The sequence below is a fragment of the Vescimonas sp. genome (assembly GCF_057856985.1).
In genome coordinates this window covers 1-42,838 of record NZ_DBLZXX010000014.1, presented here as the reverse complement: position 1 = coordinate 42,838, position 42,838 = coordinate 1, and the positions used below count along the sequence as shown (strand labels likewise).

The 42,838-nt window shown below is 61.5% G+C and carries 28 protein-coding genes, 1 tRNA gene, 1 pseudogene, 1 riboswitch and 1 other annotated feature; of the genes and pseudogenes, 12 read left to right on the top strand and 18 right to left on the bottom strand.

Translation table 11 applies throughout. The features are described 5' to 3' along the window. Positions 1–422 precede the first annotated feature (422 nt). Positions 423–661 (top strand) — a binding site (T-box leader). 154 nt (positions 662–815) lie between these two features. The 3 genes from ACZM22_RS08640 (at position 816) to ACZM22_RS08630 (ending at position 3,319) form a co-directional block, all read left to right on the top strand. After that, positions 816–2,264 (top strand): tryptophanase, encoded by a 1,449-nt coding sequence (locus ACZM22_RS08640; RefSeq protein WP_489543767.1) that lies wholly within the window; start codon positions 816–818, stop codon positions 2,262–2,264. 99 nt (positions 2,265–2,363) lie between these two features. Beyond that, positions 2,364–2,474, top strand: a riboswitch (TPP riboswitch). Positions 2,475–2,541: 67 nt separating this feature from the next. Further along, the gene (locus tag ACZM22_RS08635; protein ID WP_484437996.1) at positions 2,542–3,108 is read left to right on the top strand and encodes an energy-coupled thiamine transporter ThiT; all 567 of its coding nucleotides are present in this window, start codon (positions 2,542–2,544) and stop codon (positions 3,106–3,108) included. 137 nt (positions 3,109–3,245) lie between these two features. After that, a tRNA-Gln gene (locus ACZM22_RS08630) sits at positions 3,246–3,319 on the top strand. Between the two features lie 174 nt (positions 3,320–3,493). Here the strand turns inward: ACZM22_RS08630 and ACZM22_RS08625 are convergent. The 4 genes from ACZM22_RS08625 to xdhA all read right to left on the bottom strand — a co-directional run bounded on the left by ACZM22_RS08625 (position 3,494) and on the right by xdhA (position 12,902). Continuing rightward, positions 3,494–8,665, bottom strand: a complete 5,172-nt coding sequence (locus ACZM22_RS08625; RefSeq protein ID WP_489543766.1) for an InlB B-repeat-containing protein — start codon at positions 8,663–8,665, stop codon at positions 3,494–3,496. A gap of 529 nt (positions 8,666–9,194) precedes the next feature. Continuing rightward, positions 9,195–9,707, bottom strand: a complete 513-nt coding sequence (gene xdhC / locus ACZM22_RS08620; RefSeq protein ID WP_483268408.1) for a xanthine dehydrogenase subunit XdhC — start codon at positions 9,705–9,707, stop codon at positions 9,195–9,197. Next, positions 9,707–10,594, bottom strand: a complete 888-nt coding sequence (gene xdhB, locus ACZM22_RS08615) for a xanthine dehydrogenase subunit XdhB (RefSeq protein ID WP_484438747.1) — start codon at positions 10,592–10,594, stop codon at positions 9,707–9,709. The genes xdhC and xdhB overlap by 1 nt, the downstream gene beginning before the upstream one ends. Before the next feature lie 13 nt (positions 10,595–10,607). Then, positions 10,608–12,902 carry a xanthine dehydrogenase subunit XdhA gene (gene xdhA / locus ACZM22_RS08610; protein ID WP_489543765.1) on the bottom strand — a complete coding sequence of 765 codons (2,295 nt, stop codon included), beginning with the start codon at positions 12,900–12,902 and terminating at the stop codon, positions 10,608–10,610. Positions 12,903–13,117: 215 nt separating this feature from the next. Between xdhA and ACZM22_RS08605 the strand changes: the two genes are divergently transcribed. After that, positions 13,118–13,705 (top strand): nucleotidyltransferase family protein, encoded by a 588-nt coding sequence (locus ACZM22_RS08605; protein WP_489543764.1) that lies wholly within the window; start codon positions 13,118–13,120, stop codon positions 13,703–13,705. A gap of 198 nt (positions 13,706–13,903) precedes the next feature. On the opposite strand, the gene xdh is transcribed toward ACZM22_RS08605, so the two are convergent. Then, complete coding sequence (xdh, locus tag ACZM22_RS08600) at positions 13,904–16,498, bottom strand: selenium-dependent xanthine dehydrogenase (protein WP_489543763.1); 2,595 nt, start codon at positions 16,496–16,498, stop codon at positions 13,904–13,906. Positions 16,499–16,755: 257 nt separating this feature from the next. Continuing rightward, positions 16,756–17,652, bottom strand: coding sequence for a DegV family protein (locus ACZM22_RS08595; protein WP_489543762.1), 897 nt, complete (start codon positions 17,650–17,652; stop codon positions 16,756–16,758). Positions 17,653–17,827: 175 nt separating this feature from the next. Between ACZM22_RS08595 and aroF the strand changes: the two genes are divergently transcribed. Together aroF and ACZM22_RS08585 are read left to right on the top strand one after the other, a co-directional pair. After that, positions 17,828–18,841 carry a 3-deoxy-7-phosphoheptulonate synthase gene (gene aroF, locus ACZM22_RS08590; protein ID WP_489543761.1) on the top strand — a complete coding sequence of 338 codons (1,014 nt, stop codon included), beginning with the start codon at positions 17,828–17,830 and terminating at the stop codon, positions 18,839–18,841. Positions 18,842–19,449: 608 nt separating this feature from the next. After that, on the top strand, positions 19,450–19,668 hold the full coding sequence (locus ACZM22_RS08585; RefSeq protein WP_489543760.1) for a hypothetical protein: 219 nt from the start codon (positions 19,450–19,452) through the stop codon (positions 19,666–19,668). A 679-nt stretch (positions 19,669–20,347) separates the two neighbouring features. Here ACZM22_RS08585 and ACZM22_RS08580 read toward each other — a convergent pair. Together ACZM22_RS08580 and gdhA are read right to left on the bottom strand one after the other, a co-directional pair. After that, positions 20,348–20,929 carry a VanZ family protein gene (locus ACZM22_RS08580; RefSeq protein WP_489543759.1) on the bottom strand — a complete coding sequence of 194 codons (582 nt, stop codon included), beginning with the start codon at positions 20,927–20,929 and terminating at the stop codon, positions 20,348–20,350. Between the two features lie 284 nt (positions 20,930–21,213). After that, positions 21,214–22,566, bottom strand: a complete 1,353-nt coding sequence (gene gdhA / locus ACZM22_RS08575) for an NADP-specific glutamate dehydrogenase (protein WP_483268942.1) — start codon at positions 22,564–22,566, stop codon at positions 21,214–21,216. A 685-nt stretch (positions 22,567–23,251) separates the two neighbouring features. Between gdhA and ACZM22_RS08570 the strand changes: the two genes are divergently transcribed. After that, a complete protein-coding gene (locus ACZM22_RS08570) occupies positions 23,252–23,812 on the top strand; it encodes a phosphoribosyltransferase family protein (protein WP_483268944.1) in 561 nt (186 codons plus the stop codon). 163 nt (positions 23,813–23,975) lie between these two features. Then, positions 23,976–25,706: an adenine deaminase gene (gene ade, locus ACZM22_RS08565; protein ID WP_489543758.1), complete on the top strand. Its 1,731-nt coding sequence runs from the start codon at positions 23,976–23,978 to the stop codon at positions 25,704–25,706. 68 nt (positions 25,707–25,774) lie between these two features. Here the strand turns inward: ade and ACZM22_RS08560 are convergent, their stop codons facing one another. The 3 genes from ACZM22_RS08560 to ACZM22_RS08550 all read right to left on the bottom strand — a co-directional run bounded on the left by ACZM22_RS08560 (position 25,775) and on the right by ACZM22_RS08550 (position 32,383). After that, entirely contained in the window at positions 25,775–30,322 is a 4,548-nt protein-coding gene (locus ACZM22_RS08560) for a leucine-rich repeat protein (protein ID WP_489543757.1), read from the bottom strand. Positions 30,323–30,515: 193 nt separating this feature from the next. After that, positions 30,516–31,352 carry a CPBP family intramembrane glutamic endopeptidase gene (locus tag ACZM22_RS08555; RefSeq protein ID WP_489543756.1) on the bottom strand — a complete coding sequence of 279 codons (837 nt, stop codon included), beginning with the start codon at positions 31,350–31,352 and terminating at the stop codon, positions 30,516–30,518. Positions 31,353–31,528: 176 nt separating this feature from the next. Continuing rightward, positions 31,529–32,383: a PhzF family phenazine biosynthesis protein gene (locus ACZM22_RS08550; RefSeq protein WP_489543755.1), complete on the bottom strand. Its 855-nt coding sequence runs from the start codon at positions 32,381–32,383 to the stop codon at positions 31,529–31,531. Between the two features lie 215 nt (positions 32,384–32,598). Between ACZM22_RS08550 and ACZM22_RS08545 the strand changes: the two genes are divergently transcribed. Further along, the gene (locus tag ACZM22_RS08545) at positions 32,599–33,852 is read left to right on the top strand and encodes an MATE family efflux transporter (RefSeq protein ID WP_489543754.1); all 1,254 of its coding nucleotides are present in this window, start codon (positions 32,599–32,601) and stop codon (positions 33,850–33,852) included. A 67-nt stretch (positions 33,853–33,919) separates the two neighbouring features. On the opposite strand, the gene glyA is transcribed toward ACZM22_RS08545, so the two are convergent. Both glyA and ACZM22_RS08535 read right to left on the bottom strand, forming a co-directional pair. After that, positions 33,920–35,110, bottom strand: a complete 1,191-nt coding sequence (gene glyA / locus ACZM22_RS08540) for a serine hydroxymethyltransferase (protein ID WP_417053870.1) — start codon at positions 35,108–35,110, stop codon at positions 33,920–33,922. Between the two features lie 125 nt (positions 35,111–35,235). Continuing rightward, complete coding sequence (locus tag ACZM22_RS08535) at positions 35,236–35,616, bottom strand: hypothetical protein (RefSeq protein WP_489543753.1); 381 nt, start codon at positions 35,614–35,616, stop codon at positions 35,236–35,238. On the opposite strand from ACZM22_RS08535, the gene ACZM22_RS08530 reads away from it, so the two are divergent. The 3 genes from ACZM22_RS08530 to ACZM22_RS08520 are packed head-to-tail and all read left to right on the top strand — an operon-like array spanning position 35,615 to position 38,245. Beyond that, the gene (locus tag ACZM22_RS08530; RefSeq protein ID WP_489543752.1) at positions 35,615–36,520 is read left to right on the top strand and encodes a MetQ/NlpA family ABC transporter substrate-binding protein; all 906 of its coding nucleotides are present in this window, start codon (positions 35,615–35,617) and stop codon (positions 36,518–36,520) included. The genes ACZM22_RS08535 and ACZM22_RS08530 overlap by 2 nt on opposite strands. Before the next feature lie 22 nt (positions 36,521–36,542). Continuing rightward, positions 36,543–37,541 carry a methionine ABC transporter ATP-binding protein gene (locus ACZM22_RS08525; protein ID WP_489543751.1) on the top strand — a complete coding sequence of 333 codons (999 nt, stop codon included), beginning with the start codon at positions 36,543–36,545 and terminating at the stop codon, positions 37,539–37,541. Positions 37,542–37,543: 2 nt separating this feature from the next. After that, positions 37,544–38,245 (top strand): methionine ABC transporter permease, encoded by a 702-nt coding sequence (locus ACZM22_RS08520; RefSeq protein WP_417053874.1) that lies wholly within the window; start codon positions 37,544–37,546, stop codon positions 38,243–38,245. A 115-nt stretch (positions 38,246–38,360) separates the two neighbouring features. Here the strand turns inward: ACZM22_RS08520 and ACZM22_RS08515 are convergent, their stop codons facing one another. From ACZM22_RS08515 to ACZM22_RS08495, 5 genes and pseudogenes are all read right to left on the bottom strand, one after another. Then, on the bottom strand, positions 38,361–39,029 hold the full coding sequence (locus tag ACZM22_RS08515; RefSeq protein ID WP_489543750.1) for a 3-oxoacid CoA-transferase subunit B: 669 nt from the start codon (positions 39,027–39,029) through the stop codon (positions 38,361–38,363). Then, on the bottom strand, positions 39,029–39,721 hold the full coding sequence (locus ACZM22_RS08510) for a CoA transferase subunit A (protein ID WP_484424923.1): 693 nt from the start codon (positions 39,719–39,721) through the stop codon (positions 39,029–39,031). The genes ACZM22_RS08515 and ACZM22_RS08510 overlap by 1 nt, the downstream gene beginning before the upstream one ends. A 271-nt stretch (positions 39,722–39,992) precedes the next feature. Beyond that, a complete protein-coding gene (gene kamE / locus ACZM22_RS08505; RefSeq protein WP_417053877.1) occupies positions 39,993–40,781 on the bottom strand; it encodes a lysine 5,6-aminomutase subunit beta in 789 nt (262 codons plus the stop codon). Further along, positions 40,778–42,337, bottom strand: coding sequence for a lysine 5,6-aminomutase subunit alpha (kamD, locus tag ACZM22_RS08500; RefSeq protein ID WP_484424922.1), 1,560 nt, complete (start codon positions 42,335–42,337; stop codon positions 40,778–40,780). The genes kamE and kamD overlap by 4 nt, the downstream gene beginning before the upstream one ends. A 15-nt stretch (positions 42,338–42,352) precedes the next feature. Beyond that, a pseudogene (locus ACZM22_RS08495) lies at positions 42,353–42,838 on the bottom strand (lysine 2,3-aminomutase); the annotation flags it as partial.

Genomic DNA, 42,838 nt, shown 5'->3' with positions numbered 1-42,838 from the left:
CGCTCCTTAGCCCGTTTTCACAAGCTCTCTCGCGCTCCCGTCTGGTGCTTTTCGTTTCGTTCGTTGTTTAATTTACAAGGTACACGTCCCACGCGGAACAGATATTATCTTATCATATGTCAGCCATCTTGTCAACTACTAATTTTACTTTTTTTTGACATTTTTCATCGACTCGCTTCGGCTGAGCACCGCTGCCCTCGCGGACAGCTTGGTTAGATTACCACACCTCTCCCTACTTTGCAACCCCTTTTTTCACTTTTCCCTTCGTTCATATGAAACAGGCAGTAACATAAGTTTAGCTTATGCCTATTTTCATACGCAAAGCACAATTGTACAACCGCGCCGCGAAAACTCCGTCTCTCCCTGTGCAATTCTTCTATTTACATTTACGCTTTTAAGTGATAAAGTATCTCCAACATCAGAACACGGCAATGATGGACCCCAGTAGGATACTGTGCCATCTTCTGCAGAGAGCTGTCGGTTGGTGCAAGACAGTGGAGATACAGCATCTGAATTACCGTCCTGAGCCACGCCCTGAAGCTCCTCGGAGTGGTAGGCGGCGTCGGGTGCGCCCGTTACAGCGCTGCGGATATGTCAGTATCCTATGAGGCCGCGCAAGCGGTAAACTGAGGTGGTACCACGGGTCAAACTCGTCCTCTGTGTCCGATACGGACGCGGAGGGCGTTTTTTATTTTAAAAGGAGGGCCTCATGCTTCTTTATTTGTATTGTATCTCGCGGCGATACCCGCGGCGGCGGGATCATAGAAACACAGCGACATCAGATCTTACTAATATTATATAAGGAGGGGCCCATTATGCCCGCTATTACATTTTACAAGCACGAACCTATCCCCATGGAAATGCACAAGGTCAAGATCGTCCAGCAGCTGCACCTGCTGCCTACCGCCCAGCGTCTGGAGAAGATCCAGGCCGCAGGCTTCAACACCTTTCAGCTCCACAATGGCGACATCTTTCTGGATATGCTGACGGATTCCGGCGTCAACGCCATGTCCGACCGCCAGCAGGCCGCCATGCTCCAGGCCGACGATGCCTACGCCGGCTCTGAGACCTTCTACCGCATGCAGGCCAAGCTGACGGAGCTGTTCGGCATCGAGCACTGCCTGCCCGCCCACCAGGGCCGCGCCTGTGAAAACATCCTGGCCACCCGCTTTGTCAAGCCCGGCAGCTGCGTCATCATGAACTACCACTTCACCACCGCCAAGGCCCATATCACCCGTCTGGGCGGCCGCGTGGAGGAGCTGGTCAAGGCCGAGGGTCTGGAGAGCGCCAGCACCCTGCCCTTCAAGGGCAACATCGATCTGGATGCGCTGGAGCGCTGCATCCAGTGGGAAACACCGGCCAACGTCCCCTTCGTTCGTCTGGAGGCCGGCACCAACCTGATCGGCGGTCAGCCCATCTCCTACGAAAACATGAAGGCCGCCACCGCCATCTGCCGCCGCCACGGCATCCTCACCGTGCTTGACGCCTCCCTGCTGCAGGACAATCTGTACTTCATCAAGACCCGCGAGACGGCGCTGGCGGATAAGTCCGTCCGTGAGATCACCCGCATGATTGCCGACCTGTTCGACATCATCTACTTCTCCGCCCGCAAATTCGGCTTCGCCCGCGGCGGCGCTATCCTGGTCCGTGACCCGGAGCTTTTCCACTCCATGGAGGATCTGGTCCCCATGTTCGAGGGCTTCCTGACCTACGGCGGCATGTCCGTCAAGGAGATGGAGGCCATGACCGTGGGCTTTGAGGAGAGCATGGACATGGATGTCATCTCCCAGGGTCCCCAGTTCATCGACTACTGTGTGCGGCGTCTGGCCGACTACGGCGTGCCCGTCATCACCCCCGGCGGCGGTCTGGGCGCCCACATCGATGTGAAGTCGTTCCTGCCTCATGTCCCCCAGGCCCAGTACTCCGCCGGTGCCCTGTCCTGCGCTCTGTACGTCTGCGGCGGCATCCGCGGCATGGAGCGCGGTACCCTGTCGGAGGAACGCGAGCCGGACGGCACGGAGCGCATCGCCTCCATGGAGCTGCTGCGCCTGGCCTTCCCCCGCCGCGTGTTCACCCTGTCCCAGACGGAGTACGTCATCGACCGCGTCAAGTGGCTGTACGACCACCGCGATCTGGTGGGCGGCCTGCGCTTCGTCCACGAACCGGCCACCCTTCGCTTCTTCACCGGCGTGCTGGAGCCCATCGGCGACTGGCCCGAGCGGCTGGCGGCGGCGTACCGCGCCGATTTCGGCGACGAGCAGTAATATCGCTTCCGGAAAGACGCGCCTGCCGGCGCGTCTTTCTCTGCCGGACAATGGCCGCTTCCCCTCTTGACAAGCTCCTGTTTCCGTGCTAAGATATCCACACAATCCAAGGGGTGCTGGCGCAAGCCGGCTGAGATAAGACGTATCGCCGTCTGATCCCTCGAACCTGATCCGGGTAATGCCGGCGTAGGAATGCGAACATATCGGCTTTCGAAATTTCCGCATTGTGACGCCTGCACGGCTCGCCATGCGGGAATTTTTTTTGGAGGTACAAATTATGAATCACATGAAGGTCCGCGCCCTCTGCGAGGGTGCCGTGCTTCTGGCCGTAGCCCAGATCCTCAGCTACATCAAGCTGTGGGAGATGCCCTGGGGCGGCAGTATCGTTCTGTCCATGGTGCCGCTGGTACTGTACGCGGTGCGCTGGGGTCTGGGCGCCGGCCTGCTGAACGGCTTCCTGTTCGGCGTGCTGCAGTTCATGTTTGACGGCGGCTTCGCCATCGGCTGGGAGTCCATCATCGGCGACTATCTGCTGGCCTTTACCGTTCTGGGTCTGGCTGGTCTGTTCGCCCGCCGCCGCAGCGGCGTGTTCCTGGGCACTCTGGTGGCCGGCGGCGCCCGCTTCCTGGTCCACTACATCGTGGGCGCCACCATCTGGGCCGCCTACATGCCCGACACCTTCTTCGGCATGACCATGCACAGCCCCTGGTTCTACTCCCTGCTGTACAATCTGGCCTATATGCTGCCCAACATCGCCATCACGCTGGTGGTGTTCGCCATCGCCTACAAGCCGCTGGGCAAGTACCTGACCGGCGCCGATCTGGTGCAGGCACAGGGCAAGTAAAACACCTCCCTTTCCGCGCAGGGCTCCGCCCTCTCCCCCCCTATCGGAGCCCTGCGCGGCTTTTTTCCTCGGAATGTGAAAAAAGCTCTTGACAAATGCAGCGAAATCTGTATAATAGTTTTTGTTCGTCAGAACATAGCGGGATTGTGTAAAGGTAGCACAGCGGACTCTGACTCCGTATGTGAGGGTTCGAATCCTTCTCCCGCTGCCAGAAGAGACACGGCTTTGCTGTGTCTCTTTTTTGTATCCCTTGACCCGGGCACTTCGGTTTTGATAGACAAAACTGCCCGTCCCCCTTGTCAACTGTTGGTATCCCTCCCCCAGCCCCAAAAAGGAGCGGAGACGCGCAGCGTCTCCGTTCCTTTTTTCGCTATGCGCTTTCGCCTCAGCGTTCCTTGCGCTTCCGGCCCACGACCCATGCGCCGCCCATGGCGGACAGCAGGCTCATGGCTGCGTACATGGCAACGCCCACGTCTCCGGTACGGCTGGACTCCACCTTTCCGGTGTCGTCCTTGGTACCGCCGGAGGCATTACCGCTGTGGTTGTGCCGCGTCATCTTCGCATAGGCCGCCTCCGCGTCCGTCAGGGTCTTCACCACACCGGCAGGGATCAGTGCCTTCTGATCCTCGCTCAGCGCGTCGTAGGCCCTGCGAGCCGCCTCGATGGCGCTCTTGCTGTTCTTCGTGACGGTGCCGATGCCGTTGATCTTCTCGATCACCGCATCTGCCGCGGCCTGATCGGTCTTACCATCCCCGCTGCCGGGCAGCTTGTCGATGGCCTCGGTCCGCACCGCCCGGCACACCGTGCAGGTGTAGGTCCGGACACCCTCCTTCTCGCTGGTAGGCACGGTAGTCACAACGCCCTTGTCCCACTGATGCCCCGTGGCCTTATCCGTAACGGTGCTGCGGCTCATCTCGGCCTTGCAGACGGTGCAGTACACCACATCGTCGTGGGAACCGTCCGCCGTGCAGGTCGCAGGCTTGACGTTCTCCTTCACGGTCTCGCCGCCCACATGCCGGCAGGCATAGCCGCACACGCCGCACGCGCCGTTCTCCCAGCTATGAGCCGTCTCCGCCGTCACCGCCAGACCGCAGCAGTCGTACTGCCGCACGTGCTTGTCGGCGGTGGTGACCCACACCAGCTCACCGCTGTGGTTGGCAGGGTCCTTCGCCCCGTAGACCTCGCCGCACCTGGCGCAGGTCAGGGGCGTGGTGCAGGTGGCCTCGCCGCCGCTGTGGCGGCAGGCGTAGCCGCACACGCTGCACGCGCCGTTCTCCCAGCTATGGGGCTGGGAGGGGATGACCTCCGCGCTGCAGCAGTCGTAGCGCATTCTGTGCTTGTCGGCGGTCCGCGTCCACGTCTGCTCGCCGGTATGGTTGTCGGGATTCTTCTCGCCGTAGGCCGCGCCGCACACGGTGCAGACAGCGCCGCTGGTGCAGGTGGCCGTGCCGCCGGTGTGATAGCCCGTCTCCGTGGGGCACGCCACATAGTAGAAGCGGATGACATCATCCTTCTTCACCTGATACTGGTTCAGCGCGGCGTAGGTGATATTTCCGCTGGCATCGGTGCGCAGGATGGGCATCTCGCCGTTGACGGTGAACATCCAGCCGGACCAGGGGCCGAAGGTCTTGTCGCCGGCGGTCAGGGCGACGCCATTGGCATCAGTGACGCCAGTGATGTACCCCGGCGTACCGGTGTAGGTGTACCGATTCTGGGCCAGCACGCTCAACAGAGCGTCCGCCGCGGTGCGGCCGTCGCTGCTGCTGCACGTGTAGGTGCCGCCGGTCAGATCGGCAAACGTCCTGCTGAAGCCGCCGCCCTCCACGTTGACGGTGACGGTGATGGGCTGGATGTTGGGATCGTCGATCCCCTCCGTGCCGATGACCTTCACGCTGACGGAGATGGGCTGCTTATAGAACCTGGCGAACTGTGCGTAGGCGGGATCGCTCCGGAACTTCTCCCAGTACTTGGCGTACTCCGTATAGCTCAGCACGCTGTCGATGGTAATTTTTGTGTTGTACTGGGGCTGGGTCAGCAGCAGGGTCTCGTGTGCCACAATGGCGCTGTTGCTGGACCGGAAGCACCGGTACTGCTGAGCATCGTACCAGCCATCGATGTCGTCGGCCTTGACGCCCACGGCGTTGTAGTCCGCCATATCGCGGACGAACTTATAGCCGTCGCCGTTCGGCACGATCTCGATGAAGGAGCGCATGTCGCCGGTGACGCCGTTCCGATCCGTGTTGGCCTTGCGGATACCCTCCCAGTAGACCTCCTCGGTACACACCTTCTGCATGAAGGCCGCCGCCGCGTCCAGCTCCGCCTGAGTCAGGGGCTGGACGGTCAGGGTGATGTTCCTGCTGGCCAGCACCGTCATGGACGCATAGTCCTTGCCCTCGCCGCTGGGACGGGACAGGATCTTCATCGTCACCGTCACGGTCCTGGCCGCCTGTCCGGGCAGCGGGCGGTAGGTCACCATCCGCGCCACATTGGCGGTGGCGGGATCGGCGGAGACTACCACGCTGTCATTGCTGGTGGTCAGCAGGACCGGCGTGTACTTGCCGTCGAACTCCTTCCCGTAATCGCGGTAGGCGATGGTATTGAGCTGCCGCGTGGTGGGGAACTGGATGTCGCTGACCACATTGGCATTGTCGATGGCAGAGCTGTCCCGCGGATCTTTGAGCCCGTACTCGGTAAGCGCGGTCTCCAGCAGCTCCTGATAGTCCAGCTCACGGACAGCAGCGCTGCCCTTGACGTTGACGGTGTAGACCTTGCTGACCTTCAGGTCCTCGCGGCCGTTGTAGGTCAGGGTCAGCGTCAATGTCACGGCGGTGTCCTTCTGGGGCAGCGTCACCGTGGCCTTGTAGGGCGCAAAATAGGGATAGTCAACATTGGTAATGGCGATCACGCCGGTGTTGCTGGAGGTCCACGCCGCCGTGGTCCACAGCTCCAGCTCGTCGCTCTTGCTGTAGTCCACGCTGCCCGCGTCCACGCCCGCCTTCAGGGGATAGCGGGGCAGGCTGGTGAGCGCATCGGCGCTGCTGATCTCGGTGGGCAGGGTGATGCGCTCCGCCACCGTCTGCAGGGCGGCACGGGCCTTGGCCTCGTCCAGGCCGATGATGAAGTAGCAGCCGTCGGTCTCCTTGGTATACGTCTTGCCGTCGGCGCCCCGATAGCTCAGGACCACGGTGGGCCGCAGGAAGGCGTTGGCGGCGGGGGTACTGCCATTGGTGTTCCACTTGTACCGGATGGTGCCGTCGGCATCAATGCCCGCGTAGCTGCCGGAGGCCGCCGCCTTCATGGTCACAGTAACATCCTTGATGCCTGCGGCCTTCAGTTTGGCACCGATCATGGTCAGGGCGTTGGTATCCGTGCCGTAAACGGCCTTGTAGTTGCCGGTGACGGCGGTGTCTGCGGCGTTCAGCTTCTCATCGGCCGCAGTCTGCTCGGGGGACTTGCGCTCGGTCCACACGGCGTACAGCGTGTAGAGCTCGTTGTCCTCGCTGCCGTCGCCCCAGTCGTCCTCCTCCCATGCGCGGTTGATGACCGCCTCGTCCGGATGGGCAATGGTGGAGCCGTAGCTGCTGGTGGCCCAGCCCGCAAAGTCGTAGCCCTCGCGGACATACGCGCACTTCGCCAGCTTTACGTCCTGTCCGAAGGGGGCGGGCTGATCGGCCATGGTGCCGGTAACGCCGCTCTTATCGCCGGACTTGACGTGGTACTTGATGATGTACTGATAGTCGCGCCACTTGGCGATGAGCGTCACCTCGTCGCCGGAGAACACGGTGTCCTTGGCGACAGCCTCGCCGAAGGAGCCGTCCGCGTTCTTGATGTACCAGCCCTCCAGCGTCTTGTTGGCGGGGTAGGAGTTCTCTCTGAGCAGATAGGTCAGGCTGCTGTATACCTTGTCCGGCGTCACGGTCTTGTCCGCCAGCGTGCCCTTGTAGCCGTTGCCGTCGAAGTGGACGATGATGCCCTTGACCCAGTGGGCGTACATGTCGAAGCCGTCCTCAGCATCGGCAGCCGTGAACTTATAGGTCGTACTGATCGCGCTGCCGCCCTCCGCCGCGTCGTACCAGCCGTCAAAGATATAGCCGTCACGCTTGGGATCCGTGATGGAATTGAATCTGGTCGTACCGGCATCGGTGAGGATATAGTTGTAGTTGCTGCCCACAGCGCCGGTACGGGTGATGTCCTCCGCACCCGCATAGTTCAGGTGCAGTCTCACAGTCACCGGCAGGGGCTGCCACGCGGCGTAGAGTGTGACGGTGGTGCCTTGGGTGCTGGTCAGGTTCTTCACCGCATCGCCCTCGGCGTAGCTGCCCTTGGACGCGGAGGAGGATTGGCTCCAGCCGTTGAAGCTGTACCCCGGGCGGGTAAAGGCGTTCCGGGGCAGCGTCACCTCCCGGTCGTAGGCGGCGGGGATGCTCTCGACGGAGCCGGTGCTCCCCGAACCGCCGCTGAATGCGATGGTGTAGGTGATGGCCGTCCACTTGGCGGTGTAGGTACTATCGCCGGAGATGACCGTTTCCGCCGTCAGCTTCGTCTCGCCGTTGAACCAGCCGTCGAAGGTGTAGCCCTTCCTGCTGGGATCGGCGGGGATGCGGCTGCCGATGGCGCCGTTCCGGGGCGTCATCACCGTGGCCGTAGCGCCGTCGTTGTCAAAGGTAACGGTATAGGCGTCCGCCCACACGGCGTACAGGTCCAGGCTCGTCTCGGTGGTGATGCGCTCGCCGTCCTGATACAGCACCTCGCCGTCCGCCGCGGCGGCCCAGCCCGCAAAGATCTTATTCTCGCAGGTAAAGGTATTGGCCTTCAGCGCGGCCTTGCCGCCGTAGACCTTCTGCTGGGCGGTATCCTCCGTGCCGTTGTTGGCGTGGAACGTCACCACCAGCGCCTCACCGGCGGAGAAATTCCGCAGGTACACGCAGTCGTCAAACCTGTCGACGCCGCTGTCCTTCTTGTAGACTACCGTCAGCACCTGACCGCTCTTGGCGTCCAGCTCCAGAGGCTTCCAGTTCTGGTCGCCGCTCTCGCCGTTGACCAGCTTGTCGCTGCCCAGCGTGATGGTACACTTGTCGCAGTTTTTCTCGGAGGAGACCTTGTACTCAAAGGTCAGATGGGTGTCGCCGGTGAAGGTCAGCTGCAGCGTGCTGGTGCTGGAGCTCTTGCCCTTGTTGCCGGACATGAGAACCGTGTCGCCGCCCAGCGTCGTGACCTTCCACTTCTTGGTGCTGCTGGGACTGCCCGGCTCCGTCTCCGCGATGACCGGCAGGCCCTCGAAATAGCTGTCCAGCGTGGTGGCCGCCGCCAGTGCCGCAGGCCCATCGTCCTCGACAGCCGCCAGTGCGGCAGCGTCCACCGCGTCCTCACCGGGAACATTTTCGGAGTCCGAAACCTCCTCTAAGTCCCGGTCGCCTTCGCTGCCCTGGACGTCTTCGACGCCCTCGGTGTCCCGGATGCCCTCGGCATGCGCCGCATCGTGGGCCCACGCGGTGGTGGGGAGCAAACTGATCGTCATCACCGCTGCCATCAGCAGGGCGAGCAATCGTTTCTTCATCATGTGATCTTCCTTTCTCTGATGTATTCATATATTAAAGGTCCGCAGACCTGAACGCACACATGCACACTCGCACAAAACGCCGCCGCATCAGCCCCCGCACCGTTCCGCACGCCATCCCGCTTCGCCCAAAAATAAAACGCGCACAGCCAAAGCCAGCCGTGCGCGTTACAAAAGAAGCGCACGGCCCAAGCAGGTCGTGCGCGTAAAAAACACTTCTTGCTTCGGCTTCGGGAAATGGCAAAGCCCAGGAGCAGCGTATCTCGTATCTGACTTATCCCGCCGCCTTATCGGCGCGGGCATCACAGTGACCTTCTCGCGGGGCATCTCACCCCATTCCGCCGCCAGTCCGTGAAAGACCGGCACGCTGTCCTGTTATGTACTTGTCAGGTGTCAGTATATCACATGATTCCCGAAATGACAACCCCCACTCTGGTATATTCTCCCTTCATCGCCGCTCTCCTCCGGCATTTCCGCCGCTCCGTCCGGACAAAAGCGCCCCGCGGCATAGCCGCGGGGCGCTTTTTCCTTACGTATTCAGAAACGGATCATCCAGCTTGCCCAACCGGCGCAGCATGGTCTTTTTCACCGCCTTGAAAATGTTCTCATAGCCGGTGCAGCGGCACAGATGGCCGCTCAGCAGCTTGCGCAGCTCGTCATCGCTGTACAGCACGCCGCGATCCAGGATCTCCACCGCCGTCATCAGAAAGCCCGGGATGCAGAAGCCGCACTGGATGGCAGTCTCCTCCATGAAAGCCTGCTGGATGTCGGACAGCTCGCCGTTGGGGCCCATCAGGCCCTCCAGCGTGGTGATGTGCTTGCCCTCGGCCCACACCGCCAGATAGAGACAGGAGTTGAAGCATTCGCCGTCGATGAGCACGTTGCACGCGCCGCACTCGCCCACCTCGCAGCCCTTCTTCACGCTGGTCAGGTGGAAATCGTTGCGGAGCATATCGGTCAGCGATGCACGCACGTCCACCATCTGCTCCACTTCCCTGCCGTTGATGGTGCAGGTCACCAGCTGATACTGCTTTTTCGCCATTACAGCACACCTCCCGCCAGCTTTACAGATTCGATGAGGCACCGCTTGGCGCTCTCCACGGCGATGTGGCTGCGGAACGCCTTGCTGGCGCGCCAGGAGTCGCGGGGATGGATGTCCTCCAGCACCTTGCGGCCGAAGACCTCGATATTCTCCAGCGTTACGGCCTTGCCGTTGATGAACGCCTCCGCGTTCACCGCCCGCATGGGCACGGGCCCCGCCACGCCGAAGGCGATGCGCACCCGCTCAAACGTCTTTCCGTCGGGGCTGAGCCGCGCATTGACGGAGGTGCCCAGCGTGGCGATATCCATGGCGTTGCGCATGGCGTATTTGATGTAGTGTCCCCACGTCCGGTCGTAGGACGTCTTGGGGATGAGGATGGCGGTCTGGATCTCGCCGTCCTCCACCCGCAGATCCACGGTACCCGCCTTGATGTAGAACTCCTTGATGGGTACGCGGCGCACGCCGTTTTTGCCGGTGATCTCCACGATGGCCTCCCACGCGTGAAGCGTGGAGGCGGAGTCGGCGGAGGTCACGCCGTTGCAGGTGTTGCCGCCAATGGTGCCGGCGTTGCGGATCTGGGGGCCGCCCACCATGTCCACTGCCTCGCCCAGTACGTTGATGTACTTCTGGATGATGGGATCGTTGGTGATGTGGGTAAAGCTGGTAAGGCTGCCGATACGGATGTTCTCCTCGTCATCGATGGAGATGCCCCGCATCTCGCCGCACTTCTGGATGGAGATCAGCGCCTTACCGGCCCGCTTGCCCTCCCGCATCTGCACCAGCACATCCGTGCCGCCGGCAATGATCTGCGCCTCGGGGTGCTCCAGCCGCAGGCGCACCGCATCCTGTACGTTCTTGGCCTCGTACAGTGCCAACATATCATACATAGCTTGTCCCTCCTCAGTCCTGAATGAGCCCCTCTTCGCTGAAGCGCTTGAAGAGGATGTGGGCATTCATGGGGTTCTGGTCGATGGCCACGCCGGTGGCGTTGAGAATGGCGTTGCGGATGGCCGGTGCGCCGGAGCAGGCCGGCGGCTCGCCCAGCGCCTTGGTGCCGAAGGCCGAGGTAGGCTCGGCATTTTCGATGAACTGCGCCTCCAGATGGGGGTGATCCATAATGGTGCTGAGCTTGTAGTCCAGCAGGTTGTTGTTCAGGGGCTTGCCGTTCTTCTCATCGAACAGCAGCTGCTCGCCCATGCCGTAGCCGATGGCCATGGACATGCCGCCATGTACCTGTGCCTCGGCCAGCGCCGGATTGATGAGCTTGCCGCAGTCGTGGACATTGACGATGTCCCGCAGTGTCACCTTGCACATGGGGATATCCACCTCGATGTCCACGAAGGTGCAGCCGAAGGAGTAGGCGTTGTTGCGGATGGTAAACGTGGACTCGGCGGTAATGTGCTCGCTCTTGGCGGCGTTGTACTGGGCGGTCATGGCCAGCTCCTTCAGGCTCATCAGTGCCTTGCCGTCGGTGCTGCGGATGATGTTGCCGTCCACGATATCCATGTTGTATACCGCCTGACGGGTCAGATCGGTGGCATATTGCAGGATCTTCTCCTTCAGCAGCAGGCCGGTCTGGCGGATGGAGAAGCCCGCCGTATAGGTCTGGCGGCTGGCGTAGGCGCCCAGACCCGTGGGCGTGATGTCGGTGTCCTGACAGGATACCACATGCACGTCCTTATAGCTCTTCAGGCCCACCACATCGGCGGTCATCTGGGCGTAGGCCGTGTCGGCGCCCTGTCCGATCTCCGTCTCGCCGCACTGCATGGTGACGGTGCCGTCCAGATTCAGCTGCATCCGGTTGCTGGAGGTCTCCAGCGAAATGGGGTACACGGCGGTGTTGTACCAGAACGTGGCCATGCCCACCGCATGGCGGATGGGGCCGGTCTCCTTGGCGTACTCCGCCATCTTCCTGTCGTAGTCTATGTATTTCCGGCCCGCCTCCATGCACTCACGGAAGGAGTCGTTGTAGTTGACGTTGTGGCTGAATCCGTCCTCGAAGCCCTGGGGCATGATGTTCTGCATCCGGAAGGCCAGCGGGTCCATGCCCACCGCTCTGGCGCAGTCGTCCACATTGGACTCATCGGCAAAGCTGGCCTGAGGCATGCCGTAGCCCCGCATAGCACCGGCCGCCGGCCGGTTGGTGAACACGGTCCAGGCATCGCACTCCATGTTGTCGCAGGGGTAGTGCTGGGGGAAGGAGCCCATGGCCTTGGCCACGATGGAGTGGCCGTGGGAGGCATAAGCGCCCTGATTGGAGAAGCACTCCACCTTGCGGGCGGCAAACGTGCCGTCCTTCCGGAGCCACGACACGATGTGGAACCGGATGGCGTGGCGCACGCGGTTGGACACGAACGTCTCCTCGCGGGAGCAGTCGATGCGCACCGGCCGCCCGCCCACCTGGGTGGTGCAGTAGGCGCACAGCGGCTCGTACAGGGCGTCCTGCTTGTTGCCGAAGCCGCCGCCGATATAGGGCTTGATGATGTGGATGTCCGCCCAGGGGCGGCCCAGCGCCTGCCCCACGATGCGGCGAATGATGTGGGGGATCTGGGTGGAGGACACCACCACGATGCGGCCGTTCTCCTCGTAGGAGAAGCATCCGTGGTTCTCGATATGGCTGTGCTGCACGGTGGGGGTATCGTACCAGCCCTCCACCTTGATCAGTCCCGGCTCCTGTATGGCGGCCTGATAATCGCCCTTCTTCATGTCCGTGTGCTTCAGGATGTTGCGGGGAAAGCTCTCGTGAAGCTGGGGCGCCCCCTCCTCCATGGCCTTCTGGGCGTCCAGCACGAAGGGCAGCACGTCGTACTCCACCTTCAGCGCCCGCACGCCCTGCATGGCGGACACCTCGTCCTCCGCGATGACCACTGCCACATCGTCGCCCCAGTACCGCACGTGGCGGTTCAGCAGATGGCGGTCGGCCACGTCCTGATGGCCCGGGTCCATGGACCATGGATGGCCCGCCGTGGGGAAGGTGATGTCCGGCACGTCGAAGCAGGTGATGACCTTCACCACGCCGTCGATGGCCTCGGCGGCACTGGTATCCACGGACTTCACGAAGCCGTGGGCGATCTCCGCGTGCTTGATCCGCACGTACAGCGCGTTTCGGGGCATCAGATCCTCATAATACTTGGTCCGTCCCGTGGCCTTGTCGAAAGCGTCCACGCGGACCTGGCTCTTTCCTACCTCACCCATTCCGGTACTCCTCCTTGTAAACGAGATTTGACTCGGTAACAGCTATGCAAATGGCTGCCATCAGCCATACTGATATCTCTATTATCCTATCACAAACCCGTGGATTTGAAAAGGCATTTTCGTTATCCTACTTGCGATATAACGCCGTATTTCTTGACAGCGTTTCCGTTTTGCGGGTATACTACCGTCAAAACCACACCACGGAGGTGCATCCCATGGAAAAACCGCGCATCGGCTGCGTCGTCATGGCCGCCGGCAGCGCGTCCCGCTTCGGGGCCAATAAGCTGGCCGCTCAGATAGACGGCAAGACCCTCCTGTGCCGCGCACTGGAGGCAGTCCCTCCCGCCTGCTTTGCGCAGGTAGTGGTAGTCACCCAGCATCCGGAGGCTGCGGAGGCTGCAAGGCGCTTTTCCTTTACGCCCGTTGAAAATCAACACCCCGACTGGGGCATCAGTCATACCATCTCTCTGGGCCTGGACGCCCTTCAGGACTGCGATGCCGCACTGTTTCTGGTGTCGGACCAGCCCCTGCTGCGGCAGGCCAGCGTGGCAGAGCTGGTGGATTTCTACCGCCGGCACCCGTCCCACATCGTGGCTCTGGGCCACAACGGTGTCCGCGGCAACCCCTGCCTGTTCCCCGCCCGCTTCTTTCCGGAGCTGCGGGCGCTGCGGGAGGACCACGGCGGCAGCACGGTCATCCGCCGTCACGAGGACGCCCTGCTGCTGTACGACGTGCCCGCCCGCCAGCTGGCGGACGTGGACACCCGCGCCGCTCTGGACGCTTTGATCGCGCGGGAGCGGTAGACCCGCCCGTCACGCGCCCCGGTTGAACCGCGCCCCTCGGGCCGCACCGGCACGCCCGCGCATTTCCCGGCGCCGGCAGCGCCGTGCGCACCGCTGGCGCGCCCAGCGTCTCTATCCATTTCCCGCAGGTCGTCTCCCCGCAGGTCACTCCCCGCAGGTCATCTTTCCACAGGCCGCAGCACCGCTGCGGCCTGTTTTTTACTTCTTTCTGGCGTAGGGCGTGTGCGCCAGCGGCAGCTCGAGCCGCCGTTCCCCGTCCCACCGGTAGTAGGCATCGGCGATGGCCGGCGCCGTGGGGATAGACGTGATCTCGCCGATGCCGATGGCGCCTCCGGCCACATTCAGGCCCGGCTTCTCCACCACGATGGCCTCGATCTCCTGCTCCGGCAGCTGGTTGGCGCGGAACAGCCCCAACGTACCGTACTTGGCGGTGGGTCTGCAATTCTCGTCGATGGGATACTGCTCCGTCAGAGCATAGCCCATGGACATCACCACGCCGCCCTCGATCTGTCCCTCCACGCTGAGGGGGTTCACGGCCTTGCCCACGTCGTGGGCGGCCACCATCCTCCTGATCTTCCCCGTCTCGCGGTCCAGGATGCACATCTGGGTGGCGTAGCCGTAGGCCACGTGGCTCACGGGGTTGGGCACATCCGCGCCCAGCGGATCGGTCTTGGCCAGATACTCTCCGTAAAACTCCTGTCCCGCCAACTGCTGTAAAGTCTTTCCACTGTCCAGCTCCGCCTTCAGCTTTTCACAGGCGCGGCGGGTAGCCTCGCCCGTCACCAGCGTCTGGCGGCTGCCGGAGGTGTCGCCGGAGTCCGGCGCGATCCACGTATTGCTGCGCTCGTACACCACGTCCTCGCGCTTCACCCCGGTACACGTCACCACCGTCTGTACCAGCACGGTGCCCAGCCCCTGCCCGATGCAGCTGGCGCCGGTGTAGATGTGTATCTTCCCGTCGTCCTCCACGATGAGCTTGCAGCGTCCCCAGTCAGGGATACCCACGCCCACACCGGCATTCTTCATGGCGCAGGCGATGCCCACCGGGTCGCCTGCCGCCACCGCCGCGTCGTAGGCGGGCTTGATGGCCTCCAGCGTCTCCACGAGGCCGGTGGATTCGTCCACGATCTGGCCGTTGGGCAGCACGCCTCCCGGCCGGATGGCGTTGCGATAGCGGATCTCCCAGGGACTGATTCCCACCAGATCCGCCATCTGGTTCAGCAGCGTCTCCGTGCAGAAGCAGGTCTGGGTCACGCCGAAGCCCCGGAACGCACCGGCAGGCGGGTTGTTGGTGTAGTAGGCATGTCCCTCGATCTCGAAATTCTCATAGGCGTAGGGTCCCGCCGCGTGGGTACAGGCCCGCTCCAGCACCGGCCCGCCCAGCGACGCGAACGCGCCGGTATCGGACACCACGCTGGCCTTCACGCCCTGGATGATACCGTTTTCGTCGCAGCCCATGGTGAACTCCATGTCCATGCTGTGGCGTTTGGGGTGGACCAGAATGGATTCCTGCCGGCTGAGCTTCACCTTCACCGGCACCCGCGCCACGTAGGCCATCAGGGCCGCGTGGTGCTGCACGGACATGTCCTCCTTGCCGCCGAAGCCGCCGCCCACCAGCATATTCTGCACCTGACAGTGCTCATAGTCCACGCCCAGCATGGCCGCGCATTCGTGCATGGTGGTGTGGGCGCTCTGATCCGTGGTCAGCAGCCTCACGCCGCCGTTGTCCAGCGGCAGCGCCACGCAGCACTCCGGCTCCAGGAATGCATGCTCCGTCCAGGGCGTATGGAACTTCTCCGTCAGTACGTATTTCGACTTGGCGATGGCCCCCGCCGCGTCCCCGCGGGACACGTGCTTGTAGGCCTGCACGTTGCTCTCTTCTTCTTCAAATACCAGCGGCGCGTCGGGTGCCGCCGCCTCAGCGGGATTATGCACCGCCGGCAGTACCTCATACTCCACCTCCACCAGCTTCTTGGCGGCCTCCAGTGTCTCCTGATCCCGGGCGCACACCAGCGCCACCGCGTCGCCCAGATAGTGGGTCAGCTCTCCGATGCCGATGAGCGTAGGCTGGTCCTTCTTCAGATGGCCCACGTTGACCTTCCCCGGGATGTCCTTCTGGGTCAGCACGCACACCACGCCCTCCATGGCCTCCGCCTTGGACGTATCGATGCGCAGCACCCGCGCCCGTGCGTACTGGCTGCGCACCGCGCCGCCGTAGCACATACCGTCCACGTACACGTCGTCGGGGTACTGCCCGCAGCCCAGCACCTTCTCCTCCACGTCCAGCCGGTGGACGCGGCTGCCCACCTGCCAGTCGTCGGCGCCGGCCGCGGGGATCTTCCCCTCACGGAAGATTTTCGCCGCCAGCAGGATGCCGTCGATGATCTTCACATAGCCGGTGCAGCGGCAGATGTTATTGCGGATGGCGAAGGCCGCCTCCTCGCGGGTCGGCTCCGGATTCACGTCCAGCAGCCCCTTGGCGGAGATGACCATGCCCGGGATGCAGAAGCCGCACTGCACGGCGCCTGCTTCCCCGAAGGCGAAGGTGTAGACTTTCTTTTCCCAGTCGCTGAGTCCCTCCACCGTCACGATGGTCTTGCCCTCCAGCTTGTCCGTCTGGGGGATGCACGCCTTGGTGGGCTTGCCATCAATGAGCACGTGGCACGTGCCGCAGGCGCCCTCGCTGCACCCGTCCTTCACGGAGGTGAGGTGCAGCGTGTCCCGCAGATAGCGGATGAGCTTCTGATTTTTCTCGACGACGACGGTCTGTCCATTCACGGTGAAAGTGGCCATATCGTTCTCCCTCCTGCGGCGGGCAGCCCCGCCGATGTGAAAGTAGCTAAAAATTTTTTAGTTATTATACAATATTTTCAGCTTTTCTGCAACCCTTACTGTGGGCATATCGTTATTCTACTTATCCGATAACGCTTTCTTTTCCCGTGTATTATCTGCCTCCCGCTCCGTTTCCATACCCGTGCCGCGCAGCCCGGCCCTCTCCCCCGCCGCAAAAAAAAGAGACACGGCTCCCGCCGCGTCTCTTTTTCGCTTTGTCACGCCATCTTGGGCCGCTCGTTTCCGTAGAAGAACACCGCCACAGTACCCGGCCCCGCGTGGGAGCCGATGATGGTGCCGATGTCGCACAGCCGGATGCGTCCCTTCAGCTTGGGGAACCGCTGCTCGATGGCGTCGATAAGCATCTGCGCGTCCTGCGGACACTGGGAGTGGCACACGAAGCACTTGCCGTCGTAGTCCGCGCCGCCCTCGGCGCACTGTGCCATGGTCTCCACCGTCACCTCCACAGCCTTCTTCTTGCCCCGCACCTTGCTGTACGCCTTGATGGAGCCGGTGTCGTCCAGCCGCATGATGGGGCAGATGTTCAGCACCGTGGCTACGGTGGCCGCCGCGCCGGACACGCGGCCCGTCCGCCGGAACTGGGTCATATCGCTGCTGAAGAACTGGTGATGCACCCGATTCCGGTGCGCCAGCACCCACTGCTCCACCTCCTCCAGGGACTTGCCCTGATCCCGCAGGTCGGCGGCGCTGTCCACCAGCAGGCCGTAGCCCGAGGAGGAGCACAGCGAGTCGATGACCACCAGCTTCCGCTCCGGATATTTGGCCCGCAGCTCCTCCGCCGCCAGAAAGGCGTTATGTACCGAGCCGGACTGGCCGGACGTAAACGCGATGTGCAGCAGGTCGCCCTTCTGCAGCAGTCTCTCGAAGAATTCCATGTAGGCGGCCACGTTGATCTGGCTGGTCTGGGGCAGCTTCCCCTCCCGAATGAACCGGTAGAAGCGGGGCAGTGCCTCGGGATCGCGGCCCATGTCGTCGTCATATTCCACGCCGTCCACCACGTAGGTGTAGAACAGCACGGGGATGTCTCTGCTCTCCATATAGCTGTACGGCAGATCCACGGTAGAGCAGCAGCTCAGCGTAAATTGTCTTTCCATCTTTCCCTCCACAGCTGCGGCGGCCCGCTGCGGGCCCGCCAGACTCCTTGATGCGATGATACTACATAATAGTATAATCGCTTTCCGGATTTTCTGTCAATAAGCGGAACTGCCGGATTGCAAAAAGCGGCAGAAAACGGTATAATAGCCCGAGATATTTTTTCAGGAGGCACACATGGTCATCGTTATCAAAACAGGAACGCCGGAGGCGGCCATCCGCCAGCTTCTGGCCCAGCTGGCCGCCCAGAACGTCAAGGGCGGCTGCGTCGCCGGTCCCAACGGCATCCTTCTGCCGCTGGTGGGCGACACGTGGCGTCTCGACCCCAATATGCTCCAGGGGCTCCCCTACGTGCAGGAGGTGCGCCGTCTCACCCCCGCCTATCGTCTGGCGGGCCGCGCCGCCCACCCCGCCAATACCGTGGTTGCCGTGGGCGATGCAAAAATCGGTGAAAAATTCTGCATGATCGCAGGGCCCTGCGCCGTGGAGTCCGCGCCCCAGATGGCCGCGGTGGCCCAGTCGGTAAAGGAGTCCGGCGCCCAACTGCTGCGGGGCGGCGCCTTCAAGCCCCGCACCTCGCCCTATACCTTTCAGGGTCTGGAAAAGGCCGGTCTGGACCTGCTGGTGCAGGCGGGCCGGGATGCGGGCCTGCCGGTGGTAACGGAGATCACCGATATCTCCCAGCTGGATCTGCTGGCCGATGTGGACGTGCTGCAGGTCGGCGCCCGCAATATGCAGAACTATACGCTGCTGAAAGCGCTGGGCCAGCTGCGCCGCCCCGTGCTGCTGAAGCGTGGCCTCTCCGCCACGGTGGAGGAATTCCTGCTGGCAGCGGAGTACCTGCTCTCCGGCGGCAACGAGCAGGTCATCCTGTGTGAGCGCGGTGTACGCAGCGGTGTGTCCGCCGCCCGTGCCGCTCTGGACGTGTCCGCCATCCCCGTGCTGAAGCGGGCCACCCACCTGCCGGTGCTGGTAGACCCCAGCCACGCGGCGGGCCGCAGCGAATTGGTGCTGCCGCTGGCGCTGGCCGCCGCAGCGGCCGGAGCCGACGGCCTGATGGTGGAGGTCCACGACCGCCCCGCCTGCGCCCTGTCCGACGGCGGGCAGTCCCTGACCTGCCGTCAGTTCCGGGAGCTGTCTGCCGCCGTCACCGCCCTCCTCCCCTACGCCTGGCGGCCTGACACGTTCTAAGCACAGTCCATGTCCCTTTCGCAGAAGGCCGGCACACCAAGGCGGCGTACACAACGAGCGCCGGCCAAGCGCGCCAACCGGCACGCCGCCATACCCCTCGCCGCCCAGCGGCACTTCTTCGGAACCAGACTGACACCCGCTAAGCCGAACCACGGGAAAGCGTTGGAAGGCCCCCTGCCGACCAGCGTACCCTGCGAATATCCAATGCCCCGTCAACACACCCGTTCCGGCTGAATCGCAGACACGCGGTCCACCACACGCCACCGGCACGCCGCTCATTTCGCGCACATCACCGGCAAGCCCCATTTCTTTTCAGGGGGACACCGCCCTGCACGTAAAACCATCTCCCGGCAAAAGCGTATTCCGACCGCTTTTTGCGCCGTCTGCGCCGCAGCCGCCGCGTTCCGGTCGGCGGCTGCCCTTTCCCCGGGCCGTTGACCGCCGCAGTGACGCCGCCGTCTGCCAAAGCGGCGCGTTCACAAAGACCACCACGGTACGCCTACGAGGGAAAAGGCCAACGATCTGTTCCGACCCGGCGCCTTCACCGGCGAGTTCCGCATCCGGTACGCGGCGCAGACCGGTGTGGAAGCGCTGCAAGCCTGCATCGCGTGGAAAGGGACGGCCCGCCGTGCAGCCTCAGTTGCTTTTACGGCGGTGATTTTCTCATCGCGCAGGACCGCAGTCTCAACCCCTGCCTGCTGATTGGCGACGACATGGCCGCCTTCACCCTGATGACCGCCGATAAGTCGGTTATCGCCACGCCTCCGAGTTATGTCAACTTCACGTGGATCACCTCTCCTACGGCAGCGATGGCCAGATGGCTCTGACGGACATTGCGAGTCTCTCCTCTCTCGCGACCCGCTTTTTTTCAGAGGGCCTTTCAGCCCTCTCGTAACCCACACGGCCTCAAGACCACCGCACCTTCGTGACCCGCGGCTGTCGCAAAGGACCTCTCTGCTCTCTTGCGCTCTGCCGCTGCCTCATCGCAGCCCTCCATATCCGCCGCGTTTCCCCCAGGTGCGCACGACTGTTCCAGCCTCTGTGCGCACGACTGATTCACCGGCGGCTGGGCGTTCGTTTTCCGTTGGGAAATGCTGCGCAGCTTTTCGCTTACCCGTATCGAAATTATTTAATATTCCTCTATTTCGCATAAATATTCAGCTTTTTCCGTCGAAACTTCCTCATGAAGCACATCCGGAAATAAAACCGGAAATTCCCGGAAGAAAAACGGAAATTAGTTGCACACAACCATGCCCTGCCGGATGGTGCCGGCAGGGCATGGTTATATTTATGCGGTTTTATACACATTCTCTTATGCGGCTCAATCTGCCATTTTATGCAGTCTATCGTGCTATTTTGATGCTGCTTAACCCACTGTTTTGCGCCGTCCATTACAGCACTATATTTCGCCCGTATTATACTTTTTGCGTGGTTTGTCGCATTATTTTTGTGGGGCAGGTACCGCGCTTCACATGCGGTGCTTTCGCTTTTTCTTTCTGTTAGCCACTAAAATTTATCCCGATTTTCGCCTTCTCCATTCTTCGCATCGTCCGCATTCGCCGGCATTTCGTCCACATTTCGCGGACGATCTTCCGCGCCGCAGAGATGCAGGAGGCGAGAACCAAAGGGCAGGAACAGCAGATACCCCGCCAGTCCGCCAGCAGTGTTGGCGATGACATCCGTGATGTCGGATGTGCGATTTGTCGTCAGAAGCGGCTGCAACAGCTCGATGCACAGGCTCAGCAGAAGCGCGGCCAGCACCGCCCGACACAGGCCGCGCTTCCGCCGCACCAGCGGCCACAGAAAGCCGAAAGGCACTGTCATCACAACGTTCAGCGACAGCTGTCGCGCTGCGTTGCCGTAGCCGTTCCGCAGATCACGGAAGGGCTCCAGCTCCATGAGTGCATAGTGATTCCCCGCCAATTTTGGCAAATTGGCCAGCACCGGCAGCAGCGTCACCCCCAGCACACAGACCAGATAGATGAAAAACACCGTCCGGACTGCCAGTACGCGATGTCCCAGTCCCCTCCAGCGGGGCAGCAGTACCAGCAGATACACCGCCGCCAGCACTGCCAGATCCGGCAGCATCTGTAAAATTTTTCCAAGGTCAAACTGTGGTATCGCCCATCCCCCGCTTTGCCGTAAATTCCATTCTTTTCCAATCTCGATACTGTACTGCTCTCAAAAGCGGCCCAGCCCAAAACCGAAAATCCGTCTGATACAGTCCGATATAGTATAAGCCGTTTTTGAAAAAAATGTCAACCGCTTCGGCAAAAACTTCAGCAAATCATAAAAAAGGGACCGCAAAAGCGGTCCCTTTTGGTGTACTTGGGTACTCTTATGTACTTTTCGTACCGGATGAAACGTTCGGCTTAGAAGCAGCCCTGCTCCATCATCGCCTCGGCGACCTTCTTGAAGCCGGCAATGTTGGCGCCAGCCACCAGATCGTAACCCAGACCGTACTCCTCGGCGGCCTCGGCGGACACCTTGTGGATGTTCTCCATCATCTTGTGCAGCTGATGGTCGACTTCCTCAGCGGTCCAGACCAGACGCTCGGAGTTCTGCGCCATCTCCAGAGCGGAGACGCCCACGCCGCCGGCGTTAACAGCCTTGGAGGGAGCAACGATCATGTGCTTCTGCGCACGCAGGAAGTTCAGAGCATCGTTGGTGGTGGGCATATTGGCGACCTCGATGTAGTACTTCACGCCGGAAGCAGCGATCTTCTCAGCGGACTCCATCTTGACATCGTTCTGCATGGCGGCGGGCATATACACGTCAACATCCTTGACGCCCCAGCACTTCTCGCCGGCAACGAACTCGCAGCCAAACTTGTCAGCATAGGGCTTGCAGTGCATGGGATCCTTGGCGCGCATCTCCAGGATGAAGTTCAGCTTCTCGTCGGTGATAACGCCGTCGGGATCGTGAACGTAGCCGTCGGGGCCGGCGAAATAGGTGACCTTGGCGCCCAGCTGGGATGCCTTCTTCATGATGCCCCAGCCCACGTTGCCGTAGCCGGAGATAGCGATCTTCTTGCCCTCGATGGTGTCATTCTCGTGCTTCAGCACTTCCTGCAGATAGTACATGGCGCCGTAGCCGGTGGCCTCGGGACGGATCAGGGAACCGCCGTAGCTCAGGCCCTTGCCGGTGAGCACGCCGTTCTCCCACACGCCCTTCAGGCGGCGGTACTGGCCGTACAGATAGCCGATCTCGCGGCCGCCCACGCCCATATCACCGGCGGGGACGTCGATGTCGGGCCCGATGTAGCGGTACAGAGCGGTCATAAAGCTCTGGCAGAAACGCATGACCTCGGCATCGGACTTGCCGGCGGGATCAAAGTCGGAACCGCCCTTGGCGCCGCCGATGGGCAGGCCGGTCAGGCTGTTCTTGAAGGTCTGCTCGAAGCCCAGGAACTTGATGATACCCTCGTACACGTTCTTCTGGAAACGCAGGCCGCCCTTGTAGGGGCCGATAGCGCCGTTGAACTGGCAGCGCCAGCCGCGGTTGGTGTGCCACTGGCCGGCATCATCGCACCACACCACGCGGAATGTGAACATACGCTCGGGCTCCACCATGCGGCCCAGCAGGTCCACCTTCTCATACTCGGGGTGCTTCTCGATCACAGGCTCCAGAGAGGACAGGACCTCCTCAACCGTCTGTACGAACTCAGGCTCGTTGCCATGCTTGGTTCTGACGCTCTCCAGAACGTCCGCCAAATACTTATTCACAGCTAAATTCCTCCTCAAATAAGTGTTCCGTTCGGAATCATGTCGGCGCAGTGTTCCACGCCTCCATCTGCCCCGATGATAACACCGATTTTCCTTTTTCTCAAGGGGTGTTCAGCCAAATTCTCCCTTTCGGGCCGTAAAAAAAAACCTGCTTTTTTTGTGCATATTGTTGAATGACTCACAGCCAAAATCCGTCACTCTGCGGCGGCTTATTTGATATATTTTTCACAAAACAGCCGGTGCTTTCGTACTTCAAAGCATGACCGCTTTTCCGTGTAAAATTGCGGCGGAATCTTGACTTTTTTTCGGGCTGCTAATATAATGTACACTGTCGATCGACAAAGACAAGCACGGCTTTGACGGGCAGCGATACGCCCATACAGCGGCAAGACTCTCGGGGATGCAGCAAGTACCCTCCTCCGGTCTTTCCCCGCCCGGGCACGCTTCTGCTCCGGCAAAGCTGCTTTGCACCTGTCAGTGATGGATTTTCAGGTGTTTTTTGGCTTTTGAGGTGCAGGTTTGCTGACGCAGGCCAAGGCGAAAAGGGCAAAAAGCGCCGGAAAGACGCGCTGACAGTCCTGTTTGCCCTTGTTGATCGATGGTTTGCTGCTGTTTCGTGCAGTGCGACCATACTATGACGGCAGACGGCCATATGGCGGCCGCGCCTGAAAAGGAGTTTTGAATCATGCCTGTTTATCCCATCACCGTGGCCGGTCTGCAGCGCGATCTGCCCATCTGTAAGGTCACGGACGACCTGTATATCGGCGCTTTTATCTGTTTCGGCGATGCAGAGCTGACGGTGGCCTGCGCCCGGGAAATGCTGAAGCTGGTGGACCAGGACAGCTACGACTACATGCTGACCGCCGAGGCCAAGTCCATCCCCCTCATCCACGAAATGGCCCGCCAGAGCGGCGCCGCCAAGTACTTCATCGCCCGCAAGGGTCCCAAGGCATACATGCCTGATCCCATCCACGTGGAGGATAAGTCCATCACCACCGCCGGCGTACAGAAGCTCTATCTGGGCCGCGACGACGCCGACATGATCCGCGGCAAGCGCATCCTGCTGATGGACGATGTCATCTCCACCGGCGGCTCTATCCACGCCATGGAGGAGCTGGTGAAGCTGGCGGGCGGCATTGTGGCCGGCCGCGTGTCCGTGCTGGCCGAGGGCGATGCCGCGGCGCGCAAGGACATCAAGTTTCTGGCTCCCCTTCCGGTGTTCAATGCCGACGGCAGCGTGAAGTAAAGCGTTAAGAACGCATACATAAGTAAAACGTGTGGCAGCCCGCAGGCTGCCACACGTTTTTTATAGCAGAGGGGCTGGACAATCTTTATAAGCTGTGGTAATATTTAGAATTAACAAAACTAATGGCTTTGGAGGGCCGCACCGGGAAAGGAGTCTATTGCATATGTCTGTCAAGGAAAGCTACGCCGGGAAAATCAACCGCAAGCTCAACAAGAAGCTGCGGGTCATCGCCGTGGCCGCCGGGCGGGAGCCGGCGGATCTGGTGCTGAAGAACGCCACCTATGTCAACGTGTTTTCCAATGAGCTGTGTCACGGGGATATCGCCGTGGCGGAGGGCCTTATCGTGGGCATGGGCGAATACAGCGGTGCGGTGGAGGTGGATGTCTCCGGCAAGATCGTGCTGCCGGGGTTCGTGGATGCCCACATCCATCTGGAGAGTTCGCTGGTGAGTCCCACGGAGTTTGCCAAGGCTGTGCTGCCTCACGGCACCACCACGGTCATCACAGACCCCCACGAGATCACCAACGTCATGGGCACCGACGGCATCGAGTACATGCTTCAGGCCACGGAGGATCTGCCGGTGGATGTGCGGTTCATGCTGCCCTCCTGCGTGCCGGCCACGCCGCTGGATGAGTCCGGCGCCAACCTGGACTACCGTGCCATTGACTCCTTCTACGACCATCCCCGGGTGCAGGGTCTGGCGGAGATGATGAACTTCGTAGGCACCATCAACGGCGACCCCCAGGTGGTAGAGAAGATCGTGGCCAGTCAGGCCCACCACAAGAAGATCGATGGTCACGCCCCCGATCTGAAGGGCAACGACCTTAACGCCTATATCGCAGCAGGCGTGTACTCCGACCACGAGTGCCACGATCTGGCCGACGCCATCGCCAAGCTGGAGCGGGGACAGTTCATCATGATCCGCGAGGGCACCGCCGCCCGCAATCTGGAGGCGCTGGTCCCCCTGCTGTGTGACAAGTACGTGGAGCGGTGCATGTTCTGCACCGATGACAAGCACCCCAACGACCTGCTGGAAAAGGGGCATATCGACTACATCGTCAAGAAGGCCATCGCACTGGGCGCCGACCCCATCACCGCCATCAAGGCCGCCTGCCACAACGCGGCGCGGTACTTCCTGCTGAACAACCGGGGCGCTATCGCCCCCGGCTATCTGGGGGACTTCGTTGTCATCGACAGCTTCGAGCACTTCAACATTGAGAAGGTGTTCAAGAAGGGCGAGCTGATGTACAGCGACGGCGTGCTGAAGGAGTTCCCCACGCCGGAGATCGACCCGTATCTGGTGAAGCACGCCCATGACACGTTCCATGTGGCCCCGCTGACTGCGGCGGACTTCACCGACAGCCGCCCCCACGCCGTCATTGGCATGGTCAGCGGCGAGATCACCACCACCGACGGCGGCTACACCGACCGCATCGACGTGGATTACGACATTCTGAAGATCGCCGTGATCGAGCGGCATAAGAACACCCACCACATCGGTCTGGGCTACATCAAGGGCTACGGTCTGAAGAAGGGTGCGGTGGCCACCAGCATCAGCCACGACAGCCATAACATCATCGTGGTGGGCACCAACGAGGAGGACATGGCCTTCGCCGCCAACCACATCGTGCAGAACCACGGCGGCATCACCGTGGTGGAGGACGGTCAGGTGAGGAGCGATGTGCTGCTGGCCATCGCAGGCATCATGTCCGATGACAGCCTGGTCAACGTGAACCGCGATCTGGAGGCCGCCAAGGCCGCCGCCTACGCGCTGGGCGTGTCCGAGGGCATCGACCCGTTCATGACCCTGAGCTTCATGGCGCTGCCGGTGATCCCCACGCTGCGCATCACCACCCGCGGCGTGTTCGATGTGGGCTCCCAGCGGTACGTGTAAAAAAAAGAAAGCATACGCAAAAGGAGAACGGCTTCGGCCGTTCTCCTTTTGCGTATGCGGGGCTTGGGTCAGCGGGCGGTAACCCACCACTCACCGCCGCCAAAGCTGCTGTAATGGCCGTTGTCATCATAGCAGCCAACGCCGTAGTAATAGCCGGTGCCGCTGACAGCGGTGGTGTCCGTCCAGGTGATGGTGTCGGAGCCGGTGGGAAGCACCGTGCCCATGGGAGAGTAGGAGAAGCCGTCATCCTCCGAGCGGAACACCTGATAGCGGGCAGCACCCTCCACGGTGCGCCAGGTCAGCACCGGCTTGCCGCTGTCATCCAGCTCCAGAGACGTGATCTCCGGCGTGTCCATGGTGGGAGGCGCCTCGCAGTACCGGCGGGCCGCCTGACTGAAGTCGCTGTACGTGCTGCCGCTGACGGCGCGTACCTTATAGTAATACCAGGTGTCGGCCTCGGCGGTGGTGTCCTTGTGGAACGTGACGTCCGCCGACACGATGAGGGTATAGGCGGAAGCGGCAGGGGCGCTGCCGTCGGAGGCGGCCTGTGCGCGCCAGATCTCGTAGCGCTCCGCGCCGGTGACGGCGGGCCACCAGACGGTGGGCTTGCCGTCGCTGCAATCCTCGCCCAGCGTCATGGCGGGCACATCCAGCCGGCTTGCGGACTGGCCGGTGCAGTGGAGCGCCGCGTTCAGCAACGGGTCGTTGCGGTCAGCCACGGAGATGGCCGCCCACTCCGCCGCCGTACCGCCGTAGTACACGTCGGTCAGGCCCTCGCAGATTCGGAACGCGGCCTCTCCGATGCTGGTAAGGCTGCGGGGGATATAGACCTTGGTCACGGCACGGCAGCCCACAAACGCCTCGGAGCCCAGTGCCTCCATGCCGTCGGGGAGCCGTATCTCCGGCAGCGCTTCACACGCGGCGAAGGCGGCGTTCCCGATGTGGGTCACACCAGAGGGAATGGTCACGTTCTTCAGGCTGCCGCAATTTTCGAACATGCTGGGGCCGATGACCGTCAGGTCGGCAGGCAGGGTCACGTCCGTCAGATTCTCGCACTCCTGGAACAGGCTGTCACCCAGCGTTACCTCGCTGGCAGCGCGATAGACCTCATACCGGGCCGCATCAGGCACGGCAGGCCAGGTCAGGGCGGGATAGCCCTGATCGTCAAGGCCGGCAGTGACGGTGGGTGCGGCCAGAGATGCGGCGGGGTTATAGGTGAAGGTCACCTCTTTGCTGAAGGAGCCCACAGCGCCGCTTGACGTAACGGCGCGGACCTTGTAGGTGTAGGTCTGGCCCTTCTTCAGCTCCCGGTCATCGGTGAAGGAGGCAGTTCCCTTGTCCAGATTGGTGAGCCAGTGGTACCACGGGCCGGTCCCATCTCCGCTGTCATAGCTACACCAGATCTGGTAGCCGGCGGCGCCGCTGACGGCGCTCCACTTCAGGGTGGGCTGGCCCTTCTTGCTGACGCTGAGGGTCAGGGTGGGTGCGGTGAGGACGGTGCTGCCGGTGCATCTGACGTTGGCGCGAGTCAGCGCCTCGTTGCCGGAGTAGATCGTCAGGGCCTTCCAATCGGCGGTGGTTCCGGTATAGGTCACGTTTTTCAAAGCGGTACAGCCGGAAAAGGCGTCCTGCTTAACATCTACCACGGAGCGGGGGATGGTGAGGGACGTCAGGCTCTTGCAGTCCTTGAACATTTGCCAGGAAATGCTGAGGAGGGTGGCGGGCAGACGGACGCTGGTCAGGCTGGTACAGTACATGAAGGTGCAGCCGCCGGTCTCCCGCAGGCTGTCCGGCAGGGTGACGGACTTCAGGGACGTGCAGCCCCGGAAGAAATCACCGCTAATAAATGTCACGCCGTCGGGGATGGTGACGGAGGTCAGGCTGGTGCAGTCCATGAACACGCTGCTGCCCATTTCCTCCAGCCCCGCGGGCAGGGAGACAGAGGTCAGCTCAGCGCAGTCTCTAAACGCCCAAGTTCCAACGTAGGTGATGCCCTTGTTCACCACGGCCTTCTTGATCTGGAGACGCAGCTCGGCGTCATACCAGGGAGCGGTGCAGTTATAATCGTTGAAGAAGTCATAGGTCGCACCGGTGCCGCTGATGGTCAGGGTGCCGGCGGCGTCCAGCGTCCACTTGGCGCTGTCGCCGCACTTGCCGCTGGCCACCGTAGCGGCGGCAGGCTTTCGGTAGGTCACGGACACGATGCTGCTCCATGCGCCCGCCGTGCCATCGGATTTCAGGGCGCGCACCTTGTAATAGTAGGTATTGCCGTTTTCGATGTAGCTGATGTTGGTGTAGCTGGTACCGGTGACGGTGGAATACTTGATGTAGTCGCCGTTCATGCTGCGGGCGCGGTAGACCTCGTACTTGGCCGCGCCGGCGACGGCATTCCATTTCAGGGTCGGACGGCCCTGCGCATCGTTGCCGCCGGTGACGGTGGGGGCTGTCAGCTTCAGGCGGCAGGTGACGGATACCGCCGCGCTGTACGGGCCGGCGTTACCATTGGCGTCCAGCGCGCGGACCTTGTAATAGTACGTGGTGCCGCTGGTGAGGTAGGAGCTGTTGGTATAGGCGGTCGAAGTCTGGGTGCTGTACTTGCTGTAGCTGCCGTCACGGCTGTAAGAGCGGTACACCTCGTACTTGGCCGCGCCGGAGACGGCTTTCCATTTCAGCGTGGGACGGCCCTGACTGTCGTTGCCGCCGGTGACGGTGGGGGCAGACAGAGTCTGCTTATAGGTCACGGACACAATGCTGCTCCACGCACCTGCCGTGCCGTTGGCATCCAGAGCGCGCACCTTGTAGTAGTAGGTATTGCCGTTTTCGATGTAGCTGATGTTGGTGTAGGACGTGCCGGTGACGGTGCTGTACTTGATGTAGTCGCCACTGCGGCTGCGGGCGCGGTACACCTCGTACTTGGCCGCGCCGGAGACGACGTTCCATTTCAGGGTCGGACGGCCCTGCGCGTCATTGCCGCCGGTGACGGTGGGCGCGGACAGTGTGCCTGTCGAGGCGGCGCGGTAGGTCACGGACACGATGCTGCTCCATGCGCCCGCCGTGCCGTTGGCATCCAGAGCGCGCACCTTGTAGTAATAGGTGTTCCCGTTTTCGATGTAGCTGATGTTAGTGTAGCTGGTGCCGGTGACGGTGGAATACTTGATGTAATCGCCGTCCTTGCTGCGGGCGCGGTACACCTCGTATTTGGCCGCGCCGGAAACGGCGTTCCATTTCAGGGTAGGACGGCCCTGACTGTCGTTGCCGCCGGTGACGGTGGGAGCGGACAGTGTGCCTGTCGAGGCGGCGCGGTAGGTCACGGACACGATGCTGCTCCACGCGCCTGCCGTGCCATCGGATTTCAGAGCGCGCACCTTGTAGTAGTAGGTATTGCCGTTTTCGATGTAGCTGATGTTGGTGTAGCTGGTGCCGGTGACGGTAGAATACTTGATGTAATCGCCGTCCTTGCTGCGGGCGCGGTACACCTCGTACTTGGCCGCACCGGACACGGCGTTCCATTTCAGGGTCGGACGGCCCTGCGCATCGTTGCCGCCGGTGACGGCGGGGGCGGACAGAGTGCCTGTCGAAGCGGCGCGGTAGGTCACGGACACGATGCTGCTCCACGCGCCCGCCGTGCCGTTGGCATCCAGAGCGCGGACCTTGTAGTAATAGGTGTTCCCGTTTTCGATGTAGCTGATGTTGGTGTAGCTGGTGCTGGTGACGGTGCTGTACTTGATGTAGTCGCCGTCCATGCTGCGGGCACGGTACACCTCGTATTTGGCCGCACCGGTGACGGCGTTCCATTTCAGGGTCGGGCGGCCCTGCGCATCGTTGCCGCCGGTGACGGTGGGGGCGGACAGGCCGGTGCAGTGGACATCCGCGTTATACAGAGCGCTGTTCCCCTCGCCGGCGATCTGGATGGAGGTCCACTGGGTCACGGAGCCGTTGAAGTAGACATCCTTCAGCGCAGTGTCATAGCGGAAGGCGCAGATGCCGATGGATTTCACCGTGTTGGGCAGGGTGATGGTTTTCAGGCTGGGGCAGTCATTGAAGGCGTAATTGCTCAGATAGGTGACGCCGCCGGACACCGTGGCGGTGGTCAGCTTGGCCATCTGGCTGCAGACGGCATCGCCCATAGTCCGCAGGCCGCTGGGCAGCGTGATCGCGGCGATGCTGTCACAGTGGGTGAAGGCGTTGGACTCGATGGTGGTAACGCTGCTGGGGATGGTGATGGCGCTCAGTCTGATGCAGCCCAGAAACAGGCAGGAGCCGATGCGCTTCAGGCCGCTGGGCAGCGAGACGGAGGTCAGCTGGGTGCAGTTGGAGAACATGGAATAGCCCAGCTCCGTAATGCCGCTGTTCACCACGACCTTGTTGACGCGCTGGATGCGGGCCTTGGTACACCATGGCGCGGCACTGTTGCCGTCGTCATCCATGTCGTAGTTATACGTGGCGCCGGTGCCGCTGATGGTCAGGGTGCCGGTGCTGTCCAGCGTCCAGGTGGCGCTGTCGCCGCACTTGCCGCTGGCCAGCGCGGCGGCGTAGGCGGTGTCCACCATGCCCAGCGGAAGGGCGCTGAGCAGCATGAGAACCGCCAACAGGATGGATAGGATACGTTTTTTCACAGAAACTCCCCTTTTCTTTATGATCTCCGCCGGTATGTGCCGGCAGGTCATTACAACGATAGAATACACCTGTTTTTGTGTGATTTCAATAAGCTGGCTGCATAGTATCGAGGGTTTTTTTTTGCAAAAACGGAAAAATCGCATAAATAAAGAGAACGGCGGAAACCGTTCTCTTTTTTGCGTATGTGGGCGGTCACAGGATGGGGCCGCGGCGGTCGGGGTCCTGGGGCGCGAAGTCCGACAGGCCCTTGCGGCACACCACGCAGCCCGCCACGCCCACCGCCGCCATGGCGGCCAGCGCGGCTCCGACGCCGCCGGTGCCGCTGAACAGTCCCAGCGGATCGTTCATGGCGTTGAAGGCGGCATGGGCGGCGAAGCCGGGCAGGATGCTGCCGGTGCAGCGGCGGAGGAAGCCGAAGGCCAGACCCATCAGGAAGGCGTAGACCATCTGGATGGGCGTCCCATGGACCAGGCCGAAGATGGCGGCCTGTAATACCAGAGCCAGCCAGGGCGGCATGGCACGCTCCAGACGGGTCTGGATGACGCCGCGGAACGTCAGTTCCTCCGCCAGCGGGCCCAGCACCGCCATGGTCAGGAACGTGTTCAGGCCGGTGGAGGTCAGGACGGACATATCCGCGTTGTACGCAGCCATCCACGCCTCCGGCAGGAGGGACAGCGCCAGATCCGTCAGGACGTACAGCACGATGCCGGCAAAGGAACAGAAGCCGGCAGTCCAACCGGAGCAGCGGCGCAGGCACACGGCCTCTGACAGCGGCGTCTGGCGTATTTTGAACCACAGCAGCAGTCCCGCCGCGATGAAGAAATCGGCCAGCAGCGTGGCGGTGTCCGCGCCGTCCAGGATGCTCTGGGGATCGAAGCCGCCGGGACGCAGCGCGGAGCCGGCGATGGCGATGGCGGCGTAGATCGCGCCGGTCAACAGCTGCACTCCCAAAAAGAACAGCACGTACAACGCAGATTTCCCCAGCGCGGTCAGCACGCCTCTGGCGGTATAGGGGTGTCGGTGTTCCATACAGTCTCCTTTCTCACAGATCAGGTCCGGGTACGGTCAGGGTCAGTATAGCAGGGCGCGGCGGTTGGTGTCCAGCAACTCTGCGTTGCGTTGGTGGTTTTTTGGCCAAAGCGGCGCAACTTCAGGTTGTCAGGGATAGAAAACAGGGGAGCGGCCCGTGTGCCGCTCCCCTGTTTTTACAGCTTGATGTCGCAGGACATACTCATGACAGCACGTCCGCCCACGCGGACGGTGACGGTATCGCCGTCTGCATACAGGCGGCTGCGGATCTCCGAGGGACGGTACATATGCTCGCCCTGCAAAAATACGTTCTCCTGCTCCGGCTGCACCATACCGTGGCGGTAGAGGTAGTAGGTCAATGCGCCGTTGCTGGTGCCGGTGGCGCACTCCTCGGGAATGTCATACAGCGGCGCGTAGTTGCTGCAATAGGCGGTGCAGCCGTCGCCGAGGCAGAACATGTGGACGCCGGTGACATCATAGCGTCTGGAGAGCGCCGTCACCGCCGGTTCATTCTGGACGGCGCGCAGCAGCGTATCGCGGTCGCGGACGGGCATCATGATGTCGGCCAAGCCAGTGGACACGATGGCGGGCAGCAGGCTGTCGGGGCGATCCGCCGGAGTCAGGCCGTAGGCTTCGTACAGCTCCGGCAGCTCCGGCTCCGTCAGTTCCCGTATCCAGTGGGGCGGCGCCATATCCATCCACACCGTATCGCCCCGAACGCCGATGGTCAGATCCGCGGCCTTGGTGTGGGCGGTGATATCGCCGTCACCGATGCGCCCCAGCGCCCGCAGCAGCGCGAAGGAGGCGATGGTGGCGTGGCCGCAGAGCTCCACCTCCCCCGCCGGTGTGAAGTAGCGCAGGATCACGCTGCCATCGGGGCTTCGGGTGACGAAAGCGGTCTCGGAGTGCTTGAACTCGGCGGCGATCTGCTGCATCTCCGCGTCGGTCAGCGGGCGGTCCGGCAGCACCACGCCGGCCTGATTGCCGCCGAACAGGCGGGCGGAAAAAGCGTCCATGACATAGGCTTCCATAAAAAATACCCCCACAGATTTTTTAATCAAGATAATTATAAACTGTCTTGCCATTCATGACAAGAGTATTTGACAGAACGACTTTTTTTCGTTAGAATAGAATTATATATCCGAAACGGAAATCAAAAAAGAAAGGAACCTCATCCAAAATGCTCAATGAGCGCAGTCTGTTATCGCAATTCCTGCATTTCGCAGCCGCTACGGTGGCATCCCTCATGGTTTTCAGCCTGTATTCCATCGTAGACGGGCTGATGGTGGCCAAGGGCGTAGGCGAATACGCCATGGCGGCGGTAAATCTGGCGGTGCCGTTCACCAACGTGCTGTTCTCCATCGGCGTCATCTTCGCCGTCGGCACCAGCACCATCATCGCTATCTATCTGGGACAAAACCAGGGCGAGAAGGCCAATGGCCTGTTCTCCCAGAACATCGTGCTGCTGACCTGTATCGGCCTGACCATCACTGTCCTCGTCTTCGTATTTCTGGAGCCGTTCGCCGTACTGCTGGGCGCAAAGGGCGTAACGTATCAATATACTATCGATTATCTCAAGGGCCTTGCGCCCTTCGCCGTGTGCTTCATCGTCTCCTATAACATGGAGGTGCTGATCAAGACCGACGGCTTTCCCCGTCTGGCCATTCTGACGGTCATCACCGGCTGTCTGGCCAACTGTGTGCTGGACTACGTGGCCATCTTCGTTCTGGACTGGGGCGTTTGGGGCGCGGCCTTCGCCACGGGCCTTTCCCAGCTTCTGACGTGTATCATCTATCTGCGCCACTTTCTGGGCGAACACAACACGTTCCACTTCGTAAAGTTCAGGATGGACTGGAGCATCTACAAGCGTCTGATCCCGCTGGGCTTTGCCGACGGCGTGACGGAGCTGTGCAACGGCGTGATGATCTTCCTGTTCAACCGGGTCATCCTCCGGTGCCTCGGCGACGACGGACTGGTGTGCTACACCATCATCGCCTATGTGAACACCCTCATCATCAACACCATGCTGGGTATCTCCCAGGGCAGCCAGCCGCTGGTCAGCTACCACTACGGCAAGGAGGACGCGGCAGGCTGCAGGAAGCTGCTGCGGTACGGTTTTACGGCGGTGGGCATCATGACGGCGGTGATCTTCGCCGGTGTGATGATCTTTGCCCCCCAGATCGCCGGGATCTTCCTCGGCGCGGAAAAGCCGGAGCTGCTGGGCAGCGCAACCGGTGCGCTGCGGCGGTACGGTCTGTGCTACATACTGCTGGGAAGCAACATCCTCATGGGCGGCTTCCTGACGGCGGTGGAGCGGCCGAAGGCTGCCATCTCCATCTCCGTGGGCCGCGGACTTGCGTTTCAGGCCGGTGCGCTGCTGCTATTGGCGGCAGCCGTGGGCGGCACGGGCATCTGGTTCGCGCCGGTGATCTCCGAGGCGCTGTGTGCGGTGATGGCGGTATGGTTCCTCCGCCGGTTCCTGCGGAAAACCGCGGCATAACGAGCATGCAAAAAGTATCCCACGGCACAGCCGTGGGATACTTTTTGCGCTCTATGGGATGTGTGCCTTACGCCTGCGCGGCCTTTTCCGCCATCATGCCCCGTATCACCTCGTCGATACGGCGGGCAATGCGGCAGAAATCCTCCGCCGTGTAGCCCCTGGTGGTCATGGCGGCGGTGCCGATACGGACGCCGCTGGTCTGGAACGGGGAGCGCCGGTCTCCGGGGACGCAGTTCTTGTTAAGAGTGATGCCGCAGCGGTCCAGCTCCTCCTGCACCTCCTTGCCGGTGAGACCGGTGTCCGTCAGGTCCAGCAGGAACAGGTGGTTATCGGTGCCGCCGGTGACCACGCGGTAGCCCATGGCCATGAACTCCGCCGCCATGGCCCTGCAGTTGGCCACCACGCTGCGGGCGTAGGCGCGGAAGGCCGGCGTCAGGGCCTCCTCCGCCGCTACGGCCTTGCCGGCGATGACGTGCTGCAGCGGGCCGCCCTGCGTGCCGGGGAATACGGCGCTGTCCACCTTCTTGGCCAGCTCCGGACGGCAGAAGATCAGGCCGCCGCGTGGCCCCCGCAGGGTCTTGTGGGTGGTGGTGGTGATGACATCCGCCAGACCGAAGGGACTGGGGTGTTCCCCTGCCGCCACAAGCCCCGCAATGTGGGCCATGTCCACCATAAAGCAGGCGCCTACCTCCTGCGCCGCAGCGGCGAAACGGGCAAAGTCGATGGTACGGCTGTACGCCGACGCGCCGGCGATGATGAGCTTGGGCCGCAGCGCAAGCGCCATGCGCTCCATACCGTCGTAGTCGATGAAGCCGTCATCGTCCACATCGTAGAAGTGCAGGTCGTAGAGTTTGCCGGAGAAGTTCACCGGCGAGCCGTGGGTCAGATGACCGCCGTTGGAGAGGCTCATGGACAGCACGGTGTCGCCGGGCTGCAGCAGAGCCATGTAGGCCGCCAGATTGGCCGACGAGCCGCTGTGGGGCTGGACGTTGACGTGGTAGTCGGTGGAAAAGACCTCCTTCCACTTGGAGACGCAGTACTCCTCCAGCTCATCCACGATATGGCAGCCGCCGTAGTACCTGCCCTGATTGCCCATGGCCCGGTGGGCCGGATACCCCTCTGAATATTTATTCGTCAGGCAGCTGCCCACCGCGCGGAGCACATCGCTGCTGACGAAATTTTCGCTGGCGATGAGCTCCACCGTGGTAGCCTGGCGCAGTTCCTCCTGACCGATCAGGTCAAATACGCGGGACGCCATAGACCTCTCCCCTTCCCTATTGTGGTAATGTGATTCCTATTATACACTATCTTGTGGTTTTGGCAAGAAAAATCTTCTCTCCATGGCAGATGGCACGAAAACGCCTATATCCTTTGTGGGTTTTTTTAGAAAAAATGCAGAAAGAGAAAAAAGGGGTTGACATTTGCCGCCAAAAGCGGTATGCTACGCCCAGCTTCGGCAAAGTACAGTGAGGAGGAAAGCAACATGAAGCGTCGCGGCACCGCTATGATGATGTGCGAGATGTGCATGGGTATGATGTCCATGTGCATGTTTCTGCGCGCCCAAAATGATCGGTTGCTTTCCAAAAACTGTTTGTCGGCTTGAAAAAGCCGGTGTGTGAACAAGCGGCGGAAGGTCGATCGACCTGCCGCTGTTTTTTTGTTTGTTCCGGTGGGCAGCTGGGCACGTGCACAGTCCTGCGGCTCGCCGTCAGCAAGATCATACAATTCCTTCAAAACACATTTGAAAAGGAGACATAAACCCATGAAACACAACACTTTCACCCGTTTGGCCGCTCTGGCCCTGTCCCTGGTGCTGGCCCTGAGCCTGGCGGCCTGCGGCAGCAAGGACAACACCAATGACACTACTGGCGACAATGATGCCACCGCTGCCACCACCGTGAAAATCGGTGTACCCAACGACACCACCAACGAGGCCCGCGCTCTGCTGCTGCTGCAGGAGAACGGCATCATCAAGCTGGCTGACGGCGTGGGCATCACCGCCACCAAGAACGACATCGTGGAGAATCCGTACAATGTGGAGATCGTGGAGGCTGAGGCTGCCCAGCTGCCCAACCTGCTGCCCGACGTGGATTACGCCGTCATCAACAGCAACTACGCCATCAACGCCGGCCTGAACCCCGTCAATGACTCCCTGCTCATCGAGGGCAGCGCCTCCGCCTATGCTAACATTCTGGCGGTGAAGGAGGGCAACGAGAACGAGCCCAAGATCCTGGCCCTGAAGGCCGCTCTGGAAAGCAAGCAGGTGGCCGACTACATCAGCGAGACCTACAACGGCTCCGTGGTGTCTGTGGTGGAGAACCCCACCGACGGCTATGATGCCTCCGTGGATTACGACGCTCTGAAGGGCCAGACCATCACCATCGCCGCCTCCCCCACACCTCACGCCGAGATCCTGGAGGTGGCCAAGGAGATCCTGGCTGCCAAGGAGATCACGCTGGATATCCAGTCCTTCAACGATTATGTGGTGCCCAACACCGTCGTGGATGACGGCACCGTGGACGCCAACTACTTCCAGCACCTGCCCTATCTGGAGGACTTCAACACCCAGAACGGCACCCACATCGCTTCCATCGCTGCCATCCACGTGGAGCCCATGGGCCTGTACGGCGGTAAGCAGACTACGCTGGACGCTCTGACCACCAAGTAACGAAGAAAGGAGGGAGACGTCCATGATCGAACTCAAGCATGTCAGCAAAACATTTGATACCGGTACAGCCGGTGGGGTAGACGCTCTCAAGGACGTCTCCCTCACCATCGAGGACGGCGACATTTACGGCATCATCGGTATGTCCGGCGCCGGAAAAAGTACGCTGGTGCGGTGCATCAACCTGCTGGAGAAGCCTACCAGCGGTGAGATCATCGTCAACGGCCAGCGGCTGGACACCATGACCCCCGCCCAGCTGCGGGCGGCGCGGCGGGAGATCACCATGATCTTCCAGCGGTTCAACCTGCTGATGCAGCGCACCTGCCTGCGGAACGTGTGCTTTCCCATGGAGCTGGCGGGCGCGAAGAAGGCTGAGGCCGAGCAGCGCGCCCGTGAGCTGCTGGAGCTGGTGGGTCTGCCCGACAAGGCGGACTCCTACCCCGCCCAGCTGTCCGGCGGACAGCAGCAGCGCGTGGCCATCGCCCGTGCGCTGGCCACCCATCCCAAGGTGCTGCTGTGCGACGAGGCCACCAGCGCCCTGGACCCCAACACCACGCGGCAGATCCTGGAGCTGATCCGCGACATCAACCAGAAGCTGAACATCACGGTGGTGGTCATCACCCACCAGATGAGCGTGGTGAAGGAGATCTGCAGCCACGTGGCCATTCTGGACGAGGGCCGCGTGGCCGAGTCCGGATTGGTAGGCACGGTGTTCGCCGCCCCCAAGTCCGCGGCGGGCCGTCGGCTGGTGTTCCCCGGCGGCGCGGACGCCCAGGTGTACGATCCGTCGGAGGAGAAGCTGGTGCGGCTGGTGTTCAAGGACAGCAAGACCACCAGCATCCCCTTGATCGCGCGGCTGGCGGCGGAGGAGAACATCTTCTGCAACGTCATCTCCGCCAGCACCCAAAAGCTGTCCGAGGAGGTCTACGGCAGCATGATGCTGGGCATCCCCAGCAGCCAGTTCGACAAGGCTGTGTCCTTTATTCACAACGTAGCCAACGTGGAAGTTGAGGAGGTGGAGTGAGTATGTACAGCGATCTGTTTTCCCAGAAGTCCGTGCAGGACCTGCTGACCGTGCTGCCCTCTCTGCCCCTCGCCGTGTGGGAGACGTTCTATGTCACCGTGGTGAGCACGGCGCTGTCGCTGGTCATCGGCCTGCCCTTGGGCGTGCTGCTGGTGGTGGGCGAAAAAAACGGCGTGCTGCCCCTCCCCCGCTGGCTGATGCAGGTGCTGAACGTCATCATCAACCTGCTGCGCTCCATCCCGTTCCTGATCCTGATGATCATGGTATTCCCTCTGTCCCGTCTGCTCATCGGCACCGCCGTGGGCACCACGGCCACTATCGTTCCGCTGGTGGCGGCGGCGTTCCCCTTTGTGGCGCGTCTGGTGGAGAGCAGTCTCCGCGAGGTGGACGGCAACATCATCGAGGCCGCCCAGAGCATGGGCGCTACGCCGATGCAGATCATCTGCAAGGTAATGATCCCCGAGAGCGTACCCTCTCTGATCCAGAACGTGACCATCGCGCTGACTACCATTCTGGGCTACTCCGCTATGAGCGGTATCATTGGCGGCGGCGGTCTGGGCAAGATCGCCATCGACTATGGCTACTATCGGTACAAGTACCTGGTAATGCTGGTGGCCGTGGTGATCCTGGTGATCCTGGTGCAGCTGTTCCAGAGCATCGGCACGTGGCTCAGCAAGAAGTGCGACAAGCGCCTGAAAAAGTGAAAGCAAAAAGGAAGGACCCTTGCGGGTCCTTCCTTTTTGCTCTCTTTCGGGGTAGGTCTGTCCCGGTCAAAAAAAGAGACGCCCGCGGGCGTCTCTTTTTTGCTTTGCAGGCAGATCAGTCGATCATGCTCTTGAGGTCAGCGGAAACGGTGATGGGGGCTGCGGTAGCGGCCTTCACCTGCTCCACGGTGAACTCGGGGTTGATCTCGGTCATCAGCAGGCCCTCGGGGGTGACTTCCAGCACGCACATCTCGGTGATGATCTTGTTCACGCAGTGGGAAGCGGTCAGGGGCAGACGGCACTTCTCGAAGATCTTGGGGTTGCCCTTAGCGGTGTGCTCCATGCAGACGATGCAGTGCTTGGCGCCCACGCACAGGTCCATCGCGCCGCCCATGCCGGGCATCTTCTTGCCGGGGATGATCCAGTTGGCCAGGTTGCCCTCGGCGTCCACTTCCAGAGCGCCCAGGAAGCAGGCGTCCACGTGGCCGCCGCGGATCAGGCCGAAGTTGGTGGCAGAATCAATGAAGCCGCCGCCGTAAGCTACGGAGGAGGGGGTGCCGCCGGCATCCACCACGTGATAGGGATCGTAATTGGCGTCGCCCTCCTTGGGGGCCACACCGGCGGAGACGATACCCAGCTCAGCGTGGATGATCACCTCAACGCCCTCGGGCAGATAGTTAGGGATCAGGGTGGGCAGGCCAATGCCCAGGTTCACGACGTCGCCGTCCTTCAGCTCTTTGGCGCAGCGCTTGGCGATAAAGCCTTTGATCTCGGACTTTTCCATTACTTTCTGTCTCCTTCCACGATGTAGTCAACGCACATACCGTAGGTATGGATGTTCTCGGGCTCAAAGTCACCCACGGGAACGATGTACTCGCACTCGGCGATAACGGTGTCAGCGGCGGTGGCCATGACAACGTTGAAGTTGCGCATGGTACCCTTGTACCAGCAGTTGCCGAACTCATCGCACTTGTAGGCGCCCAGCAGGGCGAAATCAGCGTGGATGGGCTGCATCAGCAGGTAGTCCTTGCCGTCGATGGTCTGACGGCCCAGGCAGAAGGGGCTGTCCTCCACCAGGGTGTCGATGCCCACGGGGGTCAGGACACCGCCCAGACCAGCGCCGCCGGCGCGGATGCACTCAGCCAGCGTGCCCTGAGGCAGCAGGTTGACCTCCAGCGTGCCCTCGGTGTTCTGCTGGCCCACCTCGGGGGTCATTCCCACGTGGGTGGCAATGACGCGCTTGACCTGATGATTGTGGATCAGCTCCGCAATACCGAAAAACTCCTCGCCCTTGGGACCGGTGGCGCGGCCCATGTCGTTAGCGATCAGGGTCAGGTCCTTGGTACCGCGGGCTACCAGCTCCTTAACGATGGCACGGGCCTGGCCGCAGGCCAGAAATCCGCCGCACATAATGGTGGCGCCATCAGGGATCATTGCCGCTGCCTCTTTGGCAGTCAGTACAGGTTTCTTTGCCATTTCTGTTCCTCCTTGTTTTATCCCGCCCGCGGTCAGGACAGTTCCCGCCGCAGACGGTATTCGGTCACGAAGACTCCCGCTTCGCAACGTTTCTAACAATAGCATCATACCATCCTTTGCGTGAAAACGCAAGGGATGGACATGGGATTGCTGCGCAAATTGACCATGCCGGTCCATGGCGGGACCGGACGCATTCTGCCAATCGATAGCAAAATGGGTCAGCGCGAAAAGCGGAGAGTCGTACAGGCGGCTCTCCGCTTTGCTGAGGATCTTATTTCATGCCGCGCTTGACCATCTCGGTCACGGCGAAGGAAGCCACGTCATCGGCGTACTTGCCGGCGCCGAAGCCGGCATCGTAGCCCAGCTCCTTGGCCAGCTCGTGGGTGATACGGGGACCGCCGCAGCAGACAACGAACTTGTCGCGCAGGCCCTCGGCCTCCAGCAGCTCGATGAGGTTGGTCAGGTTCTGGATGTGAACGTCCTTCTGAGTAACGGTCTGGGAGACCAGCAGCACATCGGCGTGCAGCTCCAGCGCCTTCTTGATGAATTCCTCGTTGGGGACCTGAGAGCCCAGGTTGTATGCCTCGATCATCTCGTAGCGCTCCAGACCGTAGTGGCCGGCGAAGCCCTTGCGGTTCATGATGGCGTCGATACCAACAGTGTGAGCGTCGGTGCCGGTGGAGGCGCCGACCATCACGACCTTGCGGCCGATGTGCTCACGGATGTAGTCGTTGGTGTCCTCCATGCTCATGACATCGGATTCCACGGTGATAACGTGGATATCCTCGTAGTTGACGGAGTGGACGCAGCTGCCGTAGACCACGTAGAAGGTGAACTCTTTATCCAGCGGGGTGTGGTACGCCACGTTGGGTTCCTCGAGGCCCATCTTCTTGGCGATCTGGCGGGCAGCCTCCTCGCCGCGCTCATCGTCCTTGATGGGCAGGGTGAAGCTGGTCTGCACCTTACCGTCGTTCATGGTGTCGCCGTAGGGCTTCAGGCGGGTCAGGTCCAGCGTGGTATCGAAATCGATCTTATGGGTATTATACAGTCCGCTGCTCATGCTCCCACCTTGCCTTTCATGACCTCAATGAACGGATTGAAGTATTTGTCGTCCTTGACCACAACGCCGTTCAGACCCTTGCCGCCGTCCTTGGGACGCTTGACATCGGCGAAGATGCCCTTCTCGATGGTGGTGAACAGGCCCAGCTTCTCGATCTCCTTCAGCAGATCGGTGGCCTTGGTCAGCACTTCGTTGGCACGGTTGCGGATAATGCCGTTCTCCTTGTAGGTCAGCTCGCTGCCCAGATCCTTCATGGTACGGAAGATGTACTGGGCGTTCTCGATAGACAGAGCACGGTCGGACATGAACGGGGTGTGGATGGCCTCGGTCATCATGCCCAGCAGGCACAGCCGCTGGTTGGTCAGGATGGTCACCATATTGAACAGGGCATCCTGGATGTGGCCGCGGAAGATGTTGCCGGTCATGAACTTCGTGGGAGGCATGTACTTCAGAGGCGCGTTGGGGAAGATCTCGCGGGCCATCTGCGCCTGCGCCAGCTCATACAGGAAGGTGTTCTCCACAGCGGGATCCATCTCGAAGGCGTGGCCCAGGCCCATCTGCTCCTCGCGCATGCCGGCGGTCCTGGCGAATGCCTCGTTCAGGAACTGGGAGGCCAGCACGGTGTGAGCGGCGGTAATGGCGTCGTCAGTGGTCAGGTAGTTATCCTCACCGGTGTTGATGATGACGCCGGCGTAGCCATTGATGACGCGGGAGAAGTACTGATCCACGATGGTGCGCTGCATGTTGATGTCGCGGAACAGGATGCCGTACAGAGCGTCGTTCAGCATGACGTCCAGACGCTCCAGAGCGCCCATGGCGGCGATCTCCGGCATGCACAGGCCGGAGCAGTAGTTGCACAGCCGGATGTAACGGTGCTGCTCCTCGCCCACCTCGTCCAGCGCGGCGCGCATGAGGCGGAAGTTCTCCTGGGTGGCGTAGGTGCCGCCGAAGCCCTCGGTGGTAGCGCCGTAAGGCACGTAGTCCAGCAGGGACTGGCCGGTGGTACGGATAACGGCGATGATGTCGGCGCCCTGCTTGGCACCGGCCTTGGCCTGAATGATATCCTCGTAGATATTGCCGGTAGCCACGATGATATACAGGTACGGGCCTTCCTTATCGCCCCATTCCTTCAGGTAGGCGTTGCGCTTGCCAACGTTCTTGTTGATGCGCTCCACGGTGGCGTTCACCACGGGGGTGATGGCTGCGCGAATCTCCTCGTCGGAGTGAGCGGGAACCTTGCTCAGATCCAACTCGCCGCTGCTGACAGCGTCCGCCACGCCCTGGGGATCCTTACCGGTCTCCACCATGGCGTTGCCGATGGCCCACGCGGTGCCAACGGGCAGCAGGGAGTTGGCCATCAGGTGATCCACGACCACGTTGGGCAGGGGGACATCCATGTCATTGACCCCATCAATACCCAGCAGACGGCAAACAGCGCGCTCCACCGTGACGGTGGTGTGCTGGTCAATAAAGTGCTGCACATCGTCCGCCACCTTGGCAGCGGAGGCACGCGCCTGATCGACCAGCTCAAAATTCAAGCCGAGTTTGCTTTCCATAGTTAAACCTCTCTCTTACTTCTTGACGTGACGCTCGTTACGCAGCAGCTTGGTGGGCTCCAGATAGCGCTGCTTCGTGCCCTCGGCGACCCATGCCACGCCGGTCTTCTCCACCTTCTTCTTGCCGGTGCAGACATCGCAGTGGCAATCCTGCACGTAGTGTTCGGGCTGGGTATAGGAGGTGATGACGCCCTCGAAGTTGCGCAGGATGACCTTGCGGGGAGTCTCGGAGATCAGGTAGTTGGGCATGACAGGGGTCTTGCCGCCGCCGCCGGGGGCGTCCACCACGAAGGTGGGGATGCAGTAGCCGGAGGTATGGCCGCGCAGAGCTTCCATGATCTCGATGCCCTTGGACACGGGAGTGCGGAAGTGGCTCAGGCCCAGGGAGGGATCGCAGGCGTAGATGTAGTAGGGGCGGACACGCATCTTGACCAGACCGTGAACCAGCTCCATCATCACGTGAGAGCAATCGTTCACGCCGGCCAGCAGCACGGACTGGTT

Excerpts from the sequence above, each read along its gene's own strand:
- ACZM22_RS08545 (WP_489543754.1), top strand. The coding sequence starts at position 32,599 with ATGGTTTTCAGCCTGTATTCCATCGTAGACGGGCTGATGGTGGCCAAG.
- ACZM22_RS08625 (WP_489543766.1), bottom strand. The coding sequence starts at position 8,665 with ATGAAGAAACGATTGCTCGCCCTGCTGATGGCAGCGGTGATGACGATC.
- ACZM22_RS08580 (WP_489543759.1), bottom strand. The coding sequence starts at position 20,929 with ATGCTGCCGGATCTGGCAGTGCTGGCGGCGGTGTATCTGCTGGTACTG.
- ACZM22_RS08605 (WP_489543764.1), top strand. The coding sequence starts at position 13,118 with ATGGAAAAACCGCGCATCGGCTGCGTCGTCATGGCCGCCGGCAGCGCG.
- glyA (WP_417053870.1), bottom strand. The coding sequence starts at position 35,110 with ATGGCGTCCCGCGTATTTGACCTGATCGGTCAGGAGGAACTGCGCCAG.
- ACZM22_RS08570 (WP_483268944.1), top strand. The coding sequence starts at position 23,252 with ATGCCTGTTTATCCCATCACCGTGGCCGGTCTGCAGCGCGATCTGCCC.
- xdhC (WP_483268408.1), bottom strand. The coding sequence starts at position 9,707 with ATGGCGAAAAAGCAGTATCAGCTGGTGACCTGCACCATCAACGGCAGG.
- ACZM22_RS08530 (WP_489543752.1), top strand. The coding sequence starts at position 35,615 with ATGAAACACAACACTTTCACCCGTTTGGCCGCTCTGGCCCTGTCCCTG.
- ACZM22_RS08640 (WP_489543767.1), top strand. The coding sequence starts at position 816 with ATGCCCGCTATTACATTTTACAAGCACGAACCTATCCCCATGGAAATG.
- ACZM22_RS08555 (WP_489543756.1), bottom strand. The coding sequence starts at position 31,352 with ATGGAACACCGACACCCCTATACCGCCAGAGGCGTGCTGACCGCGCTG.
- ACZM22_RS08515 (WP_489543750.1), bottom strand. The coding sequence starts at position 39,029 with ATGGAAAAGTCCGAGATCAAAGGCTTTATCGCCAAGCGCTGCGCCAAA.
- ACZM22_RS08595 (WP_489543762.1), bottom strand. The coding sequence starts at position 17,652 with ATGGAAAGACAATTTACGCTGAGCTGCTGCTCTACCGTGGATCTGCCG.
- ACZM22_RS08635 (WP_484437996.1), top strand. The coding sequence starts at position 2,542 with ATGAATCACATGAAGGTCCGCGCCCTCTGCGAGGGTGCCGTGCTTCTG.
- xdhB (WP_484438747.1), bottom strand. The coding sequence starts at position 10,594 with ATGTATGATATGTTGGCACTGTACGAGGCCAAGAACGTACAGGATGCG.
- kamD (WP_484424922.1), bottom strand. The coding sequence starts at position 42,337 with ATGGAAAGCAAACTCGGCTTGAATTTTGAGCTGGTCGATCAGGCGCGT.
- ade (WP_489543758.1), top strand. The coding sequence starts at position 23,976 with ATGTCTGTCAAGGAAAGCTACGCCGGGAAAATCAACCGCAAGCTCAAC.
- xdhA (WP_489543765.1), bottom strand. The coding sequence starts at position 12,902 with ATGGGTGAGGTAGGAAAGAGCCAGGTCCGCGTGGACGCTTTCGACAAG.
- xdh (WP_489543763.1), bottom strand. The coding sequence starts at position 16,498 with ATGGCCACTTTCACCGTGAATGGACAGACCGTCGTCGTCGAGAAAAAT.
- aroF (WP_489543761.1), top strand. The coding sequence starts at position 17,828 with ATGGTCATCGTTATCAAAACAGGAACGCCGGAGGCGGCCATCCGCCAG.
- ACZM22_RS08535 (WP_489543753.1), bottom strand. The coding sequence starts at position 35,616 with ATGGGTTTATGTCTCCTTTTCAAATGTGTTTTGAAGGAATTGTATGAT.
- ACZM22_RS08510 (WP_484424923.1), bottom strand. The coding sequence starts at position 39,721 with ATGGCAAAGAAACCTGTACTGACTGCCAAAGAGGCAGCGGCAATGATC.
- ACZM22_RS08550 (WP_489543755.1), bottom strand. The coding sequence starts at position 32,383 with ATGGAAGCCTATGTCATGGACGCTTTTTCCGCCCGCCTGTTCGGCGGC.
- kamE (WP_417053877.1), bottom strand. The coding sequence starts at position 40,781 with ATGAGCAGCGGACTGTATAATACCCATAAGATCGATTTCGATACCACG.
- ACZM22_RS08520 (WP_417053874.1), top strand. The coding sequence starts at position 37,544 with ATGTACAGCGATCTGTTTTCCCAGAAGTCCGTGCAGGACCTGCTGACC.
- ACZM22_RS08525 (WP_489543751.1), top strand. The coding sequence starts at position 36,543 with ATGATCGAACTCAAGCATGTCAGCAAAACATTTGATACCGGTACAGCC.